We start from the raw sequence: 55,645 nt of genomic DNA, 5'->3' as shown, positions 1-55,645 counted from the left end.
CGACGAGCTGATCGCGGGGCTCGAGCCGATCGCCGCGGGAGCGGACGTCGACGACTGAGCGGTGGCGGAATGAGCGTGCCGGTGATCCCGCTGCCAGCTCGATGGTGGTGCCGCGAATCGTGACTGGGAGGTCTTCGCCGGGCTGGCCGGCATTGCCTAGGCTCGCACCATGCCGGACAACGAGCGCGGCGTGGAACGCCTAACCTGACTCTCGGTGTTGTTGCCAATCGGAAGGAAGTCGGATGAAGAGGTCGCGGGCGGCGTGTGCCCCGGTGGCGGTTGCCGTAGCGCTCGGCGCGATGGCTGTCGTCGGCGTTCCTGCGACTGCGGCGCCGGGCGGCGGCAATGATATTGGCGCGGAACGGATCACGGCCGAATGCATCGATCAGTCGATTCCGCTCGGTCCGGAGGAGGCTCGGTCGGCCAGGCCGGAAGCGGCCGGGTTGATCGACGGTGGCGGGTTCACCGACCTGGTGCGGTCATTCGTCGCAGATCTGTGTTCGACGACGGACTACGGTTCGGCGATGGCGCTGGCCACCACCGATGCGCGAGAGCTGTGGCGCTACGGGGTGGACCGCGCCCAAGGCAGGCGACCGAGTGGCTCGTTGTCCGCGAGTGACGATCGGCCGCTGTATTGGGCGCGGCTGGCCGAGGTGGCCGCGGTGCAGCAGTGGCGGCCGTCGTTCGCGTTGTCACCCGAGCAACGCGGCGGGCTCGTCGCGGCGATCGACCGGACCGGTCGCGGCCAGGACGGCATCGCCTACTCGACGCCCCGTTCGACCACCCGGCATGTCTTGATCACCGGCTTCGACCCCTACAAGCTGGATTCCGAGATTCGGAATGGAAATCCCTCCGGCGCAACGGCTTTGGCGCTGGATGGCAAGATCGTCGAAACCGACCGGGGCCGGGTCGAATTCGCCGCGGCGATGTTGCCGGTCCGCTGGCGCGACTTCGGCGACGGCGTCGTCGAGCAGACCCTGCGGCCGTTCCTGACCGACGGCGCGGATCAGGTGGACATGTTCGCCACGCTCAGCGTCGGCAGCCCGGGCGAGTTCGACCTCGAGCAGAACAACGGGGCCTGGCGCGGCGGCAAGGCCGACAACGAATCCGTCTGCTACCTGGGTAGCGTGCCCAATACCGCGGCGACGGGTGCGCAACCGCAGTGGACTCGATCGACCTTGCCGCTACCGGAAATGGCTGCCGTCCCCGGCCCGTTCCGGGTCAAGGTGCGCACCTCGGTCGATACCGCGCTGCTCCCCTTCTTCCCCGCGTTGCCGGTGATCACGGATTGCCGCGTCCCGGCCATACCCGGCGTCCCCATGCCCGACGGGCCGCCGCCGGACTCGACCGCGTGGGCCGGCGGCGGTGGAAGCTACCTCTCCAACGAAAGCGCCTATCGCGCAACGCTGTTGCGCGATGTCGCGGGTCCAGGGCTGCCCGGTGGCCACATCCACACCCCGGTACTCGAGGGTCTGCCCGAGGCCGGATTGACCGGCCCGGAGTTCGACGGCAACCGCGAGGCGATCATCACCCAGCTCACCGGCCTGCTCCTGACCGCCGCGGACGCGACCAGACCCTGACTCGAGCAGTCCCAGTCAGCACTTCTTCGACATGATCAGGTGGATCTCGGCCGCCTTGTTCGCGGCCTGAATCGCTTGCAGGGCACGGGCTTGCGCGGGGAATCGGGTTATGTGCGGTCCGGCGACCGGGGAGCTACTGTGGGGGCGCGTGCGGCGGTACCGGCGCAATTCTTCTGATAATTCGTTGTGTGCCTTGACAATACGGATTCTTACTGTCGGGGTACCGGCATCGGTTGGCTGCGGTTTTCCACGCGCCGAGGGACAGAAGGGGACGAAGCATGAGCGACCTGACCCAGAAGACCGCATTGGTGACCGGAGCGAGCCGGGGCATCGGGCGGGCGATTGCCCGGCAGTTGGCGGCCAAGGGTGCGTTGATCGCGGTGCATTACGCGAGTAATGACGCGGGTGCGCAGGAAACTGTCGAACTGATCGAAAAGGACTGCGGCCGTGCGTTTTTAGTGCGTGCCGAACTGGGCGTGCCGGGTGATGTGGACCGACTGTTCGACGGACTGGAGCGCGGACTGCGGGAACGCACAGGCGAGTTATGGCTCGACATTCTCGTGAACAACGCGGCAACGACCATCCAGACCGGTCTGCTGCCCGAGGACATCACGCCGGCGGAGTTCGATCGGCTGTTCGCGATCAATGCCAAGGCGCCGTTCTTCATCGTGCAGCGCGCACTGAATCTGCTGGCCGACGGCGGGCGGATCATCAATATCTCCTCCGGCCTGACCCGGTCGGCCAACTCCGCCCAGATCCCCTACTCCATGACCAAGGGCGCGCTCGAGCAGCTTTCGCTGCATTTCGCGCGCCACCTGGCACCCCGCGATATCACCGTCAACACCGTGGTCCCCGGCATCACCGACAACGGCCGCCCCGTCTTCGCGGTCCCCGAGGTGGTGGAGCAGATGTCGCAGCTCTCGGCCTTCAAACGCATGGGTCAGGCGATGGACGTCGCCGATGTGGTGGCATTCCTGGCCACCGACGAGGCGCGCTGGATCACCGGCTCGGTCCTCGACGCCACCGGCGGCGCCCTGCTGGGCTGAGCTCCCAGCGAAGTTCGAGCGTCTTGCGCACCGACCCTCTAGCCGGGTGGGTCAGGGTGGATCGGGGCCCGCCCGCACCGGGCCGGGCCGCTGACCGGGCGGACCGAGCAGGGAGTTTGATGTGGCGCACCACACGACCGCGGAACAGACCTCACCACTGTCCGTGGGGCCGGACGCGGACACGCCGCGCCGGTTCGCGGTGTCGGCCGTGGCGGGTTCCGATCCGGCGGGGCCGCTCGGGGATCTCGGTGCGTTCCGCCAGTGGTTCGAGCAGTGCCAGGCGCGCGCGACGATCGCGGTGCGCCGAGTGTCGCTGGACGACCTGGACGGCTGGCACACCGACCCGGACACCGGCGACATCACTCACGACAGTGGGCGGTTCTTCACCGTCGGCGGTCTGGAAGTGCACCTGACCGGTGCGGCGGTGTCGAGCTGGAGCCAGCCGATCATCAACCAGCCCGAGGTGGGCGTGCTCGGCATCCTGGTCAAGGAGTTCGACGGCGTGCTGCACCTGCTGATGCAGGGCAAGGTCGAACCGGGTAACGCTCTGGGACTGCAACTTTCGCCGACGGTGCAGGCCACCCGGTCGAACTACACGCGCGTGCACGGCGGGTCGGCCGTCCCCTATCTCGAGGTCTTCCGCGACACCGCGCGACACCGCGTGCTCGCGGATGTGCGGCAGTCCGAACAGGGCGCGTGGTTCCGGCAGAAGCGCAACCGCAACATGGTCGTCGAGGTGACCGAGGACGTGCCGGTGCTGCCCGGTTTCCACTGGCTGACGCTGGGCCAGGTGCACCGGCTGCTGGCCGTCGAGGACCTGATCAACATGGACGCGCGCACCGTGCTCGCCTGTCTGTCCTTCGCCGGGCCCGCGCTGACCGAGACGGTGCCCGTGACGCGTGACGAGTTCCATGCGGCGCTGCTGGCGTCCTGCGACGCCGACCGGGGCAGCCTGCACAGCATGGCCGAGGTGCTCAGCTGGATCACCGACGTACGCACCCGCACCGAGGTCGCCACCCGGGAGCTGCCGCTGGCCGCAGTGCCCGACTGGCACCGGGTCGACGGCGCGATCTCGCATCGGAGCGGGCAGTTCTTCGACGTCATCGGGGTGCAGGTGCAGACGCGGGTCCGAGAGGTGTCCGGCTGGAGCCAGCCGATGATCGCGGCGAAAGGCACTGGGCTGGTGGCGTTTCTGGTGGCGCGCGTGCACGGCGTACTGCACGCGCTGGTGCACGCCCGCGCCGAACCCGGCTACCTCGACGTGGTGGAACTCGCCCCGACCGTGCAGTGCACGCCGGACAACTACCGGCACCTGCCGCCCGCCGCCCGGCCGAGATTCGTGGACGAGGTGCTGGCCGCCCGGCCCGAACAGGTCCGCTATCGCACGCTGCTGTCGGAGGAGGGCGGCCGGTTCTACCAGTCGCGCAACACCTATGCGGTGATCGAGGTCGAGCGCGACGGCAGGCACGAGCAGCCGAACTTCCGCTGGATGCCGGTGCATCAGCTGGTGGATCTGTTGCGGCACAGCCACTATGTCAACGTGCAGGCCCGCACGCTGGTGGCCTGCCTGCACAGCCTGACCGCCCGGTCGCACTGATGCGGGTGCGCAACCTCGCGGTCGCCGGGGCACTGGCCTTCGATGCCCCGGCCTTCGCCGACGACCGCGGCAGCTTCGCCACTCCCCTGGATGCCGAGGCGCTGGCCGCCGAGCTGGGCCGCCCGCTGTTCCCGGTGGCGCAGGGCGCGATGAGCCGTTCCCGGCGAGGCGTTTTCCGCGGCGTGCATTACACGCTGCCGCCGCCGGGCCGGGCGAAATTCGTGTGGTGCGCGCACGGCCGGTGCCTCGACATCGTGCTGGACGTCCGCGTCGGCTCGCCGACTTTCGGCGCACACGAGGTGCTGGAGCTGGACGGGAGCGCCGAACGCGGGCTGTATCTGCCGATCGGGGTCGCGCACGCCTTTCTCGCGCTGGAAGACGACACAGTGATGACGTATCTGCTCTCCGGCGGCTATATCCCGGAGAACGAGTACGCGCTCGACCCGCGCGACCCGGAACTCGGCCTGGACCTGCGCGGCGCGCTGATCCTGTCCGAACGCGACACCGCCGCCCCGACTTTGGCCGAGGCGGCGGCACGCGACCTGCTTCCGCGTTACGCGGACTGCCTCACGCTGGAGCCTTGACCCCGACGAACAGACCCCGGCCGAACGCGGCGGGCTGCACGAACTCCGCCGGGCATCCCGCCGCCGCGAACGCCGCGAGGTACTGCTCGCGGGTGAACAGCGCCAGCCGGTGCCGGTCGGTGAGGTGGCGGATCCCGTGCTCGGGCGTCGCGACCAGGTACTGCACGCTCATCACCACCGCGTCCCCGTCCCGCACCGAGTGCGAGAAGCGGGTCACCGCGCCTTCGCCGTCCCGGACCAGATCCGTGGCGAGGTAGTTGTCGGCGAACGAGTCCGGGAACACCCAGGGTTCGATCACCAGCACCCCGCCAGGAGCGAGGTGGCGGCCGAGCGCGGCCAGCGCGCGCACCAGATCGGGATAGTCGTCGACGTAGCCGATGCTGCTGAACATCAAGGTGATGACGTCGAAGGTGCGCCCGAGATCGAACTCGCGCATGTCGCCCTGGTGCATGGTGATCTCGGGGATGCGCCGCTTGGCCACCGCGATCATTTCCGGCGACTGCTCCAGGCCGGCCGCGTCCGGGAAGTCCGCGCGCAGGTGCCGCAGGTGACTGCCGGTGCCCGAGGCGACGTCGAGCACGGACGCGGCCTCGGGGTTGCGGGCCCGGACGAGTTCGGCGACCAGCCGGGCCTCCCCCGCGTAATCCTTGCCGCGATGGGCGTGGATGCGGTCGTAGATGTCGGCGAACTCGCCCTCGTACATCTCAGCGTTCCTCTCGATAGGCGTCGACCAGCGCTTCCAGCCTGGGCACCAGCGCGACAGGCGTCGGCAGGGTGTGGATCTCCTCGCGCAACCGGCGCGCGCCCGCGGCGAAGGACGGATCCTCCAGCAATGCGCGCAGACCGTCGCGCAGCACTTGCGCGGTGAGCTTCTCCACCGGGACGCACAGGCCCGCGCCCGCGGCTTCGATACCATTGCCGCGCAACACATCCCACCCCTCCGCCACCATGAGCTGCGGTACCCCGTGCACCTCGGCGGTGGAGCGGGTGCCGCTGCCGCCGTGATGGACGACGGCCGAGCAGGTGGGCAGCAGATCGTTGAGCGGGACGAAGCCGACCGCGCGCACGTTGTCCGGCACGGGGACGGCCAGCCGGTCCGGGTCGAGGGTGGCGATCACCTCGCAGTCCAAGCCGGCCACCGCGTCGAACAGTTCGACCGGACTCAGCTCGCCGAGCACCGCATCGAGGTGACCGATCTGCCCGTGCACGTTGTCGGTCACGCCCAGGGTCAAGCAGATACGGCGACGCTCGGGCGGTGTGCGCAGCCACTCCGGCACCACTGTCGGACCGTTGTACGGGACGTAGCGCAGGGATTCGTAGTGCAGTCCGGTATCGAGCCGCATGCCGGGCGGCGTGACGTCGACGGTGAACTGGCCGGTGATCACCCGCTCGTCGAAGGACGACCCGTGCCGGGCGAGGGTCGACGAGAGCCACTCGGCGGTCGGGTCCGCGCGGTGGCTCTCCGGCAGCTCCGCCGCCATCCGCAGGAGTGTTTGCCTGGCGCGCAGCGCACCGTCCGGACCCCAGGTGAAACGCGCGTAGGCAGCGCCGACCACGCGGGCGGCGATGCTCCCGGCGAAGGTGAAGGTCTCGGAGATGACCAGGTCGGGCCGCCAGTCCCGGACGAACGCGACCATGTCGTCCACCATCCGGTCGTCGTTCATGGTGGCGAACATCGCCGAACTGGCCAGGTGCTCGAGCGCGAGCAGGCCGGTGTGCGTCCAGGTATCGGTGCCCGCGTAGTCGAAGTCGCGAACGTGGTTGAGGCAGCCCGGGAATATCGCGTTGAGCAGATCCGGCGCGTGCTCGTCGCTGAACCACTCGACCGGACCCGCCGTGACCGCGGTGAGCCCCGCGCCGGTGATGGTCGGCGCCATCGACGCCTGGCTGACGACCCGGACCTCGTGCCCGGCCGCGCGCAGCGCCCAGGCCAGGGGAACCATGGAGTAGAAGTGCGTGGGCGCGGCGAAACAAGTCAGCACGACCTTCATGCGAAATACCAACTCTCTGTGGGGCGTTCGGATCGCCGGGCTACGAACCCACCAGCTCGGTGCGCAAGGACGCGACCGGCAGGTGGGCGAGGCCACGGGTGGCCGGTGCGAGCGGGCGGTCCAGCGCGGCGCCGGAGGACACCAGCCGCGGATGACGCCGGGCGATCGCGGTGAGCACCGCGTCGGCGGTGGCATAGACCAATGGCAGGTCCAGCAGCTGCGGCAGCGCGGCAGGGCTGGTGAGCACGGCCACCTGGCTGTCGCCGGGCACCACCTCCCCGGCAATGGTCAGGTCCGTGCGGGCGGTCGTAAGATGCAGTCGCACAGGCGAATACACCGCGCGGGTGCGCTCGACCGCGCCCTCGACGTCCGGCCATTGACCGTCGGCGAGCAACGTGGCTGCCGTGCGCGTGACCAGGTCAGCGGCGAGCCGCGGGGCGACCACCGCGAGGAAGAACGCAGGAGTGCGGGCGCACAGCGCAGCGCGCAGGTCGTCGACGGCGGCGAGCATGCGCTCGGTGACGGCCGTCTCCTGCGGGCAGAGAAGGTTGTCCAGCACCGGAGTCGCGGCGAGCAGGCTGTCCGGTTCGGCACCGAGCAGGTCCGCGAAGGCCTTGGCGCACAACAGCTCTGCGGTAGGCACCAAGTCGGTCAGGTCGTCGGGCACCTCGGTCACCGGTGGCGGCGACGCGGCGGCCAGCGCGGCGACATCCGCCGGATCGGCGGGTTCGATGTCCTCGGCGGCGACCGCCATCACCCGGGTCCCGGTCGGACGCCAGTCGGCGAATCCATTGCCTGCCGTGAGCAATTCGGCCGCCTGCGCACCGTCGACCAGCACCGTTCCGGTCGCGCTGCGCGAGATCGGCCCCGCGCTCATCGGCAATGCGCCGCCTGGGTAACCGCGCAACAGCGTCGCCAGCGGGTCCCCTTCCGCGGCCCGTACCCATTGCAACCCGCGCACGAGCTGCAACCGCCGCCGTAGCCCACTGTCCACTCCGACCTCACTTCCCGAGCGTCCGCTTTCGGTCTGCTCGGACGCTAACGCGGCAGCCTCCAGATCCGGTGGAATGCACATAGAGGGACGCTCGGAGATATCGTCGATGCACTGGCCTCAATGGCGAACAGGCCGCGCCCGACTGCGGTGCAGGATTATCCGACCGCCGCACACTGAGCACCCCCGAACGGCGAACCGAAACGGTCGGAAACATAATCAAACAAAAACGCCTCCTACCAGGTACTTAAATGTCATATAATCGACGGAATCGCATACTTCATCTGATTTCCAGATACATTTTTCCGGAATTGTCAATTCGATTTCCTATGTGCGACCCCCGGAAAAACCTCGTACTCTCTGCAAGGTCGCTCTCCGCGCAGAAGGAATGGGGAAATAATGTCGTTAGATGCTACTCCGGTGACCCTCGGGAAGGAGCCCGGCGCAGCACAACCGACCGGGCGCACGGGCACCGCGCTGGCGATCATCGTCGTGGTGCAGCTCATGCTCACCATCGACCTGATGATCGTGACGGTGGCGCTGCCCTCGATCGGGCGGGACCTGGGGTACAGCGAAAACGGACTCGCCTGGGTGGTCAACGCCTACGGCCTGGCGCTGGGCGGCCTGATGCTGCTGGGCGGCCGGCTCGGCGACACCTTCGGCCGGCGCCGAATCTTCCTGGGCGGCATCGTGCTGTTCACCGTGGCCTCGCTGGTCGGCGGATTCGCGTTGACCGGCTGGTGGTTCCTGGCCTGCCGCGGACTCCAGGGCGTCGGTGCGGCCTTGGTCATGCCGAACTGCCTGGCGCTGATCTTGAGCCTGTTCCCCGCGGGGCCCGAGCGCACCAAGGCGATCGCCACCTCCGCGGCCGCGTCCAGCTCCGGCGCGGTCGTCGGGCTGCTCCTCGGCGGGGTGCTGTCCACCGGATTGTCTTGGCGCTGGGTCATGTTCGTCAACGTGCCGGTCGGCATCGCGGTGTTCGTCCTCGCGCCGCTCTACATCCGGGAGCAGGCCCGGATCCGTGGCAAGTTCGACATCGCGGGCGCGCTGACCTCGGCGCTCGGGGTGGCGCTGCTGGTCTACGGGCTCTCACATGCGGGCGAGTCGGGCTGGTCGACCGTGTCGGTGTGGCTGCCGATCCTGCTGGGCGCGGGCTTGTTCGTCGCCTTCACCATGGTGGAACGGCAAGCGGCGCAACCGATCATGCCGCTGTCGCTGTTCCGCGACCGAAACCGGGTCACCGCCTATATCTCGGCCGTGCTGGTGACTGGCACGATGATCGGCCAGGCGTTCTTCCTGACCATGTATCTGCAAGGGCCGCTTGGCTTCAGCGCGCTGCTGACCGGGTTCGCCTTCCTGACCACGGGTTTCGCCCTGGTGATCAGCTCCACCCTGGTGATCGGGCTGATGCAGAAGATCGGCGAGCGATGGATGACCTTCCTCGGCGCGCTGCTGCTCATCGCGGGCAACCTGTGGCTGACCACGCTCTCGCTCGACAGCGGTTACTGGGGCACGATTTTCGGCCCGCTGGCGCTGACCGGCGTCGGCATGGCGGCCACCCTCATCCCGGCCACCGAGATGGCGGGCGCGGGCGTCGAGTCGGACAACTACGGGTCCGCGTCGAGCACCTACAACACCATGCTGCAACTGGGTGGGCCGCTGGTGCTGGCCATTCTCGTGACGGTGCTCACCAGCGCCGCCAAGGGGATCACGGTGCCCGCCGATGTGCCCGCTGACCAGGCCGATCACTATGTGCTCACCGCGAGCATGGCTCCTGGGTTCATGACGGCGACGGTCCTCGCCATCGGGGTGGCCGTCACGAGTCTGTTCATCCGGCGGAGTACCCCTGCCGCCGTTCCGATTCCGGCCTGATGCCGTCCCGGCACCACGCCCGCAGTGGGCGTGGTACCGGGCCGCTCGCTCAGAAGCGGGCGAGGATCTCGCGCAGTGCGCGAATCACCTTGTCCTGCACGTCCAATGGCAGCGACGGGTACATCGGCAGCGAGAAGATCTCGTCCGCCAGCGCCTCGGTGACCGGCAGCGAACCCTTGGCGTAGCCCAGTTTCGCGAAGCCGGACATGGTGTGCACCGGCCAGCGGTAACTGACGTTCAGCTGAATATCGTAGTCCCGCAAGGCTTCCAGAATCTCGTCGCGGCGCGGGTGACGAACCACGTACAGGTAGTACACGTGGTCGTTGCCGTCGGCCAGCACGGGCAGACCGAGGTCGGTGTCGGCCAGGCCCTCGGCGTAGCGGGCGGCGACCGCGCGGCGGTCCGCGATGTACTGGTCGAGCCGGCCGAGCTTGCGGCGCAGGATCTCCGCGTGCACCTCGTCGAGGCGGCTGTTGTGGCCCGGCGTCTCGACCACGTAGTACCGCTCGGCCATGCCGTAGTACCGCAGCCGGCGCAACCGCTGGTCGATCTGCTCGGTCGCGGTGACGACGGCGCCGCCGTCGCCGTAGGCGCCGAGCACCTTGGTGGGATAGAAGGAGAACGCGGCGGCGTCGCTCATGGTGCCCGCGATGCGCCCGCGCTGCCGGGCGCCGTGCGACTGCGCGCAGTCCTCCAGGATCTGCAGGCCGTGCTCGGCCGCCAGCCGGTGCAGCGGTTCCATTTCCACGCACTGCCCGTACAGGTGCACCGGCACAATGCATTTGGTGCGATCGGTGATCGCCGCGGCCACCTGCGTGGTGTCCATCAGGTAGTCCTCGGCGCGGATGTCCACGAACACCGGGATCGCTCCGAGGGCGTCGATCGCCACGACGGTCGGCGCGGCGGTGTTGGACACCGTGATCACCTCGTCGCCGGGGCCGACGCCGAGCGCCTGGAGGCCGAGTTTGATCGCGTTGGTGCCGTTGTCCACGCCCACCGCGTGTCGAAGTCCGTGGTACGCGGCGAATTCGTGCTCGAACGAGCGGGTGCTCTCGCCGAACACGAGCTGGCCGGACCGGAAGACCTTGTCCACGGCGGCGAGAATGTCGTCGCGCTCGCGGTCGTATTCCGAGAGATAGTCCCACACCAAGGTAGCCAAGGATCAGTCCTCTGCAGTCGGGTCGATTCCCTGTCCGGTCTACCAACGCCGACTCGAACCTGACTGGAGCTTGCACTGGAACGTGATCGCGGTATCGAACGCTTGACATCGCCTCTAGCCTGAAACCATCGGGAGGAGAAAGCTGTTGGCGCACAACGAGATCAAGACAGCCGTTGTCCTGGGCGGCACGGGCTGGGTGGGCAGGCACCTGTGCACGGCGCTGGCCGAGCACGGCACCCGCGTGGTCGCGGTGGCTCGCAGCCGCACCGCGGGATTGCGTTGCGACCGGTTCGCCGCGCTCGACCTGGCCACCGCGCCCGCGGCGGCCACGGCGGAGCTGTTGCGGGCGGAGTCGGCCGACCTGGTGATCAACGCGACCGACGCCGCGAACGCGACCGACGGATGGGACCGCACCGAGCCGGAACTGGTGCAGGCCAACGTTTCCCTGGTCGAACAAGTGCTGCACGCGGTGCGGGCGCAGCATCGGCCGGTACGGGTGGTGCACATCGGCACGATGCACGAGTACTCGCCGGCCGCCTTCGGCACGCCGGTCGATGAAGCGATGCCGTGTGCACCCGAATCCGCTTATGCCCGAACGAAACTCGCCGGATCAAAGGCGGTTCTGGACGCGGCGCGAACCGGCGCGGTGGACGGCATCGTGCTGCGCGCGGTGAACGTGTGCGGGCCGCACCCGTCGCCGGCGAGTCTGCCGGGCAAGCTGGTAGCGCTGCTCGCCGCGGGCACGGTGCGGCTGCCGATCGCCGAGGCGCACCGGGATTGGCTGGATGTGCGCGACCTGGCACACGCGGCGGTGGCCGCCGCGCGGCGACCGGGCGAGACCGGGGTGGTCAACATCGGCAGCGGCCGGGCGGTGCCGATGCGCGAATTCGTCGAGACCTTCGTTCGCGAGGCCGGTTTCCCGCTGTCGGTGGTGGAAGACACCTCCACCGCGGTACAGAGCTACGGCGGGTCGTGGTTGCAGGCCGACATCCGAAAGGCCGCCGCGGTGCTCGACTGGAAACCCCAACGGCCCCTGCGGGATTCGCTGCGGGACATGTGGGCGGCCCGCTAGCGAGCCGCCCGTCGAACGGAACCGTCAGCCGACCACGCGGACGCTCGGCGTGTAGAGAATCCACTTGCCCCCGGCCGCGCTGAACCCGGTCTCCTTGGCCATGATCTCCTGCGCGTGATTCCACGCGAACAGCAGCGCGTAGTCCGGGTAGGACTCCGCGAACACCTCGGCCGGCCGCACCGGCAGGTGCGCGCCGGGAGTCACCTTGTGCTGCTTGGCCGGAGTAGTGTCGCAGACATAGCTCACCAGGTCCGGGGTGATGCCGCAGTAATTGGTGACCGTGGCGCTCTTGGCCGTGGCGCCGTACCCGACGACACTCGCGCCCGCGGCCTTCAGCTCGTGCAGCAACGCGATCAGCTCGGTGCGGATCACCCCGACCGCGGTGGCGAAATCGGCGAGGGTGGCCGGGTCGTGCAAGCGCCGCGCCGACTCCTCGGCCAGCAGATCGGCCACGGCCTGGGTCGGCACCCGGGCACCCACGCGAGCCAGGGTGTAGCGGACCTCGCCGCCGTGCACCGGCAACCGTTCGACGTCCACCAGCTCGAAGCCGAACCGCTGGGCCATCGCGCGCACGGAGGTGGCGCTGAAGAAGTAGAAGTGTTCGTCGTAGATCTGGTCGAACGAGGTGCGTTCGACGATCTCGCCCAGGTACGGGTCCTCGAACACGAACACCCCGCCCGGAGTGAGCAGCGCGTCCAGTCCCGCGAAGATCGAGTCGACGTACGGGATGTGGCAGAACGTGTTGGCCGCGAAAACGACGTCGGCCGGGCCGTATTCGGCGCGCACCGCGGTCGCGGTGGCCGCCTCGAAGAACTCGGTGAGCACGTTGACGCCCTGGGTGCGCGCGTGGTCCGCGACCCCGGCCGAGGGCTCGACCCCGAGATGCCGGACTCCGGCTTTCGCGATCGTGCGGAGCATGATTCCGTCGTTGCTGCCGAGTTCCACAATGAACGGATCGGTTCCGGTCAGTTCCTTTTCCAGGAATGTGTTCGCGGTGTTCTCGAAATGCTCACGCATTACCGATGAACCCGAGGAGAAATACGGATAATCGGTGTGGAACATTTTCGCCCTTGGCACTTCCTCCAGCAATTGCACCATGGCGCACGACGCACATCGACCGACCGCGAGCCGGTAGAAGAACTCCTCATCGCCCTGCTCCGGGGCCCGGAAGGCATCCGACAACGGCTGCCGCCCGAAGTCGATGAACTCGATAACCACATCGCCACAGACTCGACATTCGACCATGTGCCGAACTGTATCCACACCCGCGCGAAGAACGCTCGAATCCTGCTCGAACCCGGCTGCGCGAAACAATTCCGCGCACTAGCATCGGCACTGATGAATTACTTTTCCGGCCCGCTCAGAGAGCGTTCGAATTGGGGAGAATCCATGCCACCCAGCGGTTCCGCCGAAGTCGAGGTCGTCGGCCTGACGACGAACTATCTGGTCGACCCGCGCGGGATCGATGACCGCACACCCGCGCTGGGTTGGCGACTGGTGTCGGCCGAGCGCTCCGTCACGCAAACGGCGTACCAGATCCGAGCCGCCTCGACTCCGCACAACCTCGAGCTGGACCGGCCGGACCTGTGGGATTCGGGCCGGACAGCCTCGGATCGACAGGTGGATATCGGCTACGGCGGTCGGCCGCTGTCCGCGCGCGACCAGGTGTTCTGGCAGGTCCGGGTATGGACCGGCAATGACCGCGGGTCGGCTTGGAGTCCGATCGCACACTGGGAGCTCGGCCTGCTCGAACCGAGCGATTGGACGGCGGAATGGATCACCGACTCGGTGCCGACCCGGCCGGACGGGCCGCTGCCGATCTTCGCCAAGCGCTTCATCGCCGCACCGGAGCGCCCGATCGAGCAAGCGCGCCTTTATGTCTCGGGACTCGGCCTGTACGAGGCGCGGCTCAACGGTCGCAAAGTCGGCGCGGACGTCCTGCTGCCGAGCATCACCGATTATCGAAAAAGGGCGCTGTACAAGACCTATGACGTCACCGAACACCTGCGGACCGGCGACAACGTGGTGGGCCTGCTGGTCGGCAACGGCTTCTTCAACGTGCCCGAACGCGACGGCCGCTACTGGGAGTCGGTGACCTGGAAGAGCGGCCTCGGCGGCAGCGGCGACACGGTCCGGCTGACCGGCGAGCCGAAAGTCATCGCGCAGTTGGAGATTCGCTACGCGGACGGGACGGTCCAGCAGGTATCCAGCGACTCCAGTTGGCAGGTCGACGACGGGCCCCTCGACTTCTCGGGCTACTACGGCGGCGAGGACTACGACGCCCGCCGTTGGCAAACCGGCTGGGACGAACCCGAGGGTGACCACTCCGCATGGCGATCCGCCGCCGTCGCCGCCGACCTTCCCGAAACGCTCAGCGCGCAATACGAACCCGCGGTCATCGAGGCGGAACGGCTGGCCGCGGTCGAGCTGACCGAACCCGAGCCGGGCGTCTACGTCTTCGATTTCGGCACATCCTTCGTCGGCTGGCCGCAGATCGATGTGGAAGCACCCGCCGGGACGCGGATCGCTCTCTTCCCGGGCTGGTACCTCGACAACGGCCGGGTCAGCCAGAGCGGCATGGTCGGATGGGTGCCGAATGTCGTTGTCGCCGACCACTACACGTCGGCAGGCGACGGCGTGGAGGCGTGGCATCCGCGCTTCACCTATCACGGATTCCGGTACCTCGAAGTGCGCGGCCTGCCGACCCGGCCGCTCTTGTCCAGCGTGACCGGGATCGCGGTGCGCGCCGCGACCGAGACCACCGCCGAATTCGACTGCTCCGAACAGCTTCTCAACGACATCGACCGCATCGCCGATCGCAGCATGCGCAGCGCCATGATCGCGCCGACCATGCCCACCGATCCCAACCGGGAGAAGGCAGGCTGGCAGGCCGACCGCGGGGTCGCGCTCAGCGGCGTCCACCGCTACGACTTCGCCGCCTACAACCAGGCGATGCTGCGCGACGTCTTCGACGCGCAACGCCCGGACGGCGCGCTGCCCGGCATCGTCCCCGATCCCACCGATTTCTGGTACATCGGCGATATCAACTGGACCGGCGCGCCGATCGTGCAGGCCTTCGAGAACTACCGCCGCTACGGTGACACCGCGTCCCTGCGCCGCCACTACCCGGCGATGCGGCAGTACGTCGAGCTGCTGCGATCGCGCGAACAAGACGGGATGTACCCGGCGGGCGAGTTCGCGGAGGGCTACTTCGGCGACTGGATGTACCCGGGCCAGCACTGGCAACGCCCGTTCGACCCGGACAACGCCCACTTCGCCCCGCCCGAAATGACTGTGGCATGGGGATATTGGCGGATCGCCACCGCCATGGCCGGCATCGCGCAGGCCTTGGGCCACGCCGACGAGTCGCTCGAGTACCGGCGCAAAGCCGAGGCGATCGCCACGCGGTACCACGAGAAGTTCTTCGACCCCGCTACCGCCATGTACGCGCCGGGGACCCTGACGGCCACCGCGATCGCCCTCTATATCGGCGCTCCCCCAACGCATTTGCGGGAATCGGTGCTCGCGGCGTTGGTCGCGCAGATCCGGGAATCCGGAAACCACTTGAACGCCGGGATGATCGGGCTGGTCGCGATCGTCCGCGTGCTCACCAAGGCAGGCCGGCACGACGTGCTCTACGACGTCGCGGTCGAAACCAGTTATCCCAGTTACGGATACTGGCTCGAGCACGGCGCCACCGCGCTGCCGGAAAGCTGGGAATGGAACGGCCGCGAGGGCGTGGCGGACCTGAATATCCTCGGCGGCTTGACCACCTGGTTCACCGGTGGTCTCGGCGGCATCCGACCGGACCTCGATGCGGTCGCCTTCGACAAGATCCTCATCGCCCCCGCCGTCGTCGGCGCGCTCACCTCGGTGGCCGCGACCCTCCGGACCGTGCGCGGGGAGATCGTCAGCCGCTGGCAGCGCGACGGCACCGCGGTGACGCTGGAAGTCGTTGTGCCGGTGAACAGTACCGCCACCGTGGTGGTGCCGCTGCTGCGGGAGAACGCGGAAATCAAAGCCGCCGAGGAGGCGCGATTGATCGATCGGAACGACAAGTTCGCGACCTACCGGACCGGGTCGGGAGCGTGGACGTTCACCCAGCACTGAGCGCGCGAACCGTCACTAACCCGCGTTCAACCGGTCGGCCTCCGCGACGGCACTGGCCAGGCTGCGCTCGACGAACCGGTGCAGCACCTGCAACTCCGCGTCGGTGAAGTCGGCCAGGTCGAGGTGGGTCCGGGCGGTCAGTCCCGCGTAGTAGGAGCTGACGCGCTCGAGCCCTTCGGGAGTCGGCACGACCACGACCTTGCGCCGGTCCTTGGGGTCGTGTGCACGGGTGACGCAGCCGGCCGCCTCCAGCCGATCGACCATCCGGGTGGCCGAACCCGCGGTGAGGCCGACCCGGGCGGCCAGCGCGCCCGGCGTGGTCGGCCCGCCCTGCTGGAGGGCGTGCAGGCAGTGGAAGTCGGTCATGATCACGCCCATCTGGGTCGCGACCAGGCTGTTGATCCGGATCAACTGCTGAATCCAGTCCGGCAGTAGCTCGATCAACGCGTTGACCTGAGGTTTCTCCTGCTGACCCATAGTCATGTGACACGGCCCGATCCGTTGAAGTATCCTTGCGTCGCACAACTTTCACGCTGCACAATATTTCCAGCACACAATATCACCGCTACACAATAATGCGGCGAGCACCCGTTGCCTCACGCAAGGTCGGCTTGCGACCGCAGGAAATCAAGGAGTTGGTCCGACTGTCTGGACGAACGCAAGTTCCCCGCCTGCAGGCCACATTCGTCCCCGCCGAGAACGCCTTCGCCTTGTGGGGGCCCGCCGAACTGGACGAGGCCGTGCGCGAACACGGCCTGCCGACCGGACGGGTCGCGACCTGTTCGCTGGCCGCGCCCGAGGGCGGCACGGTCGTCGCCGCCGACCGGGACGTGCGGCTCATCGATCTGAACGAGGCGGTGCCCGCGCTGATCGCGCTGGACCGGCGGGCGAAGGTCGGCAAGTCGGTCAAGAGCTGGCAGGCTGCCGCCCGGCTGCTGGACGGCGACAACAAGGACGCCGCCTTCGACGACCTGGCCGCCCGGATGCCGGTCGCCGCGCACGCCGTGACCAATCAGGAGGGCGCGGCGGTGGCCGCGCCGGCTGCGTTGCTGACCCAATTCCGCAGGGCGGCAAGCACTACGGCGACCCTGGCCGACACCGCGGTGGACGCTCAACTGCGCCCGTACCAGGTGCACGGCGTGGCCTGGCTCAACTCCCGCCCCGAAATCGGCACCGGCGGCGTGCTGGCCGACGAGATGGGCCTCGGCAAGACGCTTCAGGCCATCTGCCTGCTGGCCATCCGCCGCTCCGAGCGCCCGCACCTGGTGGTCTGCCCGACCTCGCTGATCGGCAACTGGCGGCGCGAACTCGCCCGCTTCTCCCCGGTCACCCCGGTGCTGCGCTACCACGGCAGCAACCGCGACCTGCCCGAACAGTGGGAACCGGGCACCGTGGTGATCACCAGCTACCCGGTGCTGCGCAGCGACAAGCGACTGCTGGACAACACCTGGGACATCGTCGTGCTGGACGAGGCACAGCAGATCAAGAACCCGGACGCGCAGGCCAGCCGGGCCGCGGCACGGCTCACCGCGACCGTGCGGATCGCCATGACCGGCACCCCGGTGGAGAACCGGCTCGACGAGCTGTGGTCGATCTTCCACGTGACCAACCCGGGACTGCTCGGCACCCGCGGCCGGTTCCGGCAGCGGTTCGTCGCGCCGATCGAACAGCGCCGCTCCGCCTCGGCCGCCGCCGCGCTCAATACCCTGGTGCGCCCACACATGTTGCGCCGCACCAAGGATCTGGTCGCGGCCGAACTGCCGCCCAAGCAGTACACCTCGATGATCTGCACGCTCACCGACGAGCAGGTGCGGTTGTATCGCGAGGCCACCGACCGGGCGTTCGACCAGGGACTGGGCAGCGGCATCGGCCGCAGCGGCCGAGTGCTCGCGCTGCTGACCGCGCTCAAACAGATCTGCAACCACCCGGCGCACTACCTCGAGGACGGGCCTGCGGGTCCGGGCCGATCGGGCAAGTTCGACCGGGCCACCGAGATGTTGTCCGAGATCGTCGACGACGGCGACCGCGCCCTGGTGTTCACCCAGTACCGCATCATGGGCGAACTGCTCTCGACGTCGCTGGGCAAGACGCTGGGCACCGGCCCGGTGCCGTTTCTGCATGGCGGGCTCTCCGGCGACAAGCGCGACGAAATGGTCCGGGCCTTCCAGGAGGACGACGACTCGCCGCCGGTGCTGCTGCTCAGCCTGCGCGCGGCCGGGTTCGGGCTCAACCTGACCAGGGCCGCGCACGTGATGCACTACGACCGCTGGTGGAACCCGGCCGTCGAGGAACAGGCCACCGACCGCGCCCACCGCATCGGCCAGCAGCGCACGCTCAACGTGTACACGCTGGTCTCCGGCGGCACGATCGAGGACCACATCGCGCAGATGCACGACGCCAAGCGCGGCATGGCCGACGTCGTCGTCGGCGGCGACACCGAGGCCGCGCTGGCCAAACTGTCCGACGACGAGCTGCACGCCGTCCTCGAACTCGACCTGGGAGCGATCTCGTGATGCCCGCCGAATTCGGCGCCACCCCCTGGGGACGCGCCTGGACCCGCATCGTCGAGTCCACCACCGCCGCGGTCCCGAATCCGTTGCTGCCCAAGGCGCGCAGCATCGCCCGCAACCACGGCGCCGCCCTCACCACCGAGGTCGGTGTGGTCACCGCGAAGGTCGTGGTGTCGGGCACCGAGTCCACCGTCCGGATCGAGCTGCCGCGCTGGCCCGAGGAGACCAAGCGGGACGCCGAACGGCTGATCGCCAAATCACTGGCGGCCAATCCCGGCCTCGCCACCGGCGACCTGCCGGACAGCCTGGAGGCCGAATTCGCCGCCGCGGGAATCACTTTCGCGGTTCCGCAGGCCGAGCAGGTCGCAACCTGCGACTGCCGTACCCGCAAGCGGCCGTGCGTGCACATCTTGGCCGGGCTGTACGCGCTCTCGATGCGGGTGGACGAACGACCACGGCTGGCCGTCGAATTGCGCATGGACAGCACGACGGTGGCCGAGGAGGCCGACCCGGACTGGATCCCGCTGGCCGACCTGGACGCGGCGAGTTTCTACGGCTGACCGAAGAAGCCCGGTCGCTCCGTGCGGAGCGACCGGGCCCGATCTCACGCCGTGATGCCGAGCGCGTGGGTGAAGAAGCCGGTGGGATCGTAGGCGGCCTTGACCCGTTGCAGGCGTGGGTAGTTGTCCTTGTAATACAGGTCGTGCCAAGCAGATTCCGATGTGTTCCAGCGCGGATCGGCCAGGTCGGTGTCCGGGTAGTTGATGTAGGACCCGTCCGACTGACCGTTCAGATCCGGTACGCCGCCGGTGTCCGCGTACAGGTCTCGGTAGAACGCCCGGATCCAGGCGATGTGCCGGTCTTCGCCGTTCGGGTCGGTCCAGTTGTTCAGGTAGAACGCCTTCAGCACCGAATCACGTTGCGCGGTAGCGGTTGCCGCGGGCGCGACCGCGGAAGCCTGTCCGCCGTACGCGGCGAGGATGACGCCCGCGGACGGGTTGTCGTACGTGTCGTCGGTCAGGTAGCGGTAGATGACGTCGATCTGCTCGTCGGTGTAGCGCCGACGCAGGTAGGCCGCCTTGCATTTGGCCCGCTGGCCGTAGACGTCGCCGCGCATCCGCGGCCACAGCATCGACCGCAACCACGGCCGACGCTGCACGTCATGGTGATACGGCACGCCCACACCGTCATTGAGCGCGTCGAGATAGTCCGACAGCATCCCCTCGGCACCGTCGACGGTCGCGTCCACCTGGGTGAGCAGGGCGATGGTGTTCGTCTGCGCGCGCAGCACGGTGAGAATGGAGAACAGCGCGTTCTCCGCCATGCCCGGCGCGCTGTGCCGCTCGTGCCAACCGCCGTGATTGGCCAGCAGCCGGCGGAAGGACTCCGGGGTCAGGTCCGGCCAGGACCAGGTGGTCAGGCCGTCCAGCACCTCGGCGGGCGGTTGCGGAAGCAGGCCCGCCGGATCGTCACCCGTGGCGTCCGGCGCGCGCATCCAGTACTTGGTCACCACACCGAAATTCCCACCGCCGCAACCGGTATGCGCCCACCACAGCTCGTGGTGCGGGTCGCCCGGGTCGCGGGTGGCGACGACGAGCCGCGCCGTTCCGGACGCGTCCACGGTGACCACCTCGACTGCGTACAGATGATCGACGACGCATCCGTGCATGCGGGTCAACGGACCGTAGCCGCCGCCGAGGATGTGACCGCCCGCGCCGACCGTGTACTCCAGCCCGGCCGGGATCGCGACGCCCCAGCCCTTGAGCAAACTGCGGTAGACCTCGCCGAGCAGCGCGCCCGGCTCGATCACGAACGCCCGCATCCCTGGGTCGTAGTCCACCCGGTTCAGCCGCGAAAGATCCAGCAGCACTTCGGTTTCCGCCGAGTCGACAAAGTCTTCCAGGCAGTGACCGCCGCTGCGGATAGCCAAGCGCGCGCCGGTATCGGCCGCCGATTGCACCGCCGCCAGCACGTCCTGCGGTGTCGCTGGCACGTGCACGATGCGCGGCGTGCAGCGGAAGCGGCCGTTCGCGGCAGTCGTCACCTCGGCGTAGCGCGGGTCCGCCGGGGTGATAACGGTGCGATCGAGCATCCCCGTCATCGGCGGACCAAATCCATCGGCAGCTTCTTCGTGCCGTTGAAGTCCTTGGGATCGTGGAACACGATCTCCTCGTCCTCGGCCACCCGGAAGTCCTCGAACCGAGAGAACATGGCGGTCAACGCGATTCGCACCTCCTGCCGGGCCAGCGGCGCGCCGAGACAGAAGTGAATGCCCTTGCCGAAGGCCAGATGCCGCGCCTGCTTGCGGTGGATGTCGAACACGTCCGGATCGGCGAACTCGGCCTCGTCCCGCATGGTCGACACCAGCGAGGCGCTGACCAGCGAGCCCTTCGGGATCTGCCGGCCACCCAGCTCGACGTCGGCGAGCGCGCGCCGATCGATCCACACCAGCGGTGATCGGTAGCGCATGACCTCCTCGATCGCCGGCCCCAGCAACGCGGGCTCGGCGCGCAATTGCTTGACCAGGCCGGGGTTTTCGTCCAAACACAGCAACGCGTTGGTGAGCACGGTGCTTGTGGTGAGGTGCCCGGCGATGAGCAGCAGCGCGAGGAACCCGAGGATCTCGAAGTCGTCCAGCTTGCGGCCGTTCAGCTCCGCGTCCAGCAGGTCGCGGATCAGCCCGTCCTTGTCCGAGCGGCGGTAGCTGTCGACGTGGCTGAGCAGGTACTGGTTCATCTCCCGGATGGACGGCGCCATCGCGGCCACCCCCTCCTCGCTGAACAGCGCGTCCACGCCGTTGTCCACCAGCAGCGCGTCGGCCCACTTGCGGAATAGGTGCCGGTCGGCCACCGGCAGGCCCATCACCTCGGCGATCACGATCACCGGCAGCGGGGCGGCCAGGTCGGACACGATGTCGACCCGGTCCTGGCCGCGTTCCAGCGTCGCGTCGAGCAGCTCGGCCGCGACCTGCTCCACCCTGGGCACCAGGCTCTGCACGAACTTCGGCGTGAACCCTTGCGTGACCAGCCCGCGCAACTCCTTGTGCCGCGGCTCGTCCATCGCCTGGAAGTTGCCCTTGCTGAAGTTGCGCAGCTCCTCGTGGTCCGGAATGAACTCGCTGAGGTCGTTGGAGAAGACCTCGAAGTCGGAGATCACCCGCAGCCCGTCGGTGTAGCGCAACACCTCCCAGCGGCCGGTCGGCTCGTGGAACCGGACCGGCTCCTGCACCCGGGCGTGCGCGTAATCGTCCATCATCGCGCGCAGTTTCGGGGAAATGTGCGGACCGCCCATGGGTCAGGCCTCCTGGGTGAGTGCGAGCGCGAGCTGGCGGTAGAACGCGAGCACGCCGGGTTCCTTGGGACTCAGATGGCCGCGCTCGATGAAGCGGGAATCGAGGGTGCGCTGCACCGCCTCCATGCCCGCCTGGTCCTCGGCGTTGATGACGCTGGTGATCGACTCGATCTCCTTGCGCATCACCTCGAGCGAGACGTGCTCCAGCGCTTGGCGCGGCACCAGGGTGCCGCCGCGGACCTGGGTGCGATCCAGCGACAGCGGGATGATGCTGATCCAGGCGATGGATTCGCCGAAGGTCGCCACCGCGCCGCACGGGAACATCCGGTAGCTGTACATGACCGACCGCTCGGCCTCGGTGAGCGGCAGGATCGGCGCCTCGAACGGGGTGCCCGCCGCGCTGAGCAGCCGGGCCACCCACGGCGAATCCAGGTGCACGGTCATGTCGATGCCGCCGGTCATCAACGGGCGCACGGTTTCCGGGTGCAGGCCGATGGCGTGGTAGTTCTCGTACCCGTTCTCGACCGCGACCTTCCAGTTGCAGCCCCACTCCTCGGTCCAGTGGCTCACCTGGACCATGTCGTCGAGCCGGTAGTTGGTCATCTCGGTCTCGACGATGGCCAGATCCGGCTCGAACGAACGGGCCTCCGCGTCGAGGTTGACGAACACCAGGCCGTGCCACTCGCGCACCGCGAAACCAGGCAGGCGGCAGTTGGCCGGGTCGAAGTCGGGGTTGTCGCGCATGTAGGTGGCCGCGCGCAGCGTGCCGTCCAGGTTGTAGCGCCACAGGTGATAGGAGCAGGTGAAATCCTTCACCGTGCCCTCGCCCGGCTCGACCAGCGGCATCGCCCGGTGCCGGCACACCGGCGATATTCCGTGCAGCTGCCCGTCCGCGCCGCGGGTGATCGCCACCGGCTCGCCGGCGATGGACAGCGCCACGTAATCGCCGGGCGCGGCCAGCTGATCGGTGTGCGCCACCATGATCCACGAGCGATGGAAGATCTGTGTCCGCTCCAGCTCGTACACCTGCGGCGAGGTGAACATCTGCGGCGGCAGGCTCAGGGCGGGCGGGTTGGGCTCCGCGTAGCCGCGGACGTCGGCCAGCAGCTCGGCCACCGACTGGTCGGGCATGGGTCCGGTTCGGACGGTTGTGTTCACTGCGGTCTCTCCGATTCAGTCGGTGGGTGGGTGAGCGCCCAGCGCCGCCCACGCCGCGTCGTCCATCCACGGCGGGATGCCGACCTCGCCGTTGGTGCCCTTCTCGACGAAGGCGATATTGCGGTAGGCCCGCACACCCACGACGTCGCGCTGGGTCATGGTCGGGACGCCGCCGGGGGTGTGCTCGTGATGGTGCAGGTCATCGACCAGACGCTTGATCAGGCCGATCGAGGTGTCGGGGCCCGCCGACGGACCCTCGGTGCCGCCCATGCGCGGGATGTAAGCGGTCTGCATGTCCTCGATGACGTAGAGCCCGCCGGGGCGCACATGCGGGAACAGCGCGTCGAATGACGTTCGCACGTGCGCGTTCTCGTGACTGCCGTCATCGATGACGATGTCGAACGGCCCGTACTCCGCGGCCAGCGCGGTCAGCGCCGCCGGGTCGCTCTGGTCGCAGACCAGCGCGGTCTGCCGCGGCTGGTTCAACGCCGACTTGTCGAACAGGTCGAGGCCGAACACCTGGCCGCGGTGGAAGTATCGCTTCCACATCCGCAGCGAACCGCCGCCGAGGTCGCCGTCGAAACCGCCGATGCCGATCTCCAGGATGCGCAACGGCTCGTCGCGATACGGGGCGAACTCGCGTTCGTAATGCCCTGTGTACCAATGGAAGCTGGCCCACTTGTCCGAACCGGATGCCGAGCACAGCGCGCCCAGTTCGTGGCGCGGGATGGTCAGCCCGGTCATCAGCGCGCCGGAGGCGAGGCTGGTCGAGACGACCAAGCCGGGTAGCCGGGACAGATCGTCGGGGCGGCTGGGCAGGAAGACATCGCTGAAGTCGCCGGTGCGACGCTGGTCCGGCCTGCCGTAGACGCGGCGGACCAGGTGGGTCAGCGACATGCCCAGTTCGCGGCAGATCTCCCCCGGTGCGTCGGTGCTCAGCCGGGTGATGGGTTCGCTACCGACGCAACGGAATACGACGCGACGGGTCTCGTTCTCGTGTGTGACGTCCAGGGCGATGTCCACCGGATCCGGGTTGGCCGGCACCGAGGCGCGGAACAGCACCTCGTCGATCAGCGCGGTGAGCACCGCGTCCACGCCCAATTCCTTGACCAGCAAGGAGATCTCGGCATCCGACGCGGTGCCGGCGCGCAGCAGGCGGTCCAGCAGCCCGCTCATGACTGCTCGGCCGGCTTGTTCCAGATCGCCAGCTTGTCGAAGGCGCCGGGCGTGGCCAGCGGGATCACCTCGAACTTCAGGTGCGGGCTGACCGGATTGTCGTACAGCACACTCAGCAGCTCCTCGTGCGAGGCCACGTCGTAGATGTTGAGCCCGCCGGACGCACCGACCCGGATCCAGCTGTGCCGGATGATGCCCTTCTCCACCAGGGCTCGCGTGTAGGCGAAGCCCTCGCTGAGCCGTTCGCGGAACTCCTTCGCCTCCCCCGGGGCCGGGGCCTGCGTGGCCAGGACGGCAAACAAAGCCATGATTGCTCCTTCTCTCTAGTGCGTCAGTTGGGCGCCGTAGCGGGCGGCGGCGGCTTCCAGGGTTGGCACGACTTCGCCGGGACTGGGCTCGGCCAGCATCCGGTCGCGCAGGGCCAGCGCGCCCGCACCGAACGCGGGCTCGTCGAGCAGCCGCAGCACGCCCTCGCGCAGCCGGCTCCCGGCCAGTTCGGGCGGCGGAAGATAAAGGCCCGCACCGAGATCGCTGAGCCGCTGGGCGCGGTAGACGTTGTCCCACATGCCCGCGACCACCAACTGCGGCACGCCGTACACGGCCGCGGTGGACCAGGTGCCCGCGCCGCCGTGGTGGATGATCGCCGCGCAGGTGGGCATCAGTGCGTGCAGCGGCACGAAGTCCACCACCCGCGTGTTGTCGGGAAGCTTGCCGACCTCGGCCGCCTGGGCCGCGTTCAGCGTGGCCACGATCTCGATGTCCAGGTCCGCGACCGCGTCGAAGAGTTCGGCCGGGGAGATCAGGTTCGGGTAGGCCATGTCCCGCGAGGTGATGCCCAGGGTCAGGCAGATCCGTTGCCGCGCAGGCGTTTCCCGCAGCCAATCCGGCACCTCGGACACACCGTTGTAGGGCACGTACCGCATGGGCACGGACTCGTTCAGGCTGGGCAGGCGCACGCCCTCGGGCATCTGGTCGATGGTGAAGTCGCCGGTGACGACCCGCTCGTCGTAGTCGAGGCCGTGTCGCGCGAGGGTCCAGGTCAGCCATTCCTCGAGCGCGTCGTCGCGCAGTTCCGGCGGCAATGCGGCGGTGTCGGCCAGGAACGCTTCCCGGGACAGGCCGAAAAGATCTGGGCCCCACAGCAATCGCGCGCCGGCGGTGCGGCAGGCGCGGGCCGCGACGCCGCCGGCGAACGAGAACGGTTCCCAGATCACCAGATCCGGCTGCCACCAGCGGGCGTAGTCGACCAGCTCGTCCACCATGGAGTCGTTGTTGGCCTGCGCGTAGAACGTCGCGGTCAGCAAGGAGTTGGCCGCCTTGCGATCGCGCGGGCCGCCGCGTTCGCCGGTGAAATCGATGTCGCGGTAGAAGCCGGTCAACTCCTCCCCCAGATCACGCACGATCTCGTGATGGGTGTGGTCGGTGCCGACCGGGACGGCGGTCAGCCCGGCCTGGGTGATCGCCCGGGTCAGCGCGGGCTGGCTGGCGAAGCGCACCTCGTGCCCGGCGGCGCGCAGCGCCCATGCCAGCGGCACCGTGCCGTTGAAGTGCGCTTCTACCGCGAGGGACGTCATGAGTACACGCATTGCGGCGGCTCCTCGTCAGTGAGTGGTCGGGGAATTCGAGTCGGCGACCGGCAGGCGAACCAAGGCCCCCGTCACCGGTGCACGCAGTCGGCGCACCGGCGCGCCGTCGAGCCGCAGCCCGGGAAAACGGACCGCCACGGCGGCCAGGACGGTCGCCGCCGCGCCGCGGGTGAACGCCGCGACCTGGGGCACGCCGCGCAATCCGATTCCGGCCGCGCCGACATGCACGACGACCTCGTCGCCCGCCGCGATCTGTTCCGCGCCCAGGCGCAGGTCCGCGCGGGCTACTCGGCGGTCCAGTCGCATCGGCGGGTGCTCGGTGAGCACGTCGTCCAGCAGCGCACCGATGGTCGCGGGATCGGCGGACAACGCTTGCCAGCGCGCCGGATCGGCGAGCAGCAGGTGCGCCGTCGTCGCCGCGAGCGTCACCGTGAGATCCACGCCCAAGACCGAAAGGAGTAAAGCGTTGTCCGGCACGAGCTTTCGCAGGCCGACGCAAGCGTCGACGATCGCCCGGACATCGGCCAGCCGGGGCGCGCAGAGCACCGCGTCCACCGCCGGACCTGCCGCGACACTGAATCCGTTGTACGCCAACAGGTCTGCGCCCGGCACGGTCAGCACCTCGGCGGCCAGCCCGGCGACCGCAGGCCGCAACACGTCGCGCACCAGATCGAACCGGGCGCCGAGCCCGTCGAGCCGCACGTTGCCGGTGGGGGCGGGCGCGGTCCACCCCGGCTCGGGGAACGGGTCCACCTCCGCCAGCACATGCCCGGCGGGCAGTTCGGTCCCGAAGCCCGGATCGGTGCGCACCTGCTCGGCGAGTTCCGGATCGCTGACCACCCAGGCGCCGGGCCGGCTGCGATATACCGGCCCGCGCTCCTTGATCCGGGCGGTGAGCGTCGCGGTGTCCTCGTCCTCCGCGCGCAACAGCACGGCATACGGGTCGCCGCCGTGTGCGAACAGGAAATGCATCCCGCGCTCGGTGAGCAACCGGCGGCCCAGGTCGGTGTCGGTGCGGGTCATGACGCGGCCTGGGTGGCCGGTTCGCCGTGCACCAGGGCGATCAGCAGTTGCTTCATGCCGCCTCCTTGTCAGTGGTTTGTCGAATCCCGCGGTGGCCCTGGGTAGTCAGCACCATCGCGGCGTTGAAGCCGCCGTGACCGCGGGCCACCACCAGCGCCACCGACAACGGCAGCGCCCTGGTCTCGGTCACCAGATCGAGTTGGTATTCGGGCACCGGGTCGGTGACGCCGGCGGTACCCGGGATAACGCCGTGGCGCATCGCCAGCAGCGCGGTGGCGACGTCGAGCGCCGCGCCGCCGCTGCTGAGCCGGCCGGTCATGGTCTTGGGCGCGGTGACCGGAACCCCGTGCGGGCCGAATACCGCGCGCAGGGCGTCGGCCTCCACCCGGTCCAGTTCCGGCGTGCCCGCCGCGTCGGCGAACACGACGTCCACCTCGGCCGGTTCGAGCCCGGCGTCGGCCAGCGCGCCGTCGATCGCGCGGCGCAGCGTGGACGGCCGGTCCGAGCCCGGCGGCGGATCGAAAGTGGCCGCGTAGCCGGCTATTTCGCCGTACCAGGACGCCACACCGCGCGCTGTCGCGGATGCCGCCGACTCCATCACGAACAGCGCCCCGCCGTCGCCGGGCACGTGACCGGAGGCCGCGGCGTCGAACGGCAGATACGCACGCGCGGGATCGGCGGAGGTGCTGATCCGGCCGCTGGTGAGCTGGGCGACCCAGGTCCACGGCGAGAGCGACCCGTCCACCGCCCCGCACATCATCGCCGGCTGCCCCGCGCGCACCCGCCGCCGCGCCAGCGCCAGCGCGTCCAGCCCGCCCGCCTGCTCGGTGACCAGCACGCCGCCGGGACCGCGCATGCCGTGCCGGATGGAGATCTGGCCGGTGTTCACCGCGTAGAACCAGGCGAACGACTGGTAGGCGCTGACGTGCTGCGGCCCCTTGCGCCAGAGCTTGTCCAGCTCGCGGTGGCCGAATTCGAAGCCGCCCGCCGAGCTCGCCGTCACCACGCCGACGTCGAATCCGGCCAGGGCCGTGCCGTCCACCGCCGAGTCGGCCAGCGCGCGATCGGCGGCCACCAGCGACAGCTGGGTCATCCGGTCGGTCTGCGGCAGCAGCCGCCCGGGCAGGTGGTCCGCGGCGGTGAAACCGCTGACCTCGCCGGCCAGGGTGGACGAATAGCCGGATGGGTCGAACGCCGTGATCCGCCCGATCTTTCGTTGCCCCGCAAGGGTATTCGCCCAATGTTCGGCGACGTCCAAGCCGGTCGGGGCGATCACGCCCATGCCGGTGATGACCGTCCTCATGCGACTTTTTTCAAGATCATCGCGCTCTGGAAGCCGCCGAACCCGCTGCCGACGGTCAGCACCGTGTCCAGCGGCACCTCGCGGGCGGTCAGCGGCACGTAGTCCAGGTCGCACTCCGGGTCCGGCTCGTGCAGGTTCGCCGTCGGCGGCACCAGACCATCGCGAATCGCCAGCGCGCACGCGGCGACCTCCAGCGAACCGATGGCGCCCAGCGAGTGCCCGATCATCGACTTGATCGAACTGACCGGCACCCGGTACGCGTGCTCGCCGAGGCTGCGCTTGAACGCGGCCGTCTCGTGCCGGTCGTTCTGCATGGTGCCCGAGCCGTGCGCATTGATATAGCCCACGTCCTCGGCATTCACCCGGGCCTGACCCATCGCCGACCGGATGGCCTCGGCCATCTCCACGCCGTCGGGGCGCAGGCCGGTCATGTGATAGGCGTTGCAGCGGGTGGCGTACCCGGCGATCTCGGCGTAGATCCGTGCGCCGCGCCGGCGCGCGTGCTCGTACTCCTCGAAGACGAACATCGCCGAGCCTTCGCCGAGCACGAAACCGTTGCGGGTGCGGTCGAACGGCCGCGACGCGTGCTCCGGATCGTCGTTGCGCGGCGTGGTCGCCTTGATCGCGTCGAAGCAGGCCAGGGTGATCGGCGAGATCGGCGCGTCGGTCGCGCCGCCGACCACCACGTCGGCCGAGCCCTCGGCGATCAGCTCGACCGCGTGCCCCACCGAGTCCAGCCCGGAGGTGCAGCCGGTGGAGACGGTCGCCACCGGACCCTCGGCGCCCAGTTCCCAGGCCACCTCGGTCGCCAGCGAACTGGGCACGAAGTGGTTGTACAGATGCCCGACCGCATAGGACTCGTCGACGTTCCAGTGCCGCCCGCCGTCGGACACCACCACGTACTCCTGCTCCAGGCCCATCGTGCAGCCGACCGCGCTGCCGACCACCACCCCGGTGCGGGCCGGGTCGAGCCCGGCCGGGTCCACCCCGCTGTCGGCCAGGCACTCCCGTGCGCTGACCACGGCCAGCTGCGCGGCCCGGTCCATCCGCCGAATCTGTTGCGGGGTAAGGCCTTCGGCCACCGGGTCGAAGTCACACTCGGCGGCCACCTGCGAGCGGAACCGCCCGGCGTCGAACGAGGTGATCCGCCGCGTCGCGGTGCGGCCGGACGACAGCAGATCCCAGAACGGCTTGGCACCGGTGCCACCGGGCGCGACGACCCCGATGCCGGTCATGACGACACGACGTTTCATCTTCAGACATCCCTTACGGTTGCGGGCCGGCGTCAGGCCTTGACGAACTCCAGCCGCGGCTCGTAAAGATTGGCGACGTTGGTCGCCCTGGCCCGGATCTCCTTGGCGTGGTCGGCGAAGCCGGGCGCGGCGATCGCGTCCCGCCACGACTGGACGTCGGTCCACAGCGCGATGTTCACGTACTCGTGGCCGCGCGCGGCGTCCACGTGCTTGGACAGGGTGAACTGGAGGAAGCCCGGCTGTGCGGCCATGAACTCCGAGATGTCGGCGAACACCCGCTCGAAATCCTGCGGGTCGCTGGTCACCGTGAAGGTGTTGACGAAGGTCACCACCCCCTTGCCGGTGGCGTCGTAGCGGTCCTTGGCGGTCTGGGCCGAAGCTGTCATCGTGCTGCTCCTGAGATCGTTTTCCATGTGCCACCAACGGTGCGCCGAGCGCCTCGTGCCCGGCTCGAATCTGGACTCACAACAGGCTCAAACCTCCGTCTACGACGACTACCGAACCGGTGGCGAACTCCGCCTCGGGCGCCGTCAATTGCCTTGCCCACCAGGTGATCTCGGCCGGTTTCCCGACCCGTCCGGCGGGCGTTCTGGCGGCGATGCCGGCGAGAAAGTCGCGATACTGCTCCGGTGTGGACCCCATCCGCACGCCCATGCCCGACGCCACGACGCCGGCCGCGATCGCCACCACCCGAATGCCTTGCGGGGCAAGCTCGACCGACCAGGTGCGGGTGAGGAACTCCAGCGCGACCTTCGTCGCCCCGTACCCGGAGAACCCCGGCCACGCGCGCCCGCCGGACGCGCCGGAGCTGCTCATGTTCAGCACGGTGCCGCGGGTCTCGGCGAGCGCGTCCAGCGCCGCCTGGGTGAGGAAGATCGGGGCCAGCAGATTGACCGCCACCTCGCTCTGCACGGCGGCCTGGTCGATGTGCGCGAGCGGGGCCGGGGCCGCGGTCGCCGCGTTGTTGATCAGCACATCGACCCGGCCCAGCGCCCGCTGTGCCGTCTTGATCACCAGTTCGGCCGAACCGTGGTCGGTGATATCCGCCGCGAGCACGTGGATGTGGTCGTGCCCGGCGGCCGTCTCGCGCAGGGCGGACTCCGTGCGCCCCACCACGAGCACTTCGTGCTCCTCGGCGTAGCCATGGGCCAGCGCCCGTCCGATTCCGGTCCCGCCGCCGGTGATGATCACACCGCGTCTCTGTTTCGAGGTCATGCCCTCGAAGCTAGGCACGCCTACTCGCAGCGCGGTCGAGATCGGCTGTCGCTCAGACGGATTCGTCGTCGCGGGTGACCACCCGCTCGGCGAGCAGCCATTCGCCGTCCGTGCGCACGAGCACGTCCTCGCACACGCACATGGCGTGCAGGATCGTCCCCTTGCCCCGCTCGGTCTTGACCACCTGCACGTAGGACCGGGCGAACACCGACCCGTCCGCGCGCACCTCGACCACGATCGTGCTGTAGCACCGCCGGTACCGAATGCCGTCGGCGCTCAACTGATCCGCGTTGGCCCGTAGTCCGGCCGCCAGCGCCGCCCGCCCCACGATCGGGGTGGAGATCTTGGGCGGGGAGACCATGGTGCCGTCCTCGGTGAAGGTCTCGGCGGTCTCCTCGGCGCGGCCCTCGTCCATCAGCTGGACGTGCCGGGCGTAGAACCGCTCCACCTCGGCACAGATCTCCGCGTATGTCTGCTCCCGTACCTCTGCACTCACGACCTACCGCCTCTCGACTGGACTGTCCCCTAAACCTGGTGGCACCCGGTCGAAGTCCACTGGAGAAGCCCTCGGGCCGAGGTGGACCCGATATCAGAAAGGACCCGCGCCGAGCGCGGGTCCTTTCGGTGGGAGATCAGGCGACGGCGACCGATTCCGCGCGCCGGACGTGCTCGGCGATCGCGGCCGCCAGCGCGGGATGGGCGGCGGACGGGAAAGAGTGGCCGAGGCCGGGGATTTCGAGCAACTGCGCGCCCGGGATCGACTCGGCGAGGAACGCGCTGTGCGGCGGCTGGTGGACCGGGTCCAGCGGGCCCTGGATCACCAGCGTGGGCGTTTGCACCTGCGCCAATTCGGGACCGCGGTCGGTGATGTCGGCACGCTCGTCGATGTTCGGTGTGTTGCGTCCGGCGATGCCGGAGTGCGCGATCTCCCGCTCCTCCCAGCGCCGGAACTCCGCGGGGTCGAATGGCAGCACCGAGCCGGACATCGCCCTGGCCATCGCGACCCGCCGGTCCAGCTCGGCGTCGACGTCGTCGAGGATCGGCGACTGCATGATCAGGTCGAGCACCTCGCGGCGCGGCGCGGGCAACCCGCTCGGGGTCGGCTCGCCGCTGTAGGCGCAGTCGCAGCTGGTGAAGAAGTCCACGGTCAGCGCGGCCGCGCCGGTCATGGTCAGGCTGCGCAGCCGGTCCGGATAGTCGATGGCCATGAGCTGCCCGGTCGCCGCGCCCAGCGCGAAGCAGACCAGGTGGACCCGGTCGATGCCCCACCCGTCCAGCACGGCGATCGCGTCGGCGGCGAGTTCGTAGAAGGTGTACGGGTTCTGGGCCGTGTCCAGCGACACCGTCCGCCCGGTGTCGCGGTGGTCGTACCGGATGACGTGCAGGCCCTGCGCGACGAGTTCGGCGACGAACTCGTCGGGCCAGCCCCGCGAGCTGTGCGCGCCGAGCAGCAGGAGCGGGGGGTCGCCGGGGTCGCCGAAGTCTTCGGTCCACAGATGGAGATCAGCTGTGGAGACAACGCGTTCTGCCATGGAATTCACGCTTCCTTTCTGAGGGGACCCGACTCAGCCGAAGTCGTTCGTGTGGCCCGGATCCACCCTCTCGCACCCGGCTAGAGGGTCGGTTCGAAGGACGCTCGAACTTCGGTGGGGTCCCCCGATCAGCCGGCGCGCGGCGACCCGCGAGGCCGTCGAACGGGCCTCGCGGCGCCGCGCGCCGACCGATCGACTCAGCGGAACAGGTCGGCGTTCTCCACCGCCCAGGTGGCGAACGTGGTGGCGTGCCCGGTCAGGTCGGCCACCGTGCTGGTGGCGAGCTGCGGATTGTCCACCCGGGTGGCGAGGCCGTTGACGAAGTACCCCGCGTAGTCGCCCATGGCCGGCTCGAGCTGCGCGATGAGCTCCTCCGGCGGCACCGTCACGAAGGTCAGCTCGCGACCGAGCGCATCGGCCAGATACTGCAAACGCTGTGCCCTGGTGATGGTTTCGGGTCCGGTGAGGGTGTAGGTCGCGCCGATGTGCCCGGTGCCGACCAGGATCGTCGCCGCGACCCTGGCGATGTCGTCCATGGCGATGGGCGCGTTGCCCGACGCCGGATACGGTTCGCGCACTTCGCCGGTGGTGCGGATCTGCTCGGCCCAGTCGGTGGCGTTCTCCATGAACTCGCCCGTCCACAGGTGGGTGTAGTCGACGCCCGACTTGTCGACGGCCTGCGAGATGGGGTGCCAGTTGGTGTTCTCGTCGCCGGACAGCGCGACGATGTGCCCGATCCCGGCCTGGCGGGCCAGATCGACTACCTCGGTGACGGTTTCGAGCGACGGTGCGAGGTACATCCGGTCGATGCCGGCGAAGGCGGCGGGCAGCGAGTCCGGCCGCTTGAGGTAGCCCTTGACCACCTCGACCTCGGGCGGGAACGCGGTGCGTTCCGGGTGGTTCGACAGTGCGCGAATATCATCGGCCCCCAGTTTCACAAGGTGGTCCACGACCTTTCGGCCGATATTTCCGGTAGCCCCTGTTACGAGAATCGTCATGCCCCCAAGCTAGCCCGACGACCCGTCCGCGCGCACATAGAAAGTGCGAAGCGCGAGGACACGGGCGGGTCCGCGGCCGTCGGCGCGCTACTGTGGCGCACATACGGACGCATCGCTCCGGATGTGCCCAAATCGACTGCGCTACAACCAATCACAGTGTCGCGGTCCGCGACATGACTTTGCCAGGTACCATCCCTCTCTCCTATTCTCCTGCACGGCAACCTGTTTCATTTGCAGTCAACGGTCGGCAACCGCGGGGCAGGTCTCCGATGATGCGAGTTCTGTGCAGAGTCAAGCCCCAGATAGCAAGGGACACAGGCCAGCTCGACATCGCCGCCATCCGTTGACGAATCCGGGCAAATCGGTATAGCGTCGGAAAGTACCGACCAGGAGTTTGGTCCGGGGAACGAAGATCCATGGGGACCACCCAATCCCCAGTTCTCGAGGCTAGGTACCGCCAAAAGGGTGCCGCCGTTTAGGGGGAATTATGGAATTTGGCGTGCTCGGTCCACTTTCGGTAGAGCATCAAGGGAAATCGAACGTCCCCAGTGCTCCGAAATTGCGGACCGTATTGGCGATGCTGCTGGTCCATTCGGACCAGGTGGTACCGGTTTCCTCTCTGATCACCGATCTGTGGGATGAACTGCCGCCGGCGAGCGGGCTCACAACGCTCCAGACGTACGTCCTCAATCTGCGCAAGTATTTCGTCGGTGTCACCGGCATGTCCGCAACGGAGGTAGCCAAGCAGATCCTGATCACCCGCCCCGGCGGGTACCTGCTACACGTCGAGCCGGACGCGCTCGACATGCACCGCTACGAGGCTCTGGTCGATTCCGGACTGGCCGCGCTGGCCAACGGAAACGACGAAGAGGGCATCGCCGACCTGGACGCGGCGCTGCGTACCTGGCGGGGGCCTGCACTGGTGGACATCGCCGCGGGCCGGGTGCTGGAGTCCAAGGCCCTGCAACTGTCCGAGTCCAGGCTGGTCACCATCGAGTACATGCTCGACGGCGAACTTCGCCTCGGTCGCTATCGCGAGGTCCTGTCCCGCCTCGCCGCGCTGTGCGCCGAACACCCGCTCAACGAACGGCTGCACGCGCAATACATGCGCGCGCTGCACCTGAGCGGACGGCGGGCACAGGCCTTGGAAGTGTTCCACCGCTTGCGGGTCACCCTGGTCAACGAACTGGGCCTGGACCCGGAGCGCAGCCTCCAGGAATTGCACGCGGCGATCCTCGGCGTCGACGACGACGCCGACATCCTCACCCTCACCACCCGTCCCGCCATGCTGGCCGGCGCCTCCGCCCGGCTGCGCTGAACCGGGGCGGACAGCCCCGTTACCCCGGTTCGTCACCCAAGTGGGGATGCTGGACAGCCTGGTCCACGTCCCCACTTGGACAACGAGTTTCGCCATCGGCGAGCAGTCAGCAGAAGTCATCGGAGTGCAGACCGGCCCACTCGGACAGCGGTCGCGCCGGCTGACCGAGAACCTGTTCGATGTCGTGCAGCACCGGCTCCGGATCGGCGAGCGTCCTTTCCCAGTACGCCAGCAGCCAGTCCATCAGGTGCCCCGGGAATTGCTCGCTGCCTTCCGCACGCCACTGCTCGGGGGTGATCTCCTCGAATCGCACGTCCTTTCCGATCGCCTCGCCGATCACGGCGAACTGCTCGGTCTTGGTCAGCGCCGCCGGGCCGGACAGGGTGTAGGCCTTGCCCCCGTGCGAGTCGTCCAGCAACGCCGCCGCGGCGACCGCCGCCACGTCCAGTTCGTCCACCGGCGCCTGCCTCGCGTTGTCGTACGGCAGTCGGACGATCCCCGTGCGTTTGATCGGGTCGGCCCAGCTCAGCAGGTTGTTCGCGAACATGCCCGGTCGCACGTGCGTCCAGGCCAGCCCGGAATTCTCCACCACCGACTCGAACGCGCGATGGTATTCGCCGCCCGGATCGTTGCCGAAGCCCGCGCTCGACGCGGAGTGGGTGACCACCCGCCGCACGCCGGCCTGCTTGGCCGCGTCGATCACCGGAGCGGTCGTCTCGCCGGCCAAGATCAGGTAGAGCCGATCGATGCCGTCGAACACCCCCGACAGACTCTCGGGTTTCTCCAGATCGCCGCCGACGATCTCCACCGCGGCGGGTAACTCGGCGCTCTCCGGACGCCGGGTCAGTGCCCGGACCTCGGCACCGCCGGTCAGGAGCAACTCAACCAAGTTGCGGCCGACCCAACCGGTGGCACCGGTCACGAGAATCTTCACAGTTCTCCAATGTCCTTGAAATGAAAGCGAATACGTCCCGGAGTACTCCTGGGCTGCTCTTTCGGACACTGTAACCAAGCACGGGGGGCGTTCGCATATAGAAAGTTTCACTGGGTAGATCAGGAGGGCGCCGACCTCGGTTCCCGCGGCGTGCTGTGTTTGCGCGGGCCGGAGACCCGGTGTTGCATCGGCAGCTCCACCAGCCGGTGCATTCCCCAGGCCAACAACACCGTCCCGCCCAGGCTCAGCGCCCACAGTCCGATCGCTTGCGCGAGGGTCGGCTGGAATTCGTCGCCGTAGAGCCGGTACATGTTGTACAGGACCAGTTCGTGCAGCAGATAGAAGGCGAACGAGACGTCACCCAGCCAGACCATCGGCCGGCCGGCCAGCCACGAGGGTCTGCCCTCGATGTCCGCGGCCGCCGCGGCCGGGATGAGGAACGCGAGCGGCACGATGGTCGCCGCCACGATCGCGAACGTGGTCGGCAGGAACGACGCCGCCAGATATCCGGCGACGAACGCCAGGCCCGCCCACAGCGCGCGCACCCGCGGCCAGACGCCGACCATGACGATCCGCGCCATCACCATGCCGAGCACGAAGTCCAGCGCGCGCACCGGCGGGAACACGTACACGAACCAGTACTCGTACTCCGGCGTGGCTTCCCACCACACCTGCGGCTGTGCGGGCAACAGTTTCGCTATCACCGGCATCAGCACGACCGCGGCCATGATCCCGCTCGCCCACCACCACAGCCGATCCGGGCGGATCTTGCGCACCAGCACGATCAGCAACGGGAAGGACAGGTAGAACAGCGCCTCCACCGACAGCGACCAGCTGACGTCGTTCACGCCGAAGGCCACGTCCAGGTCCGGCCACCAGGCGTGCAGCAACAACACCTGCTGCACCCAGCCGATGATCTCCCGCCCGGTCAGCAGCATCAGCCCGACCGCGATCAGGAACGCGACGAAGTGGTTCGGATAGATCTTGAAGAAGCGCCGCCGCCAGAACCGGGCCGGGGTGTCGTGCTCGCGCGCCGACCAGGTGAGCACGAATCCGCTGAGCACGAAGAAGAAGCCGACGCCGATATAGCCGCCCATCTTCACCACGTGCATGAATCCCTCGGCGACGCCGCCGGGCGGCAGCAGGCCGGGTTGATACGCGGCGTGCGTGGTGAACACCAGCAGCGCGGCGATCCAGCGCAGCCCGGTCAGCGACGGCAGCCGGGAGATCCGGCGCGCGGTGATCTCGTCCACGGTCACGACTTATCCACCAGTGCAACGGCTCTGGCCCAGCCCGCCCCCGCCCGCGCCACCTTGATCGGGAAGCACACGACCGTGAACCCGTGTGGCGGTAGGAGTTCCAGGTTCGCCAGCCGCTCCACCTGGCAGTACTCCCGGTCGCGCCCGGCGAAGTGGGCGGGCCACAGCACCGAGCGATCCCGGGTCTCGCGGTAGCGGGCGATGATGTCGGTGAACGGCGCGTCGAGGCTGAACGCGTCGGTGCCGATCACCTTCACCCCCAGGTCGAGCAGGTAGTTCGTGGCGGGCCCGTCCAGTCCGGCGAAGTCGGTGAAGTACTTCGGCGAGCCCTGATGTCGCTGTGCGCCGGTGTGCAGCAGCACGATGTCCATCGGCTCGGGCAGTCGGCCGATCCGGTCGAACTCCCGCTCGAGCGCCTCCCGGCCGACCGCGCCGGTCGGCGCGTCGGTCAGGTCGAGCACCAGGCCGGGGCGGTGGAACCAGTCCAGCGGCAGCTCGTCGATGTGCCGCGGACCGCCCTCTCGATAGGACGCCCTGGTGCCGTAGTGCGACGGCGCGTCCACGTGCGTGCCGGTGTGCGTGGTCAGGCTCAGCCGGTCCAGCGAGAGGAACTCGCCGTCGGGCAGGTCGTCCACGTCGAAGCCGAGCCCGAAGTGCGCGGCCATCTCCTCGCTCATGTGCCGAGCGCCGGCCGCCGGGGTGAGCACCGTGTGCTCCACCGGATCGGGTTCGTACTGCTCGCTGTCCACTGGCGAGGACAGGTCGATGATGTGCATCCGCCCTCCAATTCCTCCCTGTTCGGTGAGTCGTGCATCATCGAGCGTGGTCGCGCGCCCTAGAACTTCGCTGGAGGTTCGGGCGAGCACAGGTGCGGTGAACTCGGGCTCCGGTCCTATCCGCGTCCTAGTGGTTCTCGAATATCCGGTCCGACACTGGGTTCATGGGGAACAGCGGCACCGCTCTGGTACTCGGTGGCACGGGTTTCGTCGGCCCGCATATCGTTTCGTCGTTGCAGGCCGGATATCGGACCGTGACGGTGTCGCGTGGTGTAAATCCGATTGGGCCGGAACATGTCTCACTCGATCTCAGCACGGACCCGCGACCGCTGATCGAGCTGCTGCGGCGATACCGGCCCGCTCTGGTGGTGAACGCGGCCGGTTCGTACTGGGGGTTGGACGAACCCGGCCTGCATCGATCGCTGGTCACCCTCACCGAAACCACGCTCGCCGCGCTGACCGCCTGCCCCGACCTGCGCGCACGCTACGTCCATTTGGGCAGCGTGCTGGAGTACGGACCGCTTCCCGCGTCCGGCCGGATCGACGAGTCGACACCGACCGAGCCCGAATCCCTCTATGGTCGACTGAAATTGGCGGCATCCCTGCTGGTTCAGGCGGCCATCGCCCGTGGTTCCGTGGACGGCGTCGTGCTCCGCCCGACGAACAGCATCGGCCCCGGCGTGCACCCCGGCACCCTCCTCGGCCGGGTCGGCTCGATACTGGCGGCACACGGTGCGGGCCGCGCCCATATCGAACTGTCACCGCTTGCCGCCTACCGCGATTTCATCGACGTGCGCGACCTCGGCGACGCGGTGCTCGCCGCAGCGCGTTCGCGCACCACCCGCACGGTGGTGAACATCGGTCGAGGACAGGCGGTTTCAGTGCGTCACCTGGTCGACCGGCTGATCACGATCAGCGCGGTACCCGCCGATGTCGTCGAATCCGCGACCGCCCCAGGTGCACTGGGCGCGGCCACGATCTGGCTGGAGGTGGCCACCGACACCGCTGAGCAGGCCCTCGGTTGGCGAGCCACGCGCAGCGTGGATCAGGCCTTGCGCGACTATTGGAACACACTCACTTAGGCCAGATCATTTGTTGCCCAGCGTGATTCGGTCAGAACTCGCGGAACGCCAGAGCGCGTGCAGCGTGTCGTCGAGGCCGAACCGCGGCGACCAGCCGAGCCACCGGGCCGCCTTCTCGATGCGGATCGGTGGCGCACCGGCGGTGGATGACCGCGCCAACTCCGGGCGCTCGGTGGTGATCACGCGCACCGGGAGCCCGCTCAGCTCGATCAGCCGATACACGGCGGTGTCGACCCGGACCGGGTTACCGGAGGCGATGTTGACGATGTCGACGCCGGGCGCGTGCTGGCCGGCCAGCCGACGATCGGCCGCGAGCACCGCCGCACCGAGATCACGTAGGTCGAGCAGGTCGACCGTGCCGCGCAGCGTCGGCAGTTCGAGCACCAGCGCAGCGGCCGGATCGGCGGTCAGATCGGCCAGCCGATGCGCCACCGAGCCGAACAGGCTGGCCCGCGGCGCCCCGGCGCCCACCACCGTCGAACAGCGCAACACCACGCCACGCCCGTGCCACCTGATCAGGCATTCGGTAGCCGCCAGTTTGGTTCGGCCGTAAGCGGATTCCGGGCGCGGCGGGGTGGGCTCGTCCACACCTCGGCTCCCGTCGGCCTGTGCGACGCCGTACTCATAGGCGGAGCCGAGTTGGACCAGCGGCGCGGGCCGCGCCATCGCGTCGATCGCGTTCAGGAGTCGTTGCACCAGAACGATATTCGCAGCCACCATCTCCTGATCGGTGACCTGCCACAGCGCGCCGGCCGCGTTGACCACCAGGTCGGCGCCGCCGAGCAGCTCGGTCAGTTCCGCGACCGGCCTGGCCAGCACGTCGAATTCGGCCCGGCCGACCGAGACCACGGTGAAACCCCGCGCGGTGAGTGCCCGGCCGATCCCGCCGCCGACATACCCGCTGCCGCCGATCAGCACCGCCGTCCGCGCCACGACCATCCTCCAGTCCGCCTGCAATACACCGATGCTCGCCGTCGCGGGTCGAGAACGACCGGAGCGCGAATCCAGCGGCCCTCGATGCCCCGGTCGAAGCCGCGCCGACCGCTGCTGGAGCGATATTCGAGCGCGCCGCAGGACGCTGTGCACAGGACTCTGGAGGGAGACGAAGATGCGCGTCTTGATCGCAACCTGGAATATTCCAGGCCATCTGCGCCCGCTGGCGCCGCTGGGTTGGGCGCTGCGCGCCCGCGGCCACGACGTCGTGGTGGTGAGCAATCCGGACCTGGTCCCGACCATCCTGGACAGCGGGCTGCCCGCGTTCGGCGCGGGCCCGGACTACGACTCCTTCGCCGTGCTGCGTACCGAATCCGCCCGGCGCGCTTGGAAACCCGAGGCCGAGGTGCTCAGCGATGATCCGGTGGTCGCGGCGGAGCAGGAAAAGCAGCGCCAGCTCATCGGATTCGGGCTCGCGGCGGCCGCGGCCCAGGCCCAGGCCGCCGATGCGGTGGCCTTCGCCGAACGATGGCGTCCCGACGTGGTCGTGTTCGAGCCGACCGGCCTGGTCGGCCCGCTGATCGGGACATTGCTCGGCGTGCCCACCGTCCGCCACCTGTGGAGCATCGACTTCACCGCGCTCATCGAGGATTTCGAGGACGAGATCATCGGCGAACTGGTCGCACCGTACGGCATTTCGCGCATCGGAGTGAACGGCACCGTCACCCTTGATCCCGCGCCCGCGCGGCTGCAGCTCGCCGACGGCCGGATCCGCAACCCGATCCGATTCATTCCCTACAACGGTCCCACCGTGCTGCAACCATGGTTGTATACGCCGCCCTCTCGTCCGCGCATCGGAATCACCTGGGGTACTTCGAAATCGGCGCTCGGCTTCGACCACATGGTGCTCGCGCCGCGGGTGGTCGCCGCGCTCGCCCGGCGGGAGGTCGAACTCGCCGTCGCCGTCACCGACGATCAGCGCGAGCTGTTCGACCACGTGCCGGACAACGTGGTCCACCTCGGCCCGATTCCGCTGGACGCGCTCGCCTCGACCTGCTCGGTGCTGATCAACGGCGGCGGCGCGGGCAGCGTGCTGACCTCGCTCGTCAATGGCGTGCCGCAACTGGTCATCTCGCACATGCCGGACGAGACCGTGCACGGCGAACGGGTACAGGCCAGCGGTGCCGGGCTGAATCTTCCGGGCGGCGACCTGACCGACAGTGAGATCGACGCTGCCGTGCAGCGGTTGCTCGAACCCGAGTTCCGCACTGCCGCAGGCGAACTGCGGGCCGACATGCTGACGCGGCCGACACCGTTCGAGGTGGTCGAGCAACTGGAACGACTGGCAAGCGATCGCGTGCCCGCCGGGCAGCCGAGCTGACGGGAAGGACCGGTCGTGAAAGGCATAATCCTGGCGGGTGGCGCCGGTTCGCGGTTGCATCCGATCACGCGCGGGGTGAGCAAACAGCTGGTCCCGGTCTACGACAAGCCGATGGTCTACTACCCGTTGTCGACCCTGATGCTGGCCGACATCCGGGAAATCCTGGTGATCACGACGCCCGAGGACGCCGGCGCGTTCCAGCGGTTGCTCGGTGACGGTTCGCAATTCGGATTGACCATCGACTACGTGGTGCAACCGGAACCGGACGGGCTGGCCCGGGCCTTCGTGCTGGGGTCCGATCACATCGGCCGCGATTCGGCCGCATTGGTGCTGGGCGACAACATCTTTCACGGCCCCGAACTCGGCACCCGGCTGCGCCGCTTCCACGGCCTGGACGGCGCCGCGGTGTTCGCCTACCGGGTCTCGGATCCGACCGCCTACGGCGTCATCGAATTCGCCGACGGCCGAGCGGTTTCCATCGAGGAGAAGCCCAAGGTGCCCCGCTCCAACTACGCCATCCCCGGCCTGTATTTCTACGACAACGACGTGGTCGAGATCGCCCGCGGCCTACGCCCCTCCGGCCGTGGCGAATACGAGATCACCGACATCAACCGGACCTACCTGGAACAGGACCGGCTCCAGGTGGACGTGCTCGCCCGCGGCACCGCGTGGCTGGACACCGGCACCTTCGACTCGCTGCTGGACGCGGCCAATTACGTCCGCACCGTCGAGGAGCGACAGGGCCTGAAGATCAGCGTGCCCGAGGAGGTGGCCTGGCGGATGGGCTTCATCGACGACGAACAACTGAGCCGGCTGGCCGCCCCGCTGGTGCGCTCCGGCTACGGCCGCTACCTGCTCGAACTACTGGAACACGGACGGGATTGGTGAGCATGCGAATTCGGGAGCTGGCGGTACCGGGGGCCTGGGAATTCACCCCGGCCATGCACGGCGACGAGCGCGGCGTCTTCGCCGAGATGTTCAAGGCCTCGGAGTTCGAGAAGGCGGTCGGGCGGCCATTCGAGCTGTTGCAGATCAACACCTCGACCTCGGCCGCGGGCGTGCTGCGCGGCATCCACTACACCGAGGACCCGCCCGGGCAGGCGAAGTACGTGACCTGCACGAGCGGCGCGTTCGTGGACGTGGTCGTGGATCTGCGGCCCGGGTCACCGACCTTCGGCACGTGGGACAGCGTGCGCATCGACGACGTGGACCGGCGCTGGGTCTTCCTGTCCGAGGGGCTCGGCCACGCGCTGCTGTCGTTGGCCGACGGCTCGACGGTCACCTACCTGTGCTCGCTGGAGTACACCCCCGAATTCGACCGTGAGGTAGACGCTTTGGATCCGGACCTGGGCATCGCGTGGCCGGCCACCGGCCTCGACGGGCAACCGCTGCACCTGCTCCGCTCGCCCAAGGACGCCGCCGCGCCCGGGCTGCGCGACCTGACGTCATGAGCCGCCGCTCCCGGCGCGCGGCGAAGTTCCGCCGCACCTGGCGGAAATTCGTCCGGATCGCGATCCATCTGACGCCCGGCTTCTACGCAATCGGCTGGGGTTACCACATCGACGCCTCGATGGTCGACGTGAGCCACCGGCGTCGCGACCTCGCCGATCAGGCCCGTCAACGCAACGGCCCCTGCTTGTCCGCGACCGAACGCGAATCCTGGCGGGCGCTGGAGAAATCGCTCAAAAGCGCACGGTAACCGAGTTTTTCAGTTCTGACCGACACAAGGAATCCCATGAAAATCGCCGCACGACTGTTCACCAGCGAATCCGTGACCGAAGGCCATCCGGACAAGATCTGCGATTCGATCAGCGACACCATTCTGGACGCGATACTGACCGCGGACCCGGCGGCCCGGGTCGCAGTGGAAACGCTGGTCACCACCGGTCAGGTGCATGTCGCCGGTGAGGTCACCACCACCGCAGCCATCGACTATCCGGCGTTGATCCGCGCGCGAATTCTCGACGTCGGCTACGACTCCTCGGCCAAGGGTTTCGACGGTTCCACCTGTGGCGTCAATATCGCGATCGGCGCCCAGTCGCCCGATATCGCGCAGGGCGTGGACAGTTCGCACGAGAACCGGATCGGCGATGCCGAGGACGACATCGGCAGGCAGGGCGCCGGCGATCAAGGCCTGATGTTCGGTTACGCGACGACCGAGACCCCCGAAATGATGCCGGTGCCCATCGCTTTGGCGCATCGGCTCGCGCGCCGCCTGACCGAGGTGCGCAAGTCCGGCCTGTTGCCGTATCTGCGCCCGGACGGAAAAACCCAGGTCACCGTCGAATATCGGGACAACCGCCCGGTGCGGTTGGACACGGTGGTGATCTCCACCCAGCACGTCGCCGACATCGATCTCGACACGCTGCTCACCCCCGACATCCGCGAGCACGTGCTCGACCAGGTGCTCGCCGAACTCGCGCTGCCCGACTTCGACACGTCGGCGGTCCGGTTGCTGGTCAACCCCACCGGCAAGTTCGTGCTCGGCGGGCCGATGGGCGATGCGGGCCTGACCGGTCGCAAGATCATCGTCGATACCTACGGCGGTTTCGCTCGCCACGGTGGCGGCGCGTTCTCCGGGAAGGATCCGTCGAAGGTGGACCGCTCGGCGGCCTACGCCATGCGCTGGGTGGCCAAGAACGTGGTGGCCGCGGGTCTGGCCGAGCGGATCGAGGTACAGGTCGCCTATGCCATCGGAAAGGCCGCTCCGGTAGGCCTTTTCATCGAGACTTTCGGCACCGAACGGGTGGACCCGCAGCGCATCTCGGCGGCCGTCGTCGAGGTGTTCGACCTGCGGCCCGGCGCGATCATCCGGGATCTGGACCTGTTGCGCCCGATCTACACCCCCACCGCGGCGTACGGGCACTTCGGCCGGACCGACATCGATCTACCGTGGGAACGCACCGACCGTGCCGAAAAGCTGCGGGCGGCAGCCGGATTCCTCTGACGAGCGCGCCCCGTCATGGACCAGGACCGGTTCTACACGCAGTTGGGCCGCACCGGGCTGAAGATCAGCCGGCTCGCCCTCGGCACGGTGAATTTCGGTGGGCGAGTGGAGGAACCGGAGGCCCACCGGCTGCTGGACTACGCGTCGGCCAAGGGCATCAACCTCGTCGACACCGCGAACATGTACGGCTGGCGCGTGCACAAGGGCTACACCGAGGAGGTCATCGGCCGCTGGCTGCGGGCCCAGCCCGCGCGCCGGGACGAGGTGGTGCTGGCCACCAAGGTGGGCAACGAGATGGGCGCCGGGCCCAACGACCGGGGCCTGTCCGCCCGGCACATCATCGCCGCGTGCGAGGCCTCGCTGCGGCGCCTGCGCACCGACTGGATCGATCTCTACCAAATGCACCGGATCGACCGCGCGGTCGGCTGGGACGAGGTGTGGCAGGCGATGGAGCAACTGGTCGGCGACGGGAAGGTGCGCTACGTCGGCTCCTCCAACTTCGCCGGCTGGAACCTCGCGGCGGCGCAGGAGTCCGCCCGCAACCGGCACTTTCTCGGATTGGCCTCCGAGCAGTGCATTTACAACCTGACCACCCGGTTCGCCGAGGCGGAGGTGCTCCCGGCGGCGCGGGCCTACGGCATCGCCGTGCTCGCCTGGTCGCCGCTGCACGGCGGGCTGCTCGGTGGCGCGGTCCGCAAGCTGGCCGACGGGACCGCGGTCAAGTCGGCGCAGGGCCGCGCGCTCGCCGCGCTGCACGAGCAGCGCGACACCATCGTGGAATACGAGCGGTTCTGCGCCGAGATCGGCCGCGATCCCGCCCAGGTCGGGCTCGCCTGGGTGCTCGCGCACGCCGAGGTCACCGCGGCGGTGATCGGGCCGCGCACGCCGGCGCATGTCGACGGCGCGATCGAGGCGCTGGAGGTGTCGCTGTCCGCGGCGGAGCTGGCCCGGCTCGATGCCCTGTTCCCGCCCCTGGGCCGTGGCGGGCCTGCCCCTGAGGCGTGGCTTTCCTGATCCCTCGAATTGCCTGTCGCAGAAAGGAACCCGCATGACCGAGGCACAGTACAAGGACCCGCGGCTGCTGCCGCACGAGTCACCGCTGGAGAAGGAGGTGCGCGAACGGCTGACGAAGCTGCTGACCGAGACGCCGATTCCCCCGGTCTATCTGATCGACAACCTCCCGGTGTACCTGCGGCGTCACCAACTGGCCGATCTGCTGACCATGGACGCGCTCTACCGCATGCTCCCCGAAATCCCCGGCGTGATCATGGAATTCGGTGTACTGCACGGACGGCACCTCGCGATTCTGTCCGCGCTGCGCAGCCTGTACGAGCCGTACAACTCCTTCCGCCGGATCATCGGCTTCGACACCTTCACCGGGTTTCCCGACCTCGCCGACATCGACCAGGTGAGCCCGAGCGCGGCCGTCGGCCGGTTCGCCGTGCCCGACCAAGAGGTGGACCATCTGCGCGAGGTGCTGGCCGCGCACGAGTCCGGGGACCCGGTCGCGCACGTGCAGCGCACCTTCGTGGTCCAGGGCGACGTCCGGGAGACGGTCCCGCAGTATCTGGCGGACAACCCGGAGACGGTGATCGGGATGGCCTTCTTCGATCTCGACCTCTACGCGCCGACTCGCGAATTGCTCGAGGCGATCCGGCCGCACCTGGCCAAGGGCAGCATTCTCGCCTTCGACGAACTCGGGCATCCTCGGTGGCCCGGCGTAACCGCCGCGCTCCGTGAGACTTTCGGACTCGATCAGATGGTGCTGCGACAACTCCCCCACCGCGAGCAGCCGGTGATCTACCTGAAGTGGGGTGAGTGATACTCAGCAGCCGCAACAGCATTCACGCTGCCAGCAGCGGAACCTCAATTTTACCAACATCATTCACTTCAAGGAGATCAGATGGCTGACGCAATTCCGGCGAACGATTCATCGATGGTCGATTTCGAGCAGAGCTACCAGGATCACACCCTCATGCCGGGTGATGACGTGATGGACCGGCTGCCCTGGGAGATCGATCGGCCGCAGCCCGAACTGGTCGGGTTCGAGAACGCCGGTCGCGTCCGCGGCGAAGTGCTCGACATCGGTTGCGGGCCAGGTGATTCCGCCATCTATCTGGCCGGTCGCGGATACCGGGTGACGGCGCTGGACTTCTCGCCGACGGTCATCGAGAAGGCCCGCGCGCGAGCCGCCGCCGAGCGGGTCGAGGCGTCGTTCGCCGTCGCCGACGCCACCGAGCTGACCGAATACGCGGGCCGGTTCGACACGGTCGTCAGCAGCGCGCTGTTCCACTGCCTCGAGCCGGAGCAGCGGCAACCGCATGTCGACGCGTTGGTGCGCGCGACCAAGCCCGGTGCGCGGCTCATCCAATTCACCTTCGCCAAAAGCGAATTCAGCGGCGCCTTCGCACCGTATGCGATCGATGAGGACGAGTTGCGCGCGTTCTTCGGTGCGCCGTGGTCGATCAACACCCTGCGGCTCGGCAATCTGGCCGCGGTGGCGTCCCCGCCGATGCTGGAGTCCTTCGCGGAGAGCGGTTTCCGGCCCGAACTCGACGCCGACGGGGCGATGCTGTTGCCGATCTGGGTGCTCGAAGCCGACCGCGACTGACCCGATGTACAGACAGTTTTCAGAGGACTTCAAGTGCGACGCGAGTAGGTGCGCCCAGGATCGGCCCTATGACCAAAACACTTCTGTTGCTCCTCGGTGTACTGGCCGCCGGCACGGTTCCGGCGCAGACCGCGCAGGCGACGCCCATCGAGTTCCTGCCGATCGGCACCTGGACCGGCCTGGTGAAGGTGAGCGAGGACCCGCCGCACGAGGCCATCTTCCAGTTCACCGAGTCGGGCAAGATCTGCCTGACCTTCGGCCATCCCGGCGACGCCTCCGGCAGCGGCACCGGCACCTGGCAGGAAGCCGGGCACAACCGGTTCACCTTCGAGCTCACCCATGACGTGATCCTGCCGGACGGCACGCTCGCGGCCTATGTGTCGGTGCAGCACAAGGCGAACCAAAAACGGGACAAGTTCTCCAGCTCCGGCGACACCCAGGTCACCGATCCGGACGGCAACCCGGTGCGGTCCGGGCCGTCCTCGATCGAGGCGACCCGGACCAGCCAGCAAACTCCGACCTGCAAGTAGGAAGGCTTTACCCATGGCCAACAGGCATCTCACCATGGAGGAATTCCAGAGCATCATGTTCGCCGCAGTCGGCGGCGACGGTGCCAATTTCGTCGCCGACACCGAGCAGGAGTTCGAGGATCTCGGCTACGACTCGCTCGCGCTGCTGGAGGCGGGCGGCCGGATCGAACGCGAATACGGTATCTCCCTTGATGATTCGGTGTTGACCGGTTCGACGACGCCGCGCACGTTCGTCGACGCCGTCAATCACGTCATCGCCGCCGGGACCGCGGCATGAGCGCCCCGGCAGGCCGGGTCGCGCTGATCACCGGGGCGACCAGCGGCATCGGCCTCGCGGTGGCGAATCAGCTTGCCGGTCAGGGACATCCGGTCTTCATCGGGGCGCGCACGGCGGAGACTGTCGCGCAAACGGTGAAGGCGCTGCGGGAACGGGACCTGACCGTCGACGGCACCGAGCTCGACGTCCGCTCCGCCGACTCGGTGCGCGAATTCGTCGCCGCCGCGGTCACCCGTTTCGGCGGCGTCGACATCCTGGTGAACAACGCCGGGCGCAGCGGCGGCGGGGTCACCGCCGACGTCACCGATGAAGTGTGGTTCGACGTCATCGATACCAACCTGCACAGCGTGTTCCGGATGACCAGGGAGGTGCTCAACGCCGGCGGCCTGCGGGACAAGCCGTGGGGGCGGATCATCAATATCGCGTCCACCGCGGGCAAGCAGGGCGTGGTCCTCGGCGCACCGTATTCGGCCTCGAAGCACGGCGTGGTCGGGTTCACCAAGGCGCTCGGCAACGAGCTGGCCCCGACCGGCATCACGGTCAACGCGGTCTGCCCCGGGTACGTGGAAACGCCGATGGCCCAACGGGTCCGGCAGGGCTACGCCGCGGCCTACGACACCACCGAGGACCAGATCCTGACCCGGTTCCAGTCGAAGATCCCGCTCGGCCGGTACTCCACCCCGGACGAGGTCGCGGGCCTGGTCGGCTACCTGACCTCGGATGTGGCCGCCTCCATCACCGCCCAGGCGCTCAACGTCTGCGGCGGTCTCGGCAACTTCTGATACTCATCCACCCCTTGGAGGCGATCATGTCCATCAGCGAATGTGAGCACGAGATCACCATCGCGGCGCCCGCCGCCGTCGTCTACCGGTTGATCGCGGAGGTCGAGAACTGGCCGCGCATCTTCCCGCCGACCATCCACGTCGAGCAGGAGCGCACCGGCGATCGGGAGGAACGCATTCAGATCTGGGCCACCGCGAACGGTGAGCCGAAGAGCTGGGTGTCGCGGCGCACCCTGGATCCCGACCGGTTCCGGATCCGTTTCCAGCAGGAGGTTTCGGCGCCGCCGGTGGCCTCGATGTACGGGGAATGGATCATCGAGGCGGATCAGGCCGGGCATTCGCGCGTGCGGTTGCTGCACGGCTATCGGGCGATCGACGACGATCCGGAGGGCCTGGCCTGGATCGAGGCCGCGGTCGACCGCAATTCCCGCGCGGAACTGGACGCGTTGCGGAGCAATATCGAATCGACCATCGCCGCAACGGAATCCACCTTCTCGTTCGAGGATTCGGTGGTGGTCCGTGGCGGGGCCGGCGATGTGTACGACTTCGTGAACGAGGCGGATCGGTGGGTCGAACGACTCCCCCATGTGGCCGCGGTCCGCTTCGAGCAGACCGAGCAGGGGGTGCAGACGCTCGAGATGGACACCAAGGCCAAGGACGGATCCACCCACCGCACGATGTCGTATCGGGTGGTGTTTCCCGGTGAGCGGATCGTCTACAAACAGGTCACCCTGCCGAAACTGCTTGCGCTGCATACCGGTGTGTGGACCTTCACGCCGACCGACGGCGGGGTGCGCGCGGCGTCGCAGCACACCGTGGTGTTGAACACCGACAACATCGCCTCGATTCTCGGCGACGGCGCGACCACCGCCGACGCGCGGGATTACGTCCGAAATGCCCTGAGCACCAACAGCAGCGCCACCCTGGAACTCGCCAAGGCCTATGCCGAGGACCGGGCGGGTGTCGCTGCCGTCGAATGACCCCCGAGGTCCGCCGGATCGACCTGGTGGCAGGCGAACTCACCCTGTCGGCGCTGCTGTGCGCGGCCGAAAATCCGCGCGCAGTGGTCGTCGCACTGCACGGCGCCGGCACCAGCGCGCACTATTTCGACGGCCGCGCGCACCCCGACGTGTCCCTGCTGACGCTCGGGGCGCGGCTCGGATACACGATGCTCGCAATCGACCGTCCGGGATACCCGGTCGCCACACCCGATCCGACCGGCGGACAGACGATCGCGCAGCAGGCGAACACCATCGCGGCCGCCCTGCGGACCTTCCGCGCGAATCATGCAGTAGGACAAGGACTCTGCCTACTCGGCCACTCCTTCGGCAGCGCCGTCGCCATGACCATTGCCGCCGAGCCGGACACCACCGAGCTGCTCGGACTGGACCTCTCCGGCTGGGGCGCAGACTTCGCCGACGGCCTGAACCTGGACACCGTGCGCCTGCACTGGGGCCCGCTACGCTTATATCCCCCGGGCACATTCCGCTCCGGCGCAGCAATGCTGGGCCCGGTACCCCTCAACGAACGCGCCGAAGTATTTACCTGGACAACGCAATTCGCCGACATCGCGGCCAGAATCTCCATCCCCGTCCGCTTTACCTTCGCCGAACACGAAGCAATCTGGCGCCACGATCCCGACGCCCTGAACACCCTCACCACCGCCTTCCACACCGCCCCCACCGTCCACATAGACCACCACCCCAACGCCGGCCACAACATCAGCCTCGGCTGGACCGCCCGCGCCCACCACCTCCGCACCCTGGCCTTCTTCGAAGAATGCCTGGCCCGCCCGACTGTCGCCCCATCAAGCAGGCCGCCACTTGCCGAGCACTCCTGAAGCTGCGATGTCTGATCCTCGGCAGATATCGGCTCCAGAGCAACGCTGACGCTTCAGACCGATCCGTAGTGACGGTCGCGTCGAATACTGCTCAGTGACGCGGTTGTCCTGATGACGACACCGCTGGACACGCTGCTCGGGAAGCTACTACTGGAGTGACTAAGGAGAGTTTTCGTGGGGTTTCGGCGGTGGTGGGTGCTGGTTGTGGTGTCGGCGGCATTGAGTGGTGGGGTTGGGCTGCCGGGGCAAGCGGTCGCTGGGGCGGGGCCCTCGTCGGATGGAACCGAAGCGCTGCACGGGGATCGGGCTGCTGCGGTCTTGCTCGGCGACTCTTATGCATCGGGTGAAGGTGGGCGTTGGGAGGGGAACGGACCTGCCGCGGTTGATCGCGGAGTTTTCCAAACATATGGGGGGACTTGGGATTATCCGGCGATTCTGCCGGGGAACGCAGGGGGATGTCATCGGTCCGATGTGGCGGTGATCTATCCGTATGAGACGTTCGAGGCGGTGGATCTTGCCCGGAACAAGGTGAATGTTGCCTGCGGCGGGGCCGAGATCAAGCATGTGCTGACTGATTCGTTCAAAGGGGAGAAGCCTCAGCTCGAGCAGTTGAAGGAGCGGCTGACGCAGAATCCGGGGATCAAGTATGTCGTGGTCTCTATCGGGGGAAATGATGCCGGGGTCAGCGGGGTTGCGCAGGAGTGCGTCAAGAAGTTCGTCCTGAAGCAGTCGGCGGGTCTGAAGCAGGTGAGCGCGGCCGAGAACGAGAAATACCAGGCTTATGTGCAGGGATTGAAGGAGTCGGACAAGAATCTGGTGTGTGAGGCGAGTCCGAAGTTGTCGGGGCTCGAAGGCAAGCTCGAGCACGTGTACGAGACGCTGTTCAAGGAGGCGATTTCGCCGCTCGCGCCGGATGCCCAGCTGGTGGTGCTGAACTATCCGAATCCGCTGCCTGCTGCCGATTCGGAGCTGCGCGGGCCGTTCGAAGTGAATCTGGTCAGCCGGTTGCAAGAAGGGGGATGCCCGTTCTTCGACAAGGACTTCGCGAAGTTCGCGGGTATCGCGAAGGACATCAACGGCAAAATCCAGAATGCGGTCGCCGCGGCAGCGAAGAAAAATGTCCCGGTCCATCTGCTGGATGTGTCCGGCATGTACCAGGGGCATGAGGTGTGCGCGTCGGGCACCACGCAGGACCAGGAATGGATCCGACAGGTGCCTGCCGACCTGCTCGGCGATCCAGGATTGATTCATGAAGCGTTGCACCCCAACGCTTTCGGGCAGCGCATGGAAGGTAGGTGCGTCTCGAACTTTCTCGACCAGCTCAGCGATCGAACCGCGAAATCGGGGACCGAGCAGGGCGTGTGCCAGGACAACGCGGAGGTGCGGATGGCCGCACCCGGCAACACCGCCCGGTGACGTCGAACAACCATTACCTCAACTCAGCGACCGCATCGAGCCACATATCCGGAAGCGCCTCCGCTCCGGGCAATCGCGCGTCGGTGAGGAAGGAAACGACCGCACGATCCCGATAGCTGGTCATCGCGATACCGAGCCGGTGCCGAGCCGGGAGAAACCCGATCGGCACGGTGCCGACGATGGGGCGGCCGAGCACACTGGCCTCGTCGGTGCAGCCGGGGACATTGGTCGCGGTCAGGTGCGCGTACCGGTCGCTGAAGTGGTGGTACGCCCACGGCAGGAACAGCCGGTAGGGCATCCCGCCGATCATCGACTGCGCCGTACTCCGTTGCGCCCCTAAGATTTCCCGCGACAACCGGGCATCCAGCGCGGCGAGGCGAGCGAGCGGATCCGGATCGTCACACGGCAACGGGAGCCGGAACCCCACCGCACGCTGACTGAGCTTCCCCTTGTCGCCGCCGATGCTGAGCGGCATGATCGCCCATACCGGACTGCCCGTCCCGCGCAGCGCGTGCCACGGCGACTCGGGCCACTGCCGGAGCACCTGCGTCACGGCGGCGAGGTACACGGTGTTCGCGGTGGTGTCGTGCCGATGGGCGATCTCGCGCAGGTGATCCAGGCTGGTGTGCCCCCAGTGAATTGTGCGCTCGCCGAAGACCTTCGACCGCGGTAGTGGACGAGCGAGCGGGAAACACCCGCGGACAGTGTGCGCGACCGTGCGCATCAGACCGGATCGCCCACGCTTCTTGCCGGGCGTCGCCGGTATCCGCGGCTGATAGTCCTGACCGTTGGGGTCGGCAAAGGTGGACATGATGGTCGTGGCCACCGACAGGCCGTCGTGCAGGGCATGGTGTCCGACATAGATCAGCGCGAACTCCCCCGGCGCGTAGCCGTGCACGAGCAGCACCCGCCACAGCGGCTGGGAATGCTCGAACGGCCGGCGAATCAATTCGTCGACGGCGCTCTGCAAACCGCCGGAGCCCGTTCGCCGTTCGGTCACCAGGACGGTGAGATCCACCTCGTCCTGCGGCACCCACACCGCCTGCCCCAGCGGCCCCTCGCTGAGCCGGCAACCCAGCTGCGGCAGCAGCGGCAGCTTCCGCCGGCACAGCTCGCGCAGCTCGTCCACGGTCGGCGGCGAGCCCTCCAGCAGCAGCACGCCGCCGATGGCGAAGGACATCGGCGGATGCGTCGCCTCATAGGCGAGAAATGCACGTTGCAAGGGGGCGAGCGGCAGATATCGACCGGATATCTGATCGGCAACCACTGAACTCATCGCGCTCTCCTCGACCGTTGGCCAGCAAATCGGAGCAATACGACGATCTTCCGTGCGGAAGTAACGATAGCTCGAATTTCGCCCTGGCGTGGGCGCGACCGTTTCAGATCGGCCGCCGCGACGCGCGGTTCGGACTCTTCGTGGCGGGTATCACCCGCGGGAGAGCGTGACAACCGTAGGCTCGGGCGGGTCGACTTCGTAGTCGGCAATCGAGCGTTGTCGTATGGGTAGTGACCGACCGAAAGGGCTGTTGGCAATGCTGCGGAAGTTCCTCGATCAGGGTGTCGTCTCGTTGATCGATAGGTCGGCGCGGGTACAGGCGCCGCTGGTCGGTAAGTACACCGGGTTCATTCGCGGTCGGCATCCGAGCGAATCGCCGGAACAGATCGTCGAGCGGCTCGGGCGGCACTACTCGGTCGCGGTGACCGCGAGCGGCGTGGTGGTCGGGTTGAGTGCGGCGGTTCCGGGGGTCGGGACGCTGGTGGGGTTGGCCGCGGCGGGCGCGGACACGTTGTTCTTCCTGGAGGCGTCCACGGTGTATGCCGTTGGCGCGACCGGGGTTTCGGGGAGCAAGGCGGCCGCGCCGCGGCCGCCGCTGGTTTCGGCGGTCGTACTCGGGCAGGCGGGCACCGCTTCGCTCGGCGCGGCCGGACGCTCGGCCAAGCAGTGGGATACCAAGCTGGCCAACAAGTTGCCGATCATCCGGCGGATGAACGACACCCCGGTCAAGCGATTCGTCGTGCAGTTCATCGTCAAACGCAGCGCCCTCGCGTTCGGCAAGGTGATTCCGGCCGGCATCGGCGCGGTGGTCGGCGGCGTGGGCAACTACGCCCTCGCCCGCGGCGTGATCAAGAACCTGCACGAAGCACTGGAGAATCCGCAGCCGAGCCAGGCGATCACGACCGTCGACGCCTAGTCGGCGAGCAGCCGGGCAGCCAGCGCCGAAACCCCTTCGCCGGTCATGCTTTCGAGCGCCTGATCGAATTGGTCAGCGACGCTTGTCGACATCGAAGGGAGCGGACTGGACCCGTGGCGGATGCCGAGATTCAGCTGATCGTGGTCGATGCCGCGAATGTCGTCGGGTCGCGGCCCAATGGTTGGTGGCGCGACCGCGCGGGCGCGGCACGGAAACTGCTCGAACAACTGACAACTCTGGCCGGTCGGCTGGACCAGCCGGCCGAGGTGGTCGTCATCCTCGAGGGCAAAGCGAAAGCGGCCGATCCGACCGTGGTCGGCGTGCGCGTGGTCCTGGCCGACGGCTCGGGCGATGACACGATCGTCGATGTGGTCGCCGAACAGAACCGCGCGCGAACCATCACCGTCATCACCGCGGACCGCGGACTCCGCGACCGTGTCGAAGCACTCGGCGCGCGCACCGTCGGACCAGGCTGGCTACTGGACCGCATCGACCCGTAGCGGACCGACCAGTACTGAGACCCGATCATGAAGATTTGCCAACTGCCCCATAACAATCGGCTCACTGGGTAGTCCCCAGGGTATGAGCGATGTTTTCGAGGAACGCGGCCAACCGTCCCTCGGGCGCGCCTCCCCTGATCTGCTGGCGGCCCGGGCCGTGATCGAGCAAGCCAAGGGCGCGTTGATGCTGGTCTACGGCGTCGACGCCGAGCAGGCGTTCACCATGCTGCGTCGCCGATCGCAGGCGACCAACGTCAAGCTTCGCGCGCTGGCCGCGCAATTGATCGCCGAGCTCCCCTCGCTGGACCTCGCTCCCCCAGAACTCCGCGCCAAAGTCGACTACCTGCTGCACATCGCACACCATCCCAAGCCCAATCCCTGAGCTCTGACCAGCGCCGATCCCCGTCGATTCGATCCGGGTCCACACGAAAACCGTTGAGACATACCGGACAATCCGCCAGCGAGCGCGGCGTTGAACCGGCCCCGATGCAATCGGACACCGGCTGCCGGTTACCGTGCGCAGGTGATCCTGCTCACCGTCGGCTTGGTTCTGTTGGGTGTCTTCGCACTGCGGTTCCATCTGGACCGGCGACGGCTGAGCAACGGCGTCTATCTCCTCCTAGGCGTCGCGGTGCTCGTCGTCTGGGCGATCGGCTCCGGCGACAACGCGGACCTGACGCTCGCCCTGGTCGGCCTCCTGGTGGTTTTGTCACCCCTGGTCGTGCTCGTGCTGGCCGGGCTGCTGATCGCCAACGGCATGCAGATGATGCGCCGCGAGGGCGCGCGGATCGCGAATCTGCTCTCGATCGGGCCGGGAATCGTCCTGCTGGTGCCCTACGTACTGCTCGGGGTCGCCATCGCGACCGGCAGCCTGCGCTCGGTCCTGTTCGCCTCGCTGGTGATGGCGGTGAGCTATTTCGGGTTCGTGTTCACCAGCTTCGTCCTGTATTCGCTGCTCTACGGCTGGCTGCCGTACCGACCGGGGATGGACGCGATCGTCGTGCACGGCTCGGGTCTGGTCGGCGCACGGGTATCGCCGCTGCTGGCCAGCCGCCTCGACCGGGCGGCCCAGATCTATTGGGCGGAGCTGGCGGAGGGGCGCAGGCCGGTGATCATCACCAGCGGCGGCAAGGGCTCCGACGAGGCGGTCTCGGAGGCCGCGGCGATGGCCGATTATCTCCAGGCGCGCGGCATCCCGGAGGCCAGCGTGGCCAGGGAAGAACACTCGACCACCACGCGGGAGAACCTGCTCTTCATCAAGCGGCTGCTCGGCGAGCGCGGACTCTCGACTCGAATGGTGTTGGTCACCAGCAACTTTCACATCCTGCGCACCGCGATCCTGGCGCGCAGGCTGAAGCTGGACGCGGAGGTGACCGGCGCGCGCACGGCGTTCTACTACCTGCCGAGCGCGATCCTGCGTGAGTTCGTCGCACTCGTGGTCGCCTACAAATGGACCAATGCCGTCACGTGCCTGACGCTCGTGTCGTTGCCGCTGCTGCTCGCGCTGGCCACCGGCGGGATGCCGACCAACCGGTGACTCAGGACGCGTCGACGCGTTCGTGCACGGTCAGCAGCAGGTGATCGAAGCGGGTACGGAACCCTGCGGCGTCCTTGCTGAGCATCCTGAGTTCGTCGACGAACTGTGCCGCCAGGTCGCGCAGCTTGGTGTTGGTCTCCTGGGAGCGCCAGCGCAGCACCCGGAACGCCTGCTCCGCGTTCACCCCGTAGGCGAGGATCAGCGCGCCCTTGGCCTGCTCGATCACGGCGCGGGCCTCGATCACCTCCGGCAGGATCTCCTCCAGCACCTCTTGGCGCTGTTC

56 protein-coding genes (2 of these 56 only partly in view) are annotated in these 55,645 nt (G+C 68.1%); 30 read left to right on the top strand and 26 right to left on the bottom strand.

Annotated features, from left to right (window positions below; translation table 11 throughout):
* The 5 genes from AB0M22_RS18310 to AB0M22_RS18290 all read left to right on the top strand — a co-directional run.
* Positions 1 to 58: the 3' portion of a MarR family transcriptional regulator gene (locus AB0M22_RS18310; protein WP_364727739.1), read on the top strand. It extends 614 nt beyond the left edge of the window; 58 of the gene's 672 nt are visible here — the last part of the coding sequence; its start codon lies beyond the left edge, outside the window; it ends in the stop codon at positions 56 to 58.
* 184 nt (positions 59 to 242) lie between these two features.
* Entirely contained in the window at positions 243 to 1,580 is a 1,338-nt protein-coding gene (locus tag AB0M22_RS18305; RefSeq protein WP_364727737.1) for a hypothetical protein, read from the top strand.
* Positions 1,581 to 1,858: 278 nt separating this feature from the next.
* Positions 1,859 to 2,626, top strand: a complete 768-nt coding sequence (locus AB0M22_RS18300; RefSeq protein ID WP_364727734.1) for an SDR family oxidoreductase — start codon at positions 1,859 to 1,861, stop codon at positions 2,624 to 2,626.
* A 121-nt stretch (positions 2,627 to 2,747) separates the two neighbouring features.
* Positions 2,748 to 4,223 carry an NDP-hexose 2,3-dehydratase family protein gene (locus tag AB0M22_RS18295; RefSeq protein ID WP_364727732.1) on the top strand — a complete coding sequence of 492 codons (1,476 nt, stop codon included), beginning with the start codon at positions 2,748 to 2,750 and terminating at the stop codon, positions 4,221 to 4,223.
* Positions 4,223 to 4,807 carry a dTDP-4-dehydrorhamnose 3,5-epimerase family protein gene (locus AB0M22_RS18290; protein ID WP_364727730.1) on the top strand — a complete coding sequence of 195 codons (585 nt, stop codon included), beginning with the start codon at positions 4,223 to 4,225 and terminating at the stop codon, positions 4,805 to 4,807. The genes AB0M22_RS18295 and AB0M22_RS18290 overlap by 1 nt, the downstream gene beginning before the upstream one ends.
* Here AB0M22_RS18290 and AB0M22_RS18285 read toward each other — a convergent pair.
* From AB0M22_RS18285 to AB0M22_RS18275, 3 genes are read right to left on the bottom strand one after another with little or no spacing between them, the layout of a single operon-like run.
* On the bottom strand, positions 4,791 to 5,510 hold the full coding sequence (locus AB0M22_RS18285) for a class I SAM-dependent methyltransferase (RefSeq protein WP_364727728.1): 720 nt from the start codon (positions 5,508 to 5,510) through the stop codon (positions 4,791 to 4,793). The genes AB0M22_RS18290 and AB0M22_RS18285 overlap by 17 nt on opposite strands.
* A 1-nt stretch (position 5,511) precedes the next feature.
* The gene (locus tag AB0M22_RS18280) at positions 5,512 to 6,798 is read right to left on the bottom strand and encodes an activator-dependent family glycosyltransferase (RefSeq protein ID WP_364727726.1); all 1,287 of its coding nucleotides are present in this window, start codon (positions 6,796 to 6,798) and stop codon (positions 5,512 to 5,514) included.
* A gap of 40 nt (positions 6,799 to 6,838) precedes the next feature.
* Positions 6,839 to 7,873, bottom strand: a complete 1,035-nt coding sequence (locus AB0M22_RS18275) for a hypothetical protein (RefSeq protein ID WP_364727724.1) — start codon at positions 7,871 to 7,873, stop codon at positions 6,839 to 6,841.
* Positions 7,874 to 8,209: 336 nt separating this feature from the next.
* Here AB0M22_RS18275 and AB0M22_RS18270 point away from each other — a divergent pair, with 336 nt between their 5' ends.
* On the top strand, positions 8,210 to 9,661 hold the full coding sequence (locus AB0M22_RS18270; RefSeq protein WP_364727722.1) for an MFS transporter: 1,452 nt from the start codon (positions 8,210 to 8,212) through the stop codon (positions 9,659 to 9,661).
* Between the two features lie 49 nt (positions 9,662 to 9,710).
* Here AB0M22_RS18270 and AB0M22_RS18265 read toward each other — a convergent pair whose 3' ends face one another.
* Positions 9,711 to 10,820 carry a DegT/DnrJ/EryC1/StrS family aminotransferase gene (locus tag AB0M22_RS18265; RefSeq protein WP_364727720.1) on the bottom strand — a complete coding sequence of 370 codons (1,110 nt, stop codon included), beginning with the start codon at positions 10,818 to 10,820 and terminating at the stop codon, positions 9,711 to 9,713.
* A 145-nt stretch (positions 10,821 to 10,965) separates the two neighbouring features.
* On the opposite strand from AB0M22_RS18265, the gene AB0M22_RS18260 reads away from it, so the two are divergent.
* The gene (locus AB0M22_RS18260) at positions 10,966 to 11,892 is read left to right on the top strand and encodes an NAD(P)-dependent oxidoreductase (protein ID WP_364727718.1); all 927 of its coding nucleotides are present in this window, start codon (positions 10,966 to 10,968) and stop codon (positions 11,890 to 11,892) included.
* A gap of 24 nt (positions 11,893 to 11,916) precedes the next feature.
* Here AB0M22_RS18260 and AB0M22_RS18255 read toward each other — a convergent pair whose 3' ends face one another.
* Positions 11,917 to 13,137 carry a class I SAM-dependent methyltransferase gene (locus AB0M22_RS18255; RefSeq protein ID WP_364727716.1) on the bottom strand — a complete coding sequence of 407 codons (1,221 nt, stop codon included), beginning with the start codon at positions 13,135 to 13,137 and terminating at the stop codon, positions 11,917 to 11,919.
* 144 nt (positions 13,138 to 13,281) lie between these two features.
* Here AB0M22_RS18255 and AB0M22_RS18250 point away from each other — a divergent pair, with 144 nt between their 5' ends.
* Entirely contained in the window at positions 13,282 to 16,002 is a 2,721-nt protein-coding gene (locus tag AB0M22_RS18250; RefSeq protein WP_364727714.1) for a family 78 glycoside hydrolase catalytic domain, read from the top strand.
* A 15-nt stretch (positions 16,003 to 16,017) separates the two neighbouring features.
* Here AB0M22_RS18250 and AB0M22_RS18245 read toward each other — a convergent pair whose 3' ends face one another.
* Entirely contained in the window at positions 16,018 to 16,485 is a 468-nt protein-coding gene (locus tag AB0M22_RS18245; protein WP_364727711.1) for a MarR family transcriptional regulator, read from the bottom strand.
* 152 nt (positions 16,486 to 16,637) lie between these two features.
* On the opposite strand from AB0M22_RS18245, the gene AB0M22_RS18240 reads away from it, so the two are divergent.
* Positions 16,638 to 18,515, top strand: a complete 1,878-nt coding sequence (locus AB0M22_RS18240) for a DEAD/DEAH box helicase (RefSeq protein ID WP_364727708.1) — start codon at positions 16,638 to 16,640, stop codon at positions 18,513 to 18,515.
* Positions 18,515 to 19,072 (top strand): hypothetical protein, encoded by a 558-nt coding sequence (locus AB0M22_RS18235; protein WP_364727705.1) that lies wholly within the window; start codon positions 18,515 to 18,517, stop codon positions 19,070 to 19,072. Before AB0M22_RS18240 ends, AB0M22_RS18235 begins: the two co-directional genes overlap by 1 nt.
* Before the next feature lie 44 nt (positions 19,073 to 19,116).
* On the opposite strand, the gene AB0M22_RS18230 is transcribed toward AB0M22_RS18235, so the two are convergent.
* The 14 genes from AB0M22_RS18230 to AB0M22_RS18165 form a co-directional block, all read right to left on the bottom strand.
* Positions 19,117 to 20,613 carry an FAD-binding protein gene (locus tag AB0M22_RS18230; RefSeq protein ID WP_364727703.1) on the bottom strand — a complete coding sequence of 499 codons (1,497 nt, stop codon included), beginning with the start codon at positions 20,611 to 20,613 and terminating at the stop codon, positions 19,117 to 19,119.
* Positions 20,610 to 21,803 (bottom strand): cytochrome P450, encoded by a 1,194-nt coding sequence (locus AB0M22_RS18225; protein WP_364727700.1) that lies wholly within the window; start codon positions 21,801 to 21,803, stop codon positions 20,610 to 20,612. The genes AB0M22_RS18230 and AB0M22_RS18225 overlap by 4 nt, the downstream gene beginning before the upstream one ends.
* 3 nt (positions 21,804 to 21,806) lie before the next feature.
* Complete coding sequence (locus AB0M22_RS18220; protein WP_364727697.1) at positions 21,807 to 22,961, bottom strand: aromatic ring-hydroxylating dioxygenase subunit alpha; 1,155 nt, start codon at positions 22,959 to 22,961, stop codon at positions 21,807 to 21,809.
* 15 nt (positions 22,962 to 22,976) lie between these two features.
* Complete coding sequence (locus tag AB0M22_RS18215) at positions 22,977 to 24,137, bottom strand: class I SAM-dependent methyltransferase (RefSeq protein WP_364727695.1); 1,161 nt, start codon at positions 24,135 to 24,137, stop codon at positions 22,977 to 22,979.
* Positions 24,134 to 24,445 (bottom strand): muconolactone Delta-isomerase family protein, encoded by a 312-nt coding sequence (locus AB0M22_RS18210; protein ID WP_364727693.1) that lies wholly within the window; start codon positions 24,443 to 24,445, stop codon positions 24,134 to 24,136. The genes AB0M22_RS18215 and AB0M22_RS18210 overlap by 4 nt, the downstream gene beginning before the upstream one ends.
* Before the next feature lie 15 nt (positions 24,446 to 24,460).
* Entirely contained in the window at positions 24,461 to 25,723 is a 1,263-nt protein-coding gene (locus AB0M22_RS18205) for an activator-dependent family glycosyltransferase (RefSeq protein ID WP_364727690.1), read from the bottom strand.
* Between the two features lie 15 nt (positions 25,724 to 25,738).
* Positions 25,739 to 26,746, bottom strand: a complete 1,008-nt coding sequence (locus AB0M22_RS18200) for a hypothetical protein (protein WP_364727688.1) — start codon at positions 26,744 to 26,746, stop codon at positions 25,739 to 25,741.
* A gap of 52 nt (positions 26,747 to 26,798) precedes the next feature.
* A complete protein-coding gene (locus AB0M22_RS18195) occupies positions 26,799 to 28,049 on the bottom strand; it encodes a ketosynthase chain-length factor (RefSeq protein WP_364727685.1) in 1,251 nt (416 codons plus the stop codon).
* Complete coding sequence (locus AB0M22_RS18190) at positions 28,046 to 29,302, bottom strand: beta-ketoacyl-[acyl-carrier-protein] synthase family protein (RefSeq protein WP_364727682.1); 1,257 nt, start codon at positions 29,300 to 29,302, stop codon at positions 28,046 to 28,048. The genes AB0M22_RS18195 and AB0M22_RS18190 overlap by 4 nt, the downstream gene beginning before the upstream one ends.
* A gap of 32 nt (positions 29,303 to 29,334) precedes the next feature.
* Complete coding sequence (locus tag AB0M22_RS18185) at positions 29,335 to 29,688, bottom strand: antibiotic biosynthesis monooxygenase family protein (RefSeq protein ID WP_364727679.1); 354 nt, start codon at positions 29,686 to 29,688, stop codon at positions 29,335 to 29,337.
* A gap of 76 nt (positions 29,689 to 29,764) precedes the next feature.
* Complete coding sequence (locus AB0M22_RS18180) at positions 29,765 to 30,517, bottom strand: SDR family oxidoreductase (protein WP_364727676.1); 753 nt, start codon at positions 30,515 to 30,517, stop codon at positions 29,765 to 29,767.
* A gap of 52 nt (positions 30,518 to 30,569) precedes the next feature.
* Positions 30,570 to 31,013 (bottom strand): nuclear transport factor 2 family protein, encoded by a 444-nt coding sequence (locus AB0M22_RS18175; RefSeq protein WP_364727673.1) that lies wholly within the window; start codon positions 31,011 to 31,013, stop codon positions 30,570 to 30,572.
* A gap of 136 nt (positions 31,014 to 31,149) precedes the next feature.
* A complete protein-coding gene (locus AB0M22_RS18170; protein WP_364727671.1) occupies positions 31,150 to 32,049 on the bottom strand; it encodes an alpha/beta fold hydrolase in 900 nt (299 codons plus the stop codon).
* A gap of 197 nt (positions 32,050 to 32,246) precedes the next feature.
* On the bottom strand, positions 32,247 to 33,047 hold the full coding sequence (locus tag AB0M22_RS18165) for an NAD(P)H-binding protein (protein WP_364727668.1): 801 nt from the start codon (positions 33,045 to 33,047) through the stop codon (positions 32,247 to 32,249).
* A gap of 577 nt (positions 33,048 to 33,624) precedes the next feature.
* On the opposite strand from AB0M22_RS18165, the gene AB0M22_RS18160 reads away from it, so the two are divergent.
* On the top strand, positions 33,625 to 34,365 hold the full coding sequence (locus AB0M22_RS18160; protein ID WP_364727665.1) for an AfsR/SARP family transcriptional regulator: 741 nt from the start codon (positions 33,625 to 33,627) through the stop codon (positions 34,363 to 34,365).
* Positions 34,366 to 34,471: 106 nt separating this feature from the next.
* On the opposite strand, the gene AB0M22_RS18155 is transcribed toward AB0M22_RS18160, so the two are convergent.
* The 3 genes from AB0M22_RS18155 to AB0M22_RS18145 all read right to left on the bottom strand — a co-directional run bounded on the left by AB0M22_RS18155 (position 34,472) and on the right by AB0M22_RS18145 (position 37,334).
* Entirely contained in the window at positions 34,472 to 35,299 is an 828-nt protein-coding gene (locus tag AB0M22_RS18155) for an NAD(P)H-binding protein (RefSeq protein ID WP_364727662.1), read from the bottom strand.
* Positions 35,300 to 35,418: 119 nt separating this feature from the next.
* Positions 35,419 to 36,558, bottom strand: a complete 1,140-nt coding sequence (locus AB0M22_RS18150) for an acyltransferase (protein ID WP_364727659.1) — start codon at positions 36,556 to 36,558, stop codon at positions 35,419 to 35,421.
* Positions 36,555 to 37,334 (bottom strand): cyclase family protein, encoded by a 780-nt coding sequence (locus AB0M22_RS18145; protein WP_364727656.1) that lies wholly within the window; start codon positions 37,332 to 37,334, stop codon positions 36,555 to 36,557. Before AB0M22_RS18145 ends, AB0M22_RS18150 begins: the two co-directional genes overlap by 4 nt.
* Positions 37,335 to 37,498: 164 nt before the next feature.
* Here AB0M22_RS18145 and AB0M22_RS18140 point away from each other — a divergent pair, with 164 nt between their 5' ends.
* Positions 37,499 to 38,416 (top strand): NAD(P)-dependent oxidoreductase, encoded by a 918-nt coding sequence (locus tag AB0M22_RS18140; protein WP_364727653.1) that lies wholly within the window; start codon positions 37,499 to 37,501, stop codon positions 38,414 to 38,416.
* A gap of 6 nt (positions 38,417 to 38,422) precedes the next feature.
* Here the strand turns inward: AB0M22_RS18140 and AB0M22_RS18135 are convergent, their stop codons facing one another.
* Positions 38,423 to 39,349: an NAD-dependent epimerase/dehydratase family protein gene (locus AB0M22_RS18135; protein ID WP_364727651.1), complete on the bottom strand. Its 927-nt coding sequence runs from the start codon at positions 39,347 to 39,349 to the stop codon at positions 38,423 to 38,425.
* Positions 39,350 to 39,524: 175 nt separating this feature from the next.
* Between AB0M22_RS18135 and AB0M22_RS18130 the strand changes: the two genes are divergently transcribed.
* The 14 genes from AB0M22_RS18130 to AB0M22_RS18065 all read left to right on the top strand — a co-directional run bounded on the left by AB0M22_RS18130 (position 39,525) and on the right by AB0M22_RS18065 (position 51,133).
* Positions 39,525 to 40,730: a nucleotide disphospho-sugar-binding domain-containing protein gene (locus AB0M22_RS18130; RefSeq protein ID WP_364727648.1), complete on the top strand. Its 1,206-nt coding sequence runs from the start codon at positions 39,525 to 39,527 to the stop codon at positions 40,728 to 40,730.
* Between the two features lie 15 nt (positions 40,731 to 40,745).
* Positions 40,746 to 41,618, top strand: coding sequence for a glucose-1-phosphate thymidylyltransferase RfbA (rfbA, locus tag AB0M22_RS18125; RefSeq protein ID WP_364727645.1), 873 nt, complete (start codon positions 40,746 to 40,748; stop codon positions 41,616 to 41,618).
* A 2-nt stretch (positions 41,619 to 41,620) separates the two neighbouring features.
* Complete coding sequence (gene rfbC, locus AB0M22_RS18120; protein WP_364729780.1) at positions 41,621 to 42,181, top strand: dTDP-4-dehydrorhamnose 3,5-epimerase; 561 nt, start codon at positions 41,621 to 41,623, stop codon at positions 42,179 to 42,181.
* On the top strand, positions 42,178 to 42,429 hold the full coding sequence (locus AB0M22_RS18115; RefSeq protein WP_364727642.1) for a hypothetical protein: 252 nt from the start codon (positions 42,178 to 42,180) through the stop codon (positions 42,427 to 42,429). The genes rfbC and AB0M22_RS18115 overlap by 4 nt, the downstream gene beginning before the upstream one ends.
* A 36-nt stretch (positions 42,430 to 42,465) precedes the next feature.
* Positions 42,466 to 43,677: a methionine adenosyltransferase gene (gene metK, locus AB0M22_RS18110; protein ID WP_364727639.1), complete on the top strand. Its 1,212-nt coding sequence runs from the start codon at positions 42,466 to 42,468 to the stop codon at positions 43,675 to 43,677.
* Between the two features lie 15 nt (positions 43,678 to 43,692).
* Positions 43,693 to 44,691: an aldo/keto reductase gene (locus AB0M22_RS18105; protein ID WP_364727636.1), complete on the top strand. Its 999-nt coding sequence runs from the start codon at positions 43,693 to 43,695 to the stop codon at positions 44,689 to 44,691.
* Between the two features lie 34 nt (positions 44,692 to 44,725).
* Positions 44,726 to 45,499: a class I SAM-dependent methyltransferase gene (locus AB0M22_RS18100; RefSeq protein ID WP_364727633.1), complete on the top strand. Its 774-nt coding sequence runs from the start codon at positions 44,726 to 44,728 to the stop codon at positions 45,497 to 45,499.
* Positions 45,500 to 45,580: 81 nt separating this feature from the next.
* Entirely contained in the window at positions 45,581 to 46,288 is a 708-nt protein-coding gene (locus AB0M22_RS18095; RefSeq protein ID WP_364727630.1) for a class I SAM-dependent methyltransferase, read from the top strand.
* A 68-nt stretch (positions 46,289 to 46,356) separates the two neighbouring features.
* Positions 46,357 to 46,818, top strand: coding sequence for a hypothetical protein (locus tag AB0M22_RS18090; RefSeq protein WP_364727628.1), 462 nt, complete (start codon positions 46,357 to 46,359; stop codon positions 46,816 to 46,818).
* A 13-nt stretch (positions 46,819 to 46,831) separates the two neighbouring features.
* Complete coding sequence (locus AB0M22_RS18085; protein WP_364727625.1) at positions 46,832 to 47,095, top strand: acyl carrier protein; 264 nt, start codon at positions 46,832 to 46,834, stop codon at positions 47,093 to 47,095.
* Entirely contained in the window at positions 47,092 to 47,877 is a 786-nt protein-coding gene (locus tag AB0M22_RS18080) for an SDR family NAD(P)-dependent oxidoreductase (RefSeq protein WP_364727622.1), read from the top strand. The genes AB0M22_RS18085 and AB0M22_RS18080 overlap by 4 nt, the downstream gene beginning before the upstream one ends.
* A gap of 26 nt (positions 47,878 to 47,903) precedes the next feature.
* Positions 47,904 to 48,857 (top strand): aromatase/cyclase, encoded by a 954-nt coding sequence (locus AB0M22_RS18075; protein ID WP_364727620.1) that lies wholly within the window; start codon positions 47,904 to 47,906, stop codon positions 48,855 to 48,857.
* Complete coding sequence (locus AB0M22_RS18070) at positions 48,854 to 49,717, top strand: alpha/beta fold hydrolase (protein ID WP_364727617.1); 864 nt, start codon at positions 48,854 to 48,856, stop codon at positions 49,715 to 49,717. Before AB0M22_RS18075 ends, AB0M22_RS18070 begins: the two co-directional genes overlap by 4 nt.
* A gap of 471 nt (positions 49,718 to 50,188) precedes the next feature.
* Positions 50,189 to 51,133 (top strand): GDSL-type esterase/lipase family protein, encoded by a 945-nt coding sequence (locus AB0M22_RS18065; protein WP_364727614.1) that lies wholly within the window; start codon positions 50,189 to 50,191, stop codon positions 51,131 to 51,133.
* 13 nt (positions 51,134 to 51,146) lie between these two features.
* On the opposite strand, the gene AB0M22_RS18060 is transcribed toward AB0M22_RS18065, so the two are convergent.
* Positions 51,147 to 52,409 carry a wax ester/triacylglycerol synthase domain-containing protein gene (locus AB0M22_RS18060; RefSeq protein WP_364727611.1) on the bottom strand — a complete coding sequence of 421 codons (1,263 nt, stop codon included), beginning with the start codon at positions 52,407 to 52,409 and terminating at the stop codon, positions 51,147 to 51,149.
* A 223-nt stretch (positions 52,410 to 52,632) separates the two neighbouring features.
* Here AB0M22_RS18060 and AB0M22_RS18055 point away from each other — a divergent pair, with 223 nt between their 5' ends.
* From AB0M22_RS18055 to AB0M22_RS18040, 4 genes are all read left to right on the top strand, one after another.
* On the top strand, positions 52,633 to 53,325 hold the full coding sequence (locus AB0M22_RS18055; protein ID WP_364727609.1) for a hypothetical protein: 693 nt from the start codon (positions 52,633 to 52,635) through the stop codon (positions 53,323 to 53,325).
* Positions 53,326 to 53,438: 113 nt separating this feature from the next.
* Positions 53,439 to 53,825: a hypothetical protein gene (locus tag AB0M22_RS18050; RefSeq protein ID WP_364727606.1), complete on the top strand. Its 387-nt coding sequence runs from the start codon at positions 53,439 to 53,441 to the stop codon at positions 53,823 to 53,825.
* Positions 53,826 to 53,907: 82 nt separating this feature from the next.
* Positions 53,908 to 54,207, top strand: coding sequence for an ANTAR domain-containing protein (locus AB0M22_RS18045; protein WP_364727604.1), 300 nt, complete (start codon positions 53,908 to 53,910; stop codon positions 54,205 to 54,207).
* A gap of 141 nt (positions 54,208 to 54,348) precedes the next feature.
* Positions 54,349 to 55,362 carry a YdcF family protein gene (locus AB0M22_RS18040; protein ID WP_364727601.1) on the top strand — a complete coding sequence of 338 codons (1,014 nt, stop codon included), beginning with the start codon at positions 54,349 to 54,351 and terminating at the stop codon, positions 55,360 to 55,362.
* A 1-nt stretch (position 55,363) separates the two neighbouring features.
* On the opposite strand, the gene AB0M22_RS18035 is transcribed toward AB0M22_RS18040, so the two are convergent.
* On the bottom strand, positions 55,364 to 55,645 hold the 3' portion of the coding sequence (locus AB0M22_RS18035; protein WP_364727598.1) for a PAS and ANTAR domain-containing protein. It continues 402 nt past the right edge of the window; only the last 282 of its 684 coding nucleotides appear in the window; its start codon lies off the right edge, out of view; the stop codon is at positions 55,364 to 55,366.

The sequence above is a fragment of the Nocardia sp. NPDC051756 genome (assembly GCF_040681495.1).
Classification (GTDB): domain Bacteria; phylum Actinomycetota; class Actinomycetes; order Mycobacteriales; family Mycobacteriaceae; genus Nocardia.
The sequence above is the reverse complement of the archived record's forward strand: the minus strand, read 5'-3'. Positions and strand labels throughout refer to the sequence as shown.

What these genes read in the sequence shown, in the direction of transcription:
- AB0M22_RS18305 (WP_364727737.1), top strand. Translation starts at nt 243, where the DNA reads ATGAAGAGGTCGCGGGCGGCGTGTGCCCCGGTGGCGGTTGCCGTAGCG.
- AB0M22_RS18300 (WP_364727734.1), top strand. Translation starts at nt 1,859, where the DNA reads ATGAGCGACCTGACCCAGAAGACCGCATTGGTGACCGGAGCGAGCCGG.
- AB0M22_RS18290 (WP_364727730.1), top strand. Translation starts at nt 4,223, where the DNA reads ATGCGGGTGCGCAACCTCGCGGTCGCCGGGGCACTGGCCTTCGATGCC.
- AB0M22_RS18285 (WP_364727728.1), bottom strand. Translation starts at nt 5,510, where the DNA reads ATGTACGAGGGCGAGTTCGCCGACATCTACGACCGCATCCACGCCCAT.
- AB0M22_RS18280 (WP_364727726.1), bottom strand. Translation starts at nt 6,798, where the DNA reads ATGAAGGTCGTGCTGACTTGTTTCGCCGCGCCCACGCACTTCTACTCC.
- AB0M22_RS18275 (WP_364727724.1), bottom strand. Translation starts at nt 7,873, where the DNA reads ATGTGCATTCCACCGGATCTGGAGGCTGCCGCGTTAGCGTCCGAGCAG.
- AB0M22_RS18255 (WP_364727716.1), bottom strand. Translation starts at nt 13,137, where the DNA reads ATGGTCGAATGTCGAGTCTGTGGCGATGTGGTTATCGAGTTCATCGAC.
- AB0M22_RS18250 (WP_364727714.1), top strand. Translation starts at nt 13,282, where the DNA reads ATGCCACCCAGCGGTTCCGCCGAAGTCGAGGTCGTCGGCCTGACGACG.
- AB0M22_RS18245 (WP_364727711.1), bottom strand. Translation starts at nt 16,485, where the DNA reads ATGACTATGGGTCAGCAGGAGAAACCTCAGGTCAACGCGTTGATCGAG.
- AB0M22_RS18235 (WP_364727705.1), top strand. Translation starts at nt 18,515, where the DNA reads ATGCCCGCCGAATTCGGCGCCACCCCCTGGGGACGCGCCTGGACCCGC.
- AB0M22_RS18230 (WP_364727703.1), bottom strand. Translation starts at nt 20,613, where the DNA reads ATGACGGGGATGCTCGATCGCACCGTTATCACCCCGGCGGACCCGCGC.
- AB0M22_RS18225 (WP_364727700.1), bottom strand. Translation starts at nt 21,803, where the DNA reads ATGGGCGGTCCGCACATTTCCCCGAAACTGCGCGCGATGATGGACGAT.
- AB0M22_RS18215 (WP_364727695.1), bottom strand. Translation starts at nt 24,137, where the DNA reads ATGAGCGGGCTGCTGGACCGCCTGCTGCGCGCCGGCACCGCGTCGGAT.
- AB0M22_RS18210 (WP_364727693.1), bottom strand. Translation starts at nt 24,445, where the DNA reads ATGGCTTTGTTTGCCGTCCTGGCCACGCAGGCCCCGGCCCCGGGGGAG.
- AB0M22_RS18205 (WP_364727690.1), bottom strand. Translation starts at nt 25,723, where the DNA reads ATGCGTGTACTCATGACGTCCCTCGCGGTAGAAGCGCACTTCAACGGC.
- AB0M22_RS18200 (WP_364727688.1), bottom strand. Translation starts at nt 26,746, where the DNA reads ATGACCCGCACCGACACCGACCTGGGCCGCCGGTTGCTCACCGAGCGC.
- AB0M22_RS18195 (WP_364727685.1), bottom strand. Translation starts at nt 28,049, where the DNA reads ATGAGGACGGTCATCACCGGCATGGGCGTGATCGCCCCGACCGGCTTG.
- AB0M22_RS18190 (WP_364727682.1), bottom strand. Translation starts at nt 29,302, where the DNA reads ATGAAACGTCGTGTCGTCATGACCGGCATCGGGGTCGTCGCGCCCGGT.
- AB0M22_RS18185 (WP_364727679.1), bottom strand. Translation starts at nt 29,688, where the DNA reads ATGACAGCTTCGGCCCAGACCGCCAAGGACCGCTACGACGCCACCGGC.
- AB0M22_RS18180 (WP_364727676.1), bottom strand. Translation starts at nt 30,517, where the DNA reads ATGACCTCGAAACAGAGACGCGGTGTGATCATCACCGGCGGCGGGACC.
- AB0M22_RS18170 (WP_364727671.1), bottom strand. Translation starts at nt 32,049, where the DNA reads ATGGCAGAACGCGTTGTCTCCACAGCTGATCTCCATCTGTGGACCGAA.
- AB0M22_RS18165 (WP_364727668.1), bottom strand. Translation starts at nt 33,047, where the DNA reads ATGACGATTCTCGTAACAGGGGCTACCGGAAATATCGGCCGAAAGGTC.
- AB0M22_RS18160 (WP_364727665.1), top strand. Translation starts at nt 33,625, where the DNA reads ATGCTGCTGGTCCATTCGGACCAGGTGGTACCGGTTTCCTCTCTGATC.
- AB0M22_RS18145 (WP_364727656.1), bottom strand. Translation starts at nt 37,334, where the DNA reads ATGCACATCATCGACCTGTCCTCGCCAGTGGACAGCGAGCAGTACGAA.
- AB0M22_RS18140 (WP_364727653.1), top strand. Translation starts at nt 37,499, where the DNA reads ATGGGGAACAGCGGCACCGCTCTGGTACTCGGTGGCACGGGTTTCGTC.
- AB0M22_RS18130 (WP_364727648.1), top strand. Translation starts at nt 39,525, where the DNA reads ATGCGCGTCTTGATCGCAACCTGGAATATTCCAGGCCATCTGCGCCCG.
- rfbC (WP_364729780.1), top strand. Translation starts at nt 41,621, where the DNA reads ATGCGAATTCGGGAGCTGGCGGTACCGGGGGCCTGGGAATTCACCCCG.
- AB0M22_RS18115 (WP_364727642.1), top strand. Translation starts at nt 42,178, where the DNA reads ATGAGCCGCCGCTCCCGGCGCGCGGCGAAGTTCCGCCGCACCTGGCGG.
- metK (WP_364727639.1), top strand. Translation starts at nt 42,466, where the DNA reads ATGAAAATCGCCGCACGACTGTTCACCAGCGAATCCGTGACCGAAGGC.
- AB0M22_RS18105 (WP_364727636.1), top strand. Translation starts at nt 43,693, where the DNA reads ATGGACCAGGACCGGTTCTACACGCAGTTGGGCCGCACCGGGCTGAAG.
- AB0M22_RS18100 (WP_364727633.1), top strand. Translation starts at nt 44,726, where the DNA reads ATGACCGAGGCACAGTACAAGGACCCGCGGCTGCTGCCGCACGAGTCA.
- AB0M22_RS18095 (WP_364727630.1), top strand. Translation starts at nt 45,581, where the DNA reads ATGGCTGACGCAATTCCGGCGAACGATTCATCGATGGTCGATTTCGAG.
- AB0M22_RS18090 (WP_364727628.1), top strand. Translation starts at nt 46,357, where the DNA reads ATGACCAAAACACTTCTGTTGCTCCTCGGTGTACTGGCCGCCGGCACG.
- AB0M22_RS18085 (WP_364727625.1), top strand. Translation starts at nt 46,832, where the DNA reads ATGGCCAACAGGCATCTCACCATGGAGGAATTCCAGAGCATCATGTTC.
- AB0M22_RS18080 (WP_364727622.1), top strand. Translation starts at nt 47,092, where the DNA reads ATGAGCGCCCCGGCAGGCCGGGTCGCGCTGATCACCGGGGCGACCAGC.
- AB0M22_RS18075 (WP_364727620.1), top strand. Translation starts at nt 47,904, where the DNA reads ATGTCCATCAGCGAATGTGAGCACGAGATCACCATCGCGGCGCCCGCC.
- AB0M22_RS18070 (WP_364727617.1), top strand. Translation starts at nt 48,854, where the DNA reads ATGACCCCCGAGGTCCGCCGGATCGACCTGGTGGCAGGCGAACTCACC.
- AB0M22_RS18060 (WP_364727611.1), bottom strand. Translation starts at nt 52,409, where the DNA reads ATGAGTTCAGTGGTTGCCGATCAGATATCCGGTCGATATCTGCCGCTC.
- AB0M22_RS18055 (WP_364727609.1), top strand. Translation starts at nt 52,633, where the DNA reads ATGGGTAGTGACCGACCGAAAGGGCTGTTGGCAATGCTGCGGAAGTTC.
- AB0M22_RS18045 (WP_364727604.1), top strand. Translation starts at nt 53,908, where the DNA reads ATGAGCGATGTTTTCGAGGAACGCGGCCAACCGTCCCTCGGGCGCGCC.